The sequence below is a fragment of the Mycobacterium sp. EPa45 genome, assembly GCF_001021385.1.
Lineage (GTDB): Bacteria > Actinomycetota > Actinomycetes > Mycobacteriales > Mycobacteriaceae > Mycobacterium.
On the sequence record NZ_CP011773.1, the window covers coordinates 3,779,538 to 3,836,026 of the forward strand.

At 66.8% G+C, this 56,489-nt stretch carries 54 protein-coding genes and 1 tRNA gene (2 of these 55 cut by a window edge); 21 read left to right on the plus strand and 34 right to left on the minus strand.

Annotation, left to right across the window (positions count from 1 at the left end; genetic code table 11):
* Positions 1-894: the 5' portion of a 30S ribosomal protein S1 gene (gene rpsA, locus AB431_RS18105; RefSeq protein ID WP_047331101.1), read on the minus strand. It extends 561 nt beyond the left edge of the window; the window shows 894 of its 1,455 coding nt (coding positions 1-894); the start codon lies at positions 892-894; the stop codon falls past the left edge of the window.
* A gap of 173 nt (positions 895-1,067) precedes the next feature.
* Here rpsA and AB431_RS18110 point away from each other — a divergent pair, with 173 nt between their 5' ends.
* A complete protein-coding gene (locus AB431_RS18110) occupies positions 1,068-2,207 on the plus strand; it encodes a PrsW family intramembrane metalloprotease (RefSeq protein WP_047331102.1) in 1,140 nt (379 codons plus the stop codon).
* 2 nt (positions 2,208-2,209) lie between these two features.
* Here AB431_RS18110 and AB431_RS18115 read toward each other — a convergent pair whose 3' ends face one another.
* The 3 genes from AB431_RS18115 to AB431_RS18125 all read right to left on the minus strand — a co-directional run bounded on the left by AB431_RS18115 (position 2,210) and on the right by AB431_RS18125 (position 6,836).
* On the minus strand, positions 2,210-3,385 hold the full coding sequence (locus tag AB431_RS18115; RefSeq protein ID WP_052960319.1) for an Ig-like domain-containing protein: 1,176 nt from the start codon (positions 3,383-3,385) through the stop codon (positions 2,210-2,212).
* Positions 3,386-3,810: 425 nt separating this feature from the next.
* Positions 3,811-6,510, minus strand: a complete 2,700-nt coding sequence (gene polA / locus AB431_RS18120) for a DNA polymerase I (protein ID WP_047331103.1) — start codon at positions 6,508-6,510, stop codon at positions 3,811-3,813.
* Between the two features lie 29 nt (positions 6,511-6,539).
* Complete coding sequence (locus tag AB431_RS18125) at positions 6,540-6,836, minus strand: hypothetical protein (protein WP_047331104.1); 297 nt, start codon at positions 6,834-6,836, stop codon at positions 6,540-6,542.
* Positions 6,837-6,931: 95 nt separating this feature from the next.
* On the opposite strand from AB431_RS18125, the gene AB431_RS18130 reads away from it, so the two are divergent.
* From AB431_RS18130 to map, 4 genes are all read left to right on the plus strand, one after another.
* A complete protein-coding gene (locus tag AB431_RS18130) occupies positions 6,932-7,384 on the plus strand; it encodes a Zn-ribbon domain-containing OB-fold protein (protein ID WP_047331105.1) in 453 nt (150 codons plus the stop codon).
* Positions 7,381-8,580 carry a lipid-transfer protein gene (locus AB431_RS18135; RefSeq protein ID WP_047331106.1) on the plus strand — a complete coding sequence of 400 codons (1,200 nt, stop codon included), beginning with the start codon at positions 7,381-7,383 and terminating at the stop codon, positions 8,578-8,580. Before AB431_RS18130 ends, AB431_RS18135 begins: the two co-directional genes overlap by 4 nt.
* Positions 8,581-8,808: a DUF167 domain-containing protein gene (locus AB431_RS18140; protein WP_047331107.1), complete on the plus strand. Its 228-nt coding sequence runs from the start codon at positions 8,581-8,583 to the stop codon at positions 8,806-8,808.
* Between the two features lie 90 nt (positions 8,809-8,898).
* Positions 8,899-9,669, plus strand: a complete 771-nt coding sequence (map, locus tag AB431_RS18145) for a type I methionyl aminopeptidase (RefSeq protein WP_047331108.1) — start codon at positions 8,899-8,901, stop codon at positions 9,667-9,669.
* Here the strand turns inward: map and AB431_RS18150 are convergent.
* From AB431_RS18150 to AB431_RS18175, 6 genes are all read right to left on the minus strand, one after another.
* On the minus strand, positions 9,666-10,400 hold the full coding sequence (locus tag AB431_RS18150) for an ABC transporter ATP-binding protein (protein WP_047331109.1): 735 nt from the start codon (positions 10,398-10,400) through the stop codon (positions 9,666-9,668). The two genes, map and AB431_RS18150, sit on opposite strands and share 4 nt — an antisense overlap.
* The gene (locus tag AB431_RS18155; RefSeq protein ID WP_047331110.1) at positions 10,387-11,223 is read right to left on the minus strand and encodes an ABC transporter ATP-binding protein; all 837 of its coding nucleotides are present in this window, start codon (positions 11,221-11,223) and stop codon (positions 10,387-10,389) included. The genes AB431_RS18150 and AB431_RS18155 overlap by 14 nt, the downstream gene beginning before the upstream one ends.
* The gene (locus AB431_RS18160; protein WP_047331111.1) at positions 11,220-12,410 is read right to left on the minus strand and encodes a branched-chain amino acid ABC transporter permease; all 1,191 of its coding nucleotides are present in this window, start codon (positions 12,408-12,410) and stop codon (positions 11,220-11,222) included. The genes AB431_RS18155 and AB431_RS18160 overlap by 4 nt, the downstream gene beginning before the upstream one ends.
* Positions 12,407-13,444: a branched-chain amino acid ABC transporter permease gene (locus AB431_RS18165; protein WP_047331112.1), complete on the minus strand. Its 1,038-nt coding sequence runs from the start codon at positions 13,442-13,444 to the stop codon at positions 12,407-12,409. The genes AB431_RS18160 and AB431_RS18165 overlap by 4 nt, the downstream gene beginning before the upstream one ends.
* Positions 13,445-13,521: 77 nt before the next feature.
* Positions 13,522-14,739 carry a branched-chain amino acid ABC transporter substrate-binding protein gene (locus tag AB431_RS18170; protein WP_047331113.1) on the minus strand — a complete coding sequence of 406 codons (1,218 nt, stop codon included), beginning with the start codon at positions 14,737-14,739 and terminating at the stop codon, positions 13,522-13,524.
* 186 nt (positions 14,740-14,925) lie between these two features.
* The gene (locus tag AB431_RS18175; RefSeq protein ID WP_047331114.1) at positions 14,926-15,543 is read right to left on the minus strand and encodes an ANTAR domain-containing response regulator; all 618 of its coding nucleotides are present in this window, start codon (positions 15,541-15,543) and stop codon (positions 14,926-14,928) included.
* A 114-nt stretch (positions 15,544-15,657) separates the two neighbouring features.
* On the opposite strand from AB431_RS18175, the gene AB431_RS18180 reads away from it, so the two are divergent.
* The 3 genes from AB431_RS18180 to AB431_RS31595 all read left to right on the plus strand — a co-directional run bounded on the left by AB431_RS18180 (position 15,658) and on the right by AB431_RS31595 (position 17,304).
* Positions 15,658-15,734, plus strand: a tRNA-Leu gene (locus AB431_RS18180).
* Between the two features lie 149 nt (positions 15,735-15,883).
* Positions 15,884-17,008: an ATP-grasp domain-containing protein gene (locus tag AB431_RS18185; protein WP_144418297.1), complete on the plus strand. Its 1,125-nt coding sequence runs from the start codon at positions 15,884-15,886 to the stop codon at positions 17,006-17,008.
* A gap of 77 nt (positions 17,009-17,085) precedes the next feature.
* Complete coding sequence (locus AB431_RS31595) at positions 17,086-17,304, plus strand: hypothetical protein (RefSeq protein ID WP_047331116.1); 219 nt, start codon at positions 17,086-17,088, stop codon at positions 17,302-17,304.
* Between the two features lie 135 nt (positions 17,305-17,439).
* Here the strand turns inward: AB431_RS31595 and AB431_RS18195 are convergent, their stop codons facing one another.
* Together AB431_RS18195 and AB431_RS18200 are read right to left on the minus strand one after the other, a co-directional pair.
* On the minus strand, positions 17,440-17,694 hold the full coding sequence (locus AB431_RS18195) for a hypothetical protein (protein WP_052960320.1): 255 nt from the start codon (positions 17,692-17,694) through the stop codon (positions 17,440-17,442).
* 10 nt (positions 17,695-17,704) lie between these two features.
* The gene (locus tag AB431_RS18200; protein WP_047331117.1) at positions 17,705-18,502 is read right to left on the minus strand and encodes a nitrilase-related carbon-nitrogen hydrolase; all 798 of its coding nucleotides are present in this window, start codon (positions 18,500-18,502) and stop codon (positions 17,705-17,707) included.
* Between the two features lie 46 nt (positions 18,503-18,548).
* Between AB431_RS18200 and speB the strand changes: the two genes are divergently transcribed.
* Both speB and AB431_RS18210 read left to right on the plus strand, forming a co-directional pair.
* Positions 18,549-19,493, plus strand: coding sequence for an agmatinase (gene speB, locus AB431_RS18205; RefSeq protein ID WP_047331118.1), 945 nt, complete (start codon positions 18,549-18,551; stop codon positions 19,491-19,493).
* Between the two features lie 81 nt (positions 19,494-19,574).
* Complete coding sequence (locus tag AB431_RS18210; RefSeq protein WP_047331119.1) at positions 19,575-20,846, plus strand: adenylate/guanylate cyclase domain-containing protein; 1,272 nt, start codon at positions 19,575-19,577, stop codon at positions 20,844-20,846.
* Between the two features lie 18 nt (positions 20,847-20,864).
* On the opposite strand, the gene AB431_RS18215 is transcribed toward AB431_RS18210, so the two are convergent.
* From AB431_RS18215 to AB431_RS18225, 3 genes are read right to left on the minus strand one after another with little or no spacing between them, the layout of a single operon-like run.
* Positions 20,865-21,617, minus strand: a complete 753-nt coding sequence (locus AB431_RS18215) for an amino acid ABC transporter ATP-binding protein (RefSeq protein WP_200902777.1) — start codon at positions 21,615-21,617, stop codon at positions 20,865-20,867.
* Between the two features lie 11 nt (positions 21,618-21,628).
* Positions 21,629-22,549, minus strand: a complete 921-nt coding sequence (locus AB431_RS18220; RefSeq protein WP_047331121.1) for an amino acid ABC transporter permease — start codon at positions 22,547-22,549, stop codon at positions 21,629-21,631.
* Between the two features lie 5 nt (positions 22,550-22,554).
* On the minus strand, positions 22,555-23,403 hold the full coding sequence (locus AB431_RS18225) for an ABC transporter substrate-binding protein (protein ID WP_144418490.1): 849 nt from the start codon (positions 23,401-23,403) through the stop codon (positions 22,555-22,557).
* A 226-nt stretch (positions 23,404-23,629) separates the two neighbouring features.
* Between AB431_RS18225 and AB431_RS18230 the strand changes: the two genes are divergently transcribed.
* From AB431_RS18230 to AB431_RS18255, 6 genes are all read left to right on the plus strand, one after another.
* Positions 23,630-24,211 carry an HdeD family acid-resistance protein gene (locus tag AB431_RS18230; protein WP_200902654.1) on the plus strand — a complete coding sequence of 194 codons (582 nt, stop codon included), beginning with the start codon at positions 23,630-23,632 and terminating at the stop codon, positions 24,209-24,211.
* 109 nt (positions 24,212-24,320) lie between these two features.
* Entirely contained in the window at positions 24,321-25,769 is a 1,449-nt protein-coding gene (locus AB431_RS18235; protein WP_047331124.1) for a cytochrome ubiquinol oxidase subunit I, read from the plus strand.
* A 10-nt stretch (positions 25,770-25,779) separates the two neighbouring features.
* Complete coding sequence (gene cydB, locus AB431_RS18240) at positions 25,780-26,823, plus strand: cytochrome d ubiquinol oxidase subunit II (protein ID WP_047331125.1); 1,044 nt, start codon at positions 25,780-25,782, stop codon at positions 26,821-26,823.
* Positions 26,824-26,882: 59 nt separating this feature from the next.
* Positions 26,883-28,481 (plus strand): thiol reductant ABC exporter subunit CydD, encoded by a 1,599-nt coding sequence (gene cydD / locus AB431_RS18245; protein ID WP_047331126.1) that lies wholly within the window; start codon positions 26,883-26,885, stop codon positions 28,479-28,481.
* Positions 28,468-30,072 (plus strand): thiol reductant ABC exporter subunit CydC, encoded by a 1,605-nt coding sequence (gene cydC / locus AB431_RS18250; protein ID WP_047331127.1) that lies wholly within the window; start codon positions 28,468-28,470, stop codon positions 30,070-30,072. The genes cydD and cydC overlap by 14 nt, the downstream gene beginning before the upstream one ends.
* 10 nt (positions 30,073-30,082) lie before the next feature.
* Positions 30,083-30,631 carry a DUF4190 domain-containing protein gene (locus AB431_RS18255; RefSeq protein WP_047333549.1) on the plus strand — a complete coding sequence of 183 codons (549 nt, stop codon included), beginning with the start codon at positions 30,083-30,085 and terminating at the stop codon, positions 30,629-30,631.
* Positions 30,632-30,635: 4 nt separating this feature from the next.
* On the opposite strand, the gene AB431_RS18260 is transcribed toward AB431_RS18255, so the two are convergent.
* From AB431_RS18260 to AB431_RS18315, 12 genes are all read right to left on the minus strand, one after another.
* Positions 30,636-32,093 (minus strand): bifunctional lysylphosphatidylglycerol flippase/synthetase MprF, encoded by a 1,458-nt coding sequence (locus AB431_RS18260; protein WP_047331128.1) that lies wholly within the window; start codon positions 32,091-32,093, stop codon positions 30,636-30,638.
* A complete protein-coding gene (locus AB431_RS18265) occupies positions 32,086-32,952 on the minus strand; it encodes an acyl-CoA thioesterase II (protein ID WP_047331129.1) in 867 nt (288 codons plus the stop codon). The genes AB431_RS18260 and AB431_RS18265 overlap by 8 nt, the downstream gene beginning before the upstream one ends.
* A 13-nt stretch (positions 32,953-32,965) precedes the next feature.
* Positions 32,966-34,384: a pyruvate kinase gene (gene pyk / locus AB431_RS18270; RefSeq protein ID WP_047331130.1), complete on the minus strand. Its 1,419-nt coding sequence runs from the start codon at positions 34,382-34,384 to the stop codon at positions 32,966-32,968.
* A gap of 68 nt (positions 34,385-34,452) precedes the next feature.
* Complete coding sequence (locus AB431_RS18275) at positions 34,453-35,952, minus strand: glutamate synthase subunit beta (protein WP_047331131.1); 1,500 nt, start codon at positions 35,950-35,952, stop codon at positions 34,453-34,455.
* Complete coding sequence (gene gltB, locus AB431_RS18280) at positions 35,945-40,489, minus strand: glutamate synthase large subunit (RefSeq protein WP_047331132.1); 4,545 nt, start codon at positions 40,487-40,489, stop codon at positions 35,945-35,947. Before gltB ends, AB431_RS18275 begins: the two co-directional genes overlap by 8 nt.
* Positions 40,490-40,640: 151 nt before the next feature.
* Positions 40,641-41,048, minus strand: a complete 408-nt coding sequence (locus tag AB431_RS18285) for a DUF2752 domain-containing protein (protein ID WP_047331133.1) — start codon at positions 41,046-41,048, stop codon at positions 40,641-40,643.
* On the minus strand, positions 41,041-41,436 hold the full coding sequence (locus AB431_RS18290) for an NINE protein (RefSeq protein ID WP_047331134.1): 396 nt from the start codon (positions 41,434-41,436) through the stop codon (positions 41,041-41,043). Before AB431_RS18290 ends, AB431_RS18285 begins: the two co-directional genes overlap by 8 nt.
* 531 nt (positions 41,437-41,967) lie before the next feature.
* Positions 41,968-42,294, minus strand: coding sequence for a hypothetical protein (locus AB431_RS30480; protein ID WP_144418301.1), 327 nt, complete (start codon positions 42,292-42,294; stop codon positions 41,968-41,970).
* 45 nt (positions 42,295-42,339) lie between these two features.
* A complete protein-coding gene (locus AB431_RS18300) occupies positions 42,340-43,707 on the minus strand; it encodes an FAD-containing oxidoreductase (protein ID WP_144418302.1) in 1,368 nt (455 codons plus the stop codon).
* A gap of 35 nt (positions 43,708-43,742) precedes the next feature.
* Positions 43,743-44,243, minus strand: a complete 501-nt coding sequence (locus tag AB431_RS18305; RefSeq protein WP_047331136.1) for a DUF4126 family protein — start codon at positions 44,241-44,243, stop codon at positions 43,743-43,745.
* 66 nt (positions 44,244-44,309) lie between these two features.
* Entirely contained in the window at positions 44,310-45,164 is an 855-nt protein-coding gene (gene hisG, locus AB431_RS18310; RefSeq protein WP_047333551.1) for an ATP phosphoribosyltransferase, read from the minus strand.
* Positions 45,165-45,173: 9 nt separating this feature from the next.
* The gene (locus AB431_RS18315; RefSeq protein ID WP_047331137.1) at positions 45,174-45,455 is read right to left on the minus strand and encodes a phosphoribosyl-ATP diphosphatase; all 282 of its coding nucleotides are present in this window, start codon (positions 45,453-45,455) and stop codon (positions 45,174-45,176) included.
* A 54-nt stretch (positions 45,456-45,509) separates the two neighbouring features.
* Here AB431_RS18315 and AB431_RS18320 point away from each other — a divergent pair, with 54 nt between their 5' ends.
* Positions 45,510-46,097, plus strand: coding sequence for a hypothetical protein (locus tag AB431_RS18320; protein WP_047331138.1), 588 nt, complete (start codon positions 45,510-45,512; stop codon positions 46,095-46,097).
* Here AB431_RS18320 and AB431_RS18325 read toward each other — a convergent pair.
* Both AB431_RS18325 and AB431_RS18330 read right to left on the minus strand, forming a co-directional pair.
* The gene (locus AB431_RS18325) at positions 46,094-46,744 is read right to left on the minus strand and encodes a hypothetical protein (protein ID WP_047331139.1); all 651 of its coding nucleotides are present in this window, start codon (positions 46,742-46,744) and stop codon (positions 46,094-46,096) included. The two genes, AB431_RS18320 and AB431_RS18325, sit on opposite strands and share 4 nt — an antisense overlap.
* Before the next feature lie 10 nt (positions 46,745-46,754).
* A complete protein-coding gene (locus AB431_RS18330; protein WP_047331140.1) occupies positions 46,755-48,026 on the minus strand; it encodes a hypothetical protein in 1,272 nt (423 codons plus the stop codon).
* Between the two features lie 95 nt (positions 48,027-48,121).
* On the opposite strand from AB431_RS18330, the gene AB431_RS18335 reads away from it, so the two are divergent.
* A complete protein-coding gene (locus tag AB431_RS18335) occupies positions 48,122-49,222 on the plus strand; it encodes a BTAD domain-containing putative transcriptional regulator (RefSeq protein ID WP_047331141.1) in 1,101 nt (366 codons plus the stop codon).
* Between the two features lie 10 nt (positions 49,223-49,232).
* Here AB431_RS18335 and AB431_RS18340 read toward each other — a convergent pair whose 3' ends face one another.
* Complete coding sequence (locus AB431_RS18340; RefSeq protein WP_144418303.1) at positions 49,233-49,715, minus strand: hypothetical protein; 483 nt, start codon at positions 49,713-49,715, stop codon at positions 49,233-49,235.
* A gap of 12 nt (positions 49,716-49,727) precedes the next feature.
* Entirely contained in the window at positions 49,728-50,195 is a 468-nt protein-coding gene (locus AB431_RS18345) for a hypothetical protein (protein ID WP_047331143.1), read from the minus strand.
* A 92-nt stretch (positions 50,196-50,287) separates the two neighbouring features.
* Here AB431_RS18345 and AB431_RS18350 point away from each other — a divergent pair, with 92 nt between their 5' ends.
* Entirely contained in the window at positions 50,288-51,127 is an 840-nt protein-coding gene (locus AB431_RS18350; RefSeq protein WP_047331144.1) for a hypothetical protein, read from the plus strand.
* Here AB431_RS18350 and AB431_RS18355 read toward each other — a convergent pair.
* The 3 genes from AB431_RS18355 to AB431_RS18365 form a co-directional block, all read right to left on the minus strand.
* The gene (locus AB431_RS18355; RefSeq protein ID WP_047331145.1) at positions 51,119-52,489 is read right to left on the minus strand and encodes a serine/threonine-protein kinase; all 1,371 of its coding nucleotides are present in this window, start codon (positions 52,487-52,489) and stop codon (positions 51,119-51,121) included. The two genes, AB431_RS18350 and AB431_RS18355, sit on opposite strands and share 9 nt — an antisense overlap.
* Before the next feature lie 58 nt (positions 52,490-52,547).
* Entirely contained in the window at positions 52,548-54,017 is a 1,470-nt protein-coding gene (locus AB431_RS18360; RefSeq protein ID WP_047331146.1) for a sugar porter family MFS transporter, read from the minus strand.
* An 87-nt stretch (positions 54,018-54,104) separates the two neighbouring features.
* Positions 54,105-54,788, minus strand: a complete 684-nt coding sequence (locus tag AB431_RS18365) for an HAD family phosphatase (protein WP_047333552.1) — start codon at positions 54,786-54,788, stop codon at positions 54,105-54,107.
* 78 nt (positions 54,789-54,866) lie between these two features.
* Here AB431_RS18365 and gnd point away from each other — a divergent pair, with 78 nt between their 5' ends.
* Positions 54,867-55,880, plus strand: coding sequence for a phosphogluconate dehydrogenase (NAD(+)-dependent, decarboxylating) (gene gnd / locus AB431_RS18370; protein ID WP_047331147.1), 1,014 nt, complete (start codon positions 54,867-54,869; stop codon positions 55,878-55,880).
* A protein-coding gene (gene zwf / locus AB431_RS18375) for a glucose-6-phosphate dehydrogenase (protein ID WP_047331148.1) crosses the window boundary here: on the plus strand, positions 55,880-56,489 show its start. It continues 806 nt past the right edge of the window; only the first 610 of its 1,416 coding nucleotides appear in the window; its start codon is at positions 55,880-55,882; the stop codon falls past the right edge of the window. Before gnd ends, zwf begins: the two co-directional genes overlap by 1 nt.

Here is a 56,489-nt window from a genome sequence, read left to right on the forward strand (position 1 = left end):
CGGCACGATTTGGCCGATCGCGTGGGTGCGGGCGAAGTGGCGCCACGGGTCTTCCTGAGTTGCCTTGAGCGACAACGAAACCCGCTCGCGGTCCATATCGACGTCGAGCACCTCGACGGTGACTTCGTCGCCGACCTGAACCACCTCGGACGGGTGATCGATGTGCTTCCAGGACAGCTCGGAGACGTGCACCAGGCCGTCGACCCCGCCGAGATCGACGAATGCGCCGAAGTTGACGATCGAGGACACCACACCCTTGCGGATGGCGCCCTTCTGCAGCTGGTTGAGGAATTCGCTGCGCACCTCGGACTGGGTCTGCTCCAGCCACGCGCGACGGGACAGCACCACGTTGTTGCGGTTCTTGTCCAGCTCGATGATCTTGGCCTCGATCTCCTTGCCGATGTACGGCTGCAGATCGCGGACGCGACGCATCTCGACCAGCGATGCGGGCAGGAAGCCGCGCAGGCCGATGTCGAGGATCAGGCCACCCTTGACGACCTCGATGACGGTGCCCTTGACGGCCTCGTCCTTCTCCTTGAGGGCCTCGATGGTGCCCCAGGCGCGCTCGTACTGGGCGCGCTTCTTGGACAGGATCAGGCGGCCTTCTTTGTCCTCCTTGGTGAGGACCAGGGCTTCCACCTCGTCGCCGACGGACACAACCTCATTGGGGTCGACGTCGTGCTTGATGGAAAGTTCGCGGGAGGGGATGACACCCTCGGTCTTGTAGCCGATATCGAGCAAGACTTCGTCACGGTCAACCTTGACGATGGTCCCCTCAACGATGTCGCCATCGTTGAAGTATTTGATGGTCTTGTCGATGGCGGCGAGGAAGTCCTCGCTCGAGCCGATGTCATTGACGGCTACTTGCGGCGAGGTTGCGACGGGACTTGGCATATTGTTGGGTTGCTCCGGACAGCTTGAATCGTAGGGACAGTTGTGTGGTGCCTGTGGTGATGTACCCGCGACAGTGCACACAGGTACTTCCCGAGCCTACTCGACTAGGCACACGCTGGACAAACCCGGGTCTGTGAGCCCGCTGTGCGGCGCCGTTCGAATACCCTGCTCAGGTGTCCTACCCCTATCCGCCGCCGCTGCCCCGGCCGGTCCGCAAGGTCGGCGCCCCGCTCGCGGTCATCATCATTCTCGGCACGATCGCCGGATTGATCTTGACCCTTCTGACCGCGGTGAATCCGGCCGGAACGATCATCGGTTTCGTCCTGGCCACGGTGGCCACGATCTTGGTGGTGTTGTCCTACCTCTGGCTGGACCGCTGGGAGCCCGAGCCGCCCCGGCTGCTGGTGTTCGCCTTCGTGTGGGGTGCGTCGGTGGCGGTCGTCGTGTCGGTGGGCTTGGAGACGGTGTTCGATGCGGCGGTGAGCAACGGCGGCTCGGAGTCCAGCCCATTCACTGTCGCGGTCGGTGCCCCGCTGATCGAAGAGGCCGCCAAGGGCCTGTTCCTGCTGCTGATGATGACCGGCGTGCGCCGCGTCGAGCTGAACTCGCTGACCGACTGCCTGGTCTATGCGGGGATGACGGCAATCGGGTTCGCGTGGCTGGAGAACATCTTCTACATCGCCGACGGCACGTCGCTGGGCGACTCGCTGCTGACCGCAGGAATGCGCCTTGTGATGGGACCGTTCGCCCATCCGTTGTTCACCACCTTCACCGCGATCGGGGTGCATTTCGCTCTGCAGCAACGAAATTGGTTCGCCAAGGCGGGCTGTGTGGTGCTCGGGTATCTCGCCGCAGTGGTGATGCACGGGTTGTGGAACGGTTCTGCGCTGGCGGGTCCGGGTGCCTACTTCGGGCTGTATGTGGTGTGGATGATGCCGGTGTTCGCCCTGGCCGTGACGCTGGCCGTGCGCAGCCGGCGGCGTGAGCAACGCGTCGTGGCCGAGAAGCTCCCGGGCATGGTTGCGGCGGGTCTGATCACCCCGGCCGAAGCCGGCTGGCTGGGGACGATCCGCACCCGCAAAGAGGTTGTCGCCGCCGCGACGGGATTCGGCGGCCGCCCGGCCGGGCGCGGGGTCAAGAAATTCGCCATTCAAGTGGTCGAGCTGGCGTTCGTGCGGGATCGCATCGACCGCGGCTTCGGCGACTCTCGGGTGTTCGCCCTGCAGCAGCTCGAGGTCGACGGCGTGGTCGCGGCCCGCGCCGAAGCGGGCGCCGCGCTGCACTGGCTGAACGGCTACCGGCCGCCGATGTAGGGCTAGGCAGAGACTGTGTAGCCGAGGTCCTCGAGCATGCCGATCTCAACCGCGCTGAGCTGAATCCGGCGAACGCCAGGGGCGATGCTCGGGCTCATCAACGACCCCGGGAAGGTTGAACCGTTCAGATGCGCGCCAGTGGCGTCCAGCGGCACCAACCCGCCGTTGGCGGCCACCGCAGTGGGCCCGCCGAAATAGACCCCGCTGCCGCTGCCGCCGATCCAGGAACCGTCGCTGCCGAACAAGTGCGCACCAGCGCTGTTGACGGCGTAGGAGTCCATTGTCGTTCGGTAGGTCGACAACAATGCGCTTCCGATCGTCGATAAGAGGCCCAGCGTGTGCACCAACTCATGTAGCGCCACCGTTTCGAAATCGGTTTCAAAGAACCCTGGGGTGCTGTCGAAGGACCACGTGTGCGCGGAGTTGAACACGATGGTGCCATCGGCCTGCGTGCCGTTCTGGTCGATCCCGGTGAGGATCTTGTGTTGCACCACAGTGTCTTCGAACTTTCCACTGCCGACGATGGCAAGGGAGCTGCTGCCGGTACCGAGCATGCTGGAGCCGGGTGTGCTCTCAACGGTGATCAGATAGCTGACGGTCACCGGGAGCGAGGCTGACGGCAGGATGTGGGCCGACAGGTAATCGGCTGCCCCTTGCAACGCTGCGCGCGAAGCGGGCGACCACCACGATTCCGATCCGGAATCGAAAGTGAACGCAAACTTCAACGCCGGCGTCCCGATTGCGTACTGGCTCACCGTGACCGACGCCGTCGTGCTGGGCGAGCGGAATAGGTTCAGGAGGTTGATATGCAGTCCGAGATCCGTTGCACGAACGGCGAACTCGTCAGTTCCGGTGAAATCCGGCCCTGGGGTGTAGGTGAAAGTGCCGTCGGAGGCAATCTGAACGGTGCCGTGCAGAGGCACGCCGGTGCCGGCAGGGACAACGTCGTACTTGATCACGTCCCCTTCGGGGTCGACCGCCCCAACGGTTCCGCTGATCACCCCTTCATGCTGACCGGCGATCTGGACAGGCTGCACGGTCGGTGCGTTGTTGAAGAAGGTGCGGCGAATCTGCAACGAGACCTGGTCGAAAAAATCCTGGACGGGGTTCGCTGACGCCGAAGCCGCAGGCCGAGTCATGCTCGGGGCGCTGACGATCGGATCCGATTTGGCCGTCACCGCATCCGGCGTGGTCGATGCCGGTCGCCTCGCGTCTACCAGCGGCGAGCCGAGCAAAGGGGTCCGGCGGGCGCTCGCAGCCGACGGCTTCGCGGCGGCTCGCAGGTCGGGCGCGGCGTGTCCGGACTGCCGAGCAACGCCACCGCTAGGCTTAGCGTGCCCTGTCGACGCAGACGGCGAATTCGATCGGCTCCCGTCATCGGCGCTTGCGACACCGGCCGCCTGCAGCCCGACCCACGATAGCCCGACCATGAAGGCAAACGCACCGACGCGCGCCTCCCACCCAACCTTCGACATCGAAATCCCCCCGGTTTTCGCGCACGTGATGCGGTCCGACCGACGGTACCGCCTCCGACATCGTTGCACCGGTACTTTGCCAGACAAGTTTGCTCGCGCCCCGATTGAACTGGCGACCCGGGGTACAGCTAGTGCGCCGCCGCGTCCCAGCTTCGGCCGTACCCCACCGACACCTCCAGCGGGACATCCAGTGGATAGGCGCTGCCCATCTTGTCTCGCACCAACTCCTCGAGTGCGTCGCGTTCGCCGGCGGCCACCTCGAACAGCAGCTCGTCATGCACCTGCAGCAGCATGCGCGACGACAGCCCGTTCTCCTTGATCGCCGAGTCGACGTTGATCATCGCCACTTTGATCAGATCCGCGGCGCTGCCCTGGATCGGGGCGTTGAGCGCGGCACGCTCGGCGGCCTCGCGTACCTGCCGGTTGCTGCTGTCCAACTCCGGCAAGTAGCGCCGGCGGCCGAACACCGTCGAGGTGTAGCCGTCTTTGCGGGCCTGGTCGACGATGTCGCGCAGGTAGTCCCGGATGCCGCCGAACCGGTTGAAGTACTGCTCCATCTGGACCTTGGCTTCTTCGGTCGAGATCTTCAGCTGCGCCGATAGGCCGTAGGCACTCAGCCCGTAGGCCAGCCCGTATGACATCGCCTTGACGCGGCGGCGCAGCTCGGCGTTGACCTCGTCAATGGGGACGTCGAATGCACGGGACGCGACGAACGAGTGCAGGTCCTCCCCCGTCCGGAACGCCTCGATGAGCCCCTCGTCCTTGGACAGGTGCGCCATGATCCGCATTTCGATCTGGCTGTAGTCGGCGGTCATCAGCTCGCCGTAGCCCTCGCCGACGATGAACGCATCGCGAATCTGCCGGCCGGCGTCGGTGCGGATCGGAATGTTCTGCAGATTCGGCTCGGTCGACGACAGCCGTCCGGTCGCGGCGATGGTCTGGTTGAACGTGGTGTGGATGCGGCCGTCGGCGGCCACCGACTTGAGCAGGCCGTCGACGGTCACCTTGAGCCGGGTGGCGTCCCGGTGGGTCAGCAGGTGCTCGAGGAACGGGTGGCCGGTCTTGTCGAACAATGTCTGCAGCGCATCAGCGTCGGTGGTGTAGCCGGTCTTGGTGCGCTTGGTCTTCGGCATGCCGAGCTCGTCGAACAGCACGACCTGCAGCTGCTTGGGCGAACCCAGGTTGATCTGCTTGCCGATCACCTCGTACGCAGCGTCGGCGGCCTGGCGGATCTGCTCGGCGAACTCCCGTTCCAGGTTGTTCAGCTTTTCCAGATCGACGGCGATGCCAGCGTTTTCCAAACCGGCCAGGACGGCCTGCACCGGCAGTTCCATCTGACCCAGCAGCGACGACGAATCGATGCGGTCGAGCTCCTCGTCCAGCGCATCGGCGAGGTCGGCGACCGCACGGGCACGCAGGATGACGGTCTGCACCGCCTGGTCGTCCACTCCCTCGCTGTCATCGAGAAGCGAAAGTTGTTGCTGCTCGGGATTATCGGCGCGCAATTCGCGGCGCAGGTAGCGCAGCGACAGGTCGTCGAGGGCGAAGCTGCGTTGCCCGGGCCGCACCAGATAGGCCGCCAATGCGGTGTCCGAGGTGACCCCAGCCAGCCGCCAGCCCCGGCCGGCCAGATCGTGCATCGCAATCTTGGCTTCGTGCAACACCTTCGGTGCGCTCTCGTCGGCGAGCCACTTTCCGAGCGCGGACTCGTCCTCGGGCGTGAGAACCGCGGTGTCGACGTAGGCGCCCTCGCCGTCGGCGGTGGCGATGGCCAGTGCGGTGGCATCACCGTCGTACACCCGATGGGTGCCGACGACCGCGAGGCCGGAGCGCGCGCCGCTCGCCGCGTGTTCGGCCAGCCAGGCCGCCACCGCGCCGGGTTCGAGCTGGCCGCCGCGGACATCGAAGCCCTCGTCGACTTCCGGTTCGACGGCGGCCAGGGTGTCGAACAACCGGTCGCGCAGAACCCGGAACTCGAGATCGTCGAACAGCCGGTGAATCTGGTCGCGGTCCCACGGCTGCACCCGCAGCGTGTCGGGAGTCTGCGCCAGCGGGACGTCCTTGACCAGATCGGTGAGTTCGCGGTTGAGGATGACGCTGGACAGGTTCTCGCGCAACGCATCTCCGACCTTGCCACGCACCGAGTCGACATTGTCGACCAGACCCTGCAGCGAGCCGTATTCGACGATCCACTTGGCGGCGGTCTTCTCCCCCACCCCCGGGATGCCGGGCAGATTGTCGCTCGGGTCGCCCCGCAGCGCCGCGAAGTCGGGGTACTGCGTCGGCGTCAGGCCGTACTTCTCCACCACCGCCTCGGGGGTGAACCGGGTCAGATCGCTGACACCCTTGCGGGGATAGAGCACGGTCACGTCCGGGCTGACGAGCTGCAACGCGTCGCGGTCGCCGGTGACCACCAGCACCCGGTAGGCCTCCTGCTCGGCCTGGGTGGCCAGCGTGGCGATGATGTCGTCGGCCTCGAAGCCGGGCTCGGCCAGGACGGTGATGCCGAGTGCGTTGAGCACTTCCTTGGTGATTTCGATCTGGCCGCGGAACTCATCCGGCGTTGCCGAGCGGCCTTCCTTGTACTCCGGGTACTTCTCCTTGCGGAATGTCTGCCGGGAGACGTCGAACGCGGCGGCGACGTGGGTTGGCGTCTCGTCGCGCAGCAGGTTGATCAGCATGGCGGTAAAGCCGTACACCGCGTTGGTGGTCAGCCCGTTCTTGGTCTTGAAGTTCTCCGCGGGCAGCGCGTAGAACGCCCGGAACGCGAGCGAATTGCCATCCAGGAGCAGCAGGGTCGGTTTCTGGTCGGTAGCGCTCGCCGTCACGCCCTCACTCTATGCACCGCCTCCGACACTCAGTACCCCAGGAGCTTGCGGAACCGCTGCCCCACGGCCATGGACTGGCCCATCCGTTGCACCCACCCGTCGAGCGCGGCCTTGGTGTCGGCCGGATCCCAGCCGCGCTCCTGGCCCAGCGCGATCATGCCGGCCTCGTCGGTCACACCACGCTTCTGCGCGGCCTGGGCGAGTTCGGCGTAATTGCCCAACGAGATGCCGTTGATCGGCTCCCAGATCGGGTCGTCGTCCGACACCGGCTTGTTCGACGGGCCGCCCAGGAGGGCAGGATCACTGAGTTTCTTGAAAAGTCCCATGCCATGAGTTCAGCCCGCCTGATCCGCTACCGATCCCAACTTCTCGAACTGGAACACGTTTCAATTCAGCAGTCCCCATCGCATACGATGACCCAGTGCCAGCTTCTCCAGACGCCCCCGCTCAACTACCGGCAATTGACGGTTGGTGGGACCACGACGACGCCGGTGTGCCGCATCTGATCGGCGGCAAATGCCCACAGTGCGGGACCTATGTGTTCCCGCCGCGGGCCAACAACTGCCCCAACCCGGCGTGCGACAGCGATGTGCTCGAGGCCGTCGCCCTCTCACGGCGGGGCACGGTGTGGAGCTACACCGAGAACCGCTACGCGCCTCCCCCGCCGTATCCGTCGCCGGACCCGTTCGAACCGTTCGCGGTCGCCGCTGTCGAACTTGCCGACGAGGGGCTGATCGTGTTGGGCAAGGTGGTCGACGGCACGTTGGCCGCCGACCTGAAGGTCGGCATGGAGGTGGAACTGACCACCACTCCGCTCTACACCGACGACGACGGCGTCGAGCGCGTCACCTATGCATGGGAGATCGCCAAATGAGCGCTGAGCCGGTTTACATTCTCGGTGCGGGCATGCACCCGTGGGGCAAGTGGGGCCGCGACTTCACCGAATACGGCGTGGTCGCCGCGCGTGCGGCACTGGCCGAGGCAGGCCTGGACTGGCGCCAGATCCAGTTGGTCGCCGGCGCCGACACCATCCGCAACGGTTATCCCGGCTTCGTGGCCGGTGCGACGTTCGCGCAGAAGCTCGGCTGGAACGGCATCCCGGTCACCTCGAGCTACGCGGCCTGCGCCAGCGGCTCGCAGGCGTTGCAGAGCGCGCGGGCGCAGATCCTGGCCGGCTTCTGCGACGTCGCGCTGGTCATCGGCGCCGACACCACGCCGAAGGGCTTCTTCGCGCCGGTCGGCGGCGAACGCCGCAACGATCCTGATTGGCAGCGTTTCCATCTGATCGGCGCCACCAACACCGTGTACTTCGCGCTGTTGGCCCGCCGCCGGATGGATCTCTACGGCGCGACGCTCGAGGACTTCGCTGCGGTGAAGGTCAAGAACGCCAGGCACGGGCTGAACAATCCGTACGCCCGTTACCGCAAGGAAGCCAGCGTCGAGGATGTCCTGGCAAGCCCGGTGGTCTCCGATCCGCTTCGGCTGCTGGACATTTGCGCGACATCCGACGGTGCGGCCGCAGTGATCGTGGCCAGCAAGGCATTCGCGGAGAAGCACCTCGGCTCGGTCCAGGGTGTGCCGTCGGTGCGCGCAGTGAGCCTGCAGAGCCCGCAGTACCCGCAGCACCTGCCCGAATTGCCGGACATCGCAACGGATTCTACTGCTGTGGTGCCGGGTCCGGATCGGGTGTTCAAGGACCAGATCCTCGATGCCGCCTACGCCGAAGCCGGCATCGGCCCCGAGGATCTGTCGCTGGCCGAGGTCTATGATCTGTCCACCGCACTCGAACTCGACTGGTACGAGCATCTGGGCCTGTGCGCCAAGGGTGAGGCCGAACAACTGCTCCGCAGCGGTGCCACGACGATCGGTGGCCGGGTCCCGGTCAACGCCTCCGGCGGGCTGGCCAGCTTCGGCGAGGCCATCCCCGCGCAGGCGATCGCGCAGGTCTGCGAACTCACCTGGCAGCTCAAGGGCCAGGCCTCCGGCCGTCAGGTCGAGGGCGCCAAGGTCGGCGTGACCGCGAACCAGGGCCTGTTCGGCCACGGCTCCTCGGTGGTTGTTGCCCGCTAGGTGGCCGAGAACGTCGTCGTGACCGTTAAACCCGGCAGCCGCAAAGGGCCGCTGATCGAGACGGCGCCCGACGGTTCGTTGACGATCTTCGTGCGGGAGCGTGCGATCGATGGCAAGGCCACCGAGGCCGCGACCAAGCTGCTGGCCGAACACTTCGGGGTGTCCCGGAGCAGCGTGGAACTGGTGTCGGGAGCGACGTCACGCATCAAGCGGTTTCGCGTCGGCTAGTCTCGCGCCGAGCGTCGAGTTGTGGGCGTGAAATCGCCTCAGCAGCGACAACAAGTCGACGTTCGAGCCGCGGCGGTACGCTACGCCTCGATGATCGAACTCAAGACCGCCAAAGAAATCGACAAGATGGCCGTCACCGGCGACTTCGTGGCCCGCACACTGGCGACGTTGGCGGACGAGGCCGAACCGGGCGTGAACCTCATGCAGCTCGAGCACCACGCCAGGGCGCTGGTCGACGAGCGCGGTGCGACCTCCTGCTATTGGGATTACGCCCCGTCGTTCGGCCGCGGGCCATTCCGCAATGTGATCTGTCTGTCGGTCAATGATGCTGTGCTCCATGGGCTTCCCTGGGACTACGTGCTCAAAGACGGCGATCTGCTCAAGCTGGACTTCGCCGTCTCGATCGACGGCTGGGTGGCCGACGCGGCCCGCACGGTGATCGTCGGCGACAACGCCGACGCCGCGGACACCGCGCTGGTCGACTCCACCCGCCGGGCACTGAGGGCCGGTATCGCCGCCGCGGTCCCCGGTGGCCGGCTCGGTGACATCTCGGCCGCCATCGGCGAGGTGGCCGCCGCCGCGGGCTATGCGGTCAACACCGATTTCGGTGGACATGGACTGGGCCGCACCATGCATGAAGACCCACACGTGCCGAACCGCGGCAAGCGCGGCCGCGGGATGGTGCTCAAACCCGGTCTGACGCTGGCCCTCGAACCGTGGTGGGGGCGCGGAACCAACCGGCTGGTAGTCGATCCCGACGGTTGGACGCTGCGGGCGGCCGACGGATCCAACACCGCACACTCCGAGCACACCATCGCGATCACCGAGCAGGGTGCGCGCGTACTCACCAGTGCGGCCTAGGCGACCCCGAGGTACGCCGCGCGAATACTGTCGTCGGCCAACAACTCTCGGGCGTCGCCGCTGCGGGTGATGGTCCCGGTCTCCAGGATGTAGGCACGGTCGGATCGGGTCAGCGCCTGCTGGGCGTTCTGCTCTACCAGCAGCACCGTCGTGCCCTGCGCGTTGATCTCGGAGATGATCTTGAAGATCTGCGAGATGATCATGGGCGCCAACCCCATCGACGGCTCGTCGAGCAGCAGCACCCGCGGGCGCGCCATCAACGCCCGCCCGATCGCCAGCATCTGCTGCTCGCCACCGGACAGTGTGCCGCCGACCTGAGCTCGGCGCTCGGCCAGCCGCGGGAAGGTCTCGAACACCCAGTCCAACCGCTCTCGACGCTCGGCCTTGCTGTCGAACTTGCGTCCGTAGCAACCCATTTCGAGGTTCTCCGTGACGCTCATCCCGGGGAATACGCCGCGACCCTCCGGCGCCTGAATCAGGCCGTCGATCGCCCGCTGATGAGCCTTGACCCGGCTGATGTCGCGGCCCTCGAACCACACCGAGCCGCTCGACAGCGGCCGCAACCCGGAGATCGCCCGCATCATCGTGGTCTTCCCGGCACCGTTGGAGCCGAGCAGCGTCACCAGTTCCCCTTGGCGGACCTCGAGCGAAACCCCGTGCAGCGCTTCGATTCTGCCGTAATGGACGACTGCGTCGCGCACTTCCAGCAGTGGCGTGTCAGAGCTGGTCATCGGGCACCCCCAGGTAGGCGGCGATCACGGCAGGGTCGTCGCGGATTTCGGCGGGCAGGCCGTCGGCGATCTTGCGGCCGAACTCGAGGACCACGATCCGGTCGGTGACGCCCATGACCAGTCGCATGTCGTGCTCGATGAGCAACACGGTGTAGCCGTCGTCGCGGATGGCCTGGATCAGCTCGATCAGCGCAGACTTCTCGCTGGGGTTGAAACCCGCCGCCGGCTCGTCCAGGCACAGCAGCTTCGGCTCGGTGGCCAGCGCCCGGGCGATCTCCAGGCGACGCTGGTCCCCGTACGGCAGGTTCTTGGCCTTCTCCTCGCCGCGGTGCGCGATCCCGACGAATTGCAGCAGTGCGGCGGCCTTTTCAATGGCCGAACGCTCCTCGCGGCGATGCCGCGGCGTACGCACCAGGGCCCCGGGCACCGACGTTTTGTGTCGTGCGTCGGTGCCCACCACCACATTCTCCAGCGCGGTCATCTCGCCCCACAGCCGGATGTTCTGGAATGTCCGGGCGATCCCGCGCCGGGTGATCTGGTGGCGCTTGATCCGGCCCAGCGGTGCGCCGTCGAACGTCACCGAGCCCGAGCTGGGCCGGTACACGCCGGTGATCGCGTTGAAGCAGGTGGTCTTGCCGGCCCCGTTCGGACCGATCAACCCGAGGATCTCACCACGCTTGATCGCGAAACTCACCGAATCCAGGGCGGTCAGGCCGCCGAATCTCACGGTGAGATCCTGGGTCTCCAGGAGGATTTCGCCCTCGGCGACCTCGACATCGCGGTGCAGCGCGGCAAGTTCCTCGTCGATCTCGGGCTCGGTCATGCCGCCGCCTTACTGTCGTCGGCGCGGCTCAACAGCTTTCGTGCCCGGTTTCCGTAGCTGAGCAGTTGCTGCCGCACCGGGAACAGGCCCTGCGGGCGGAAGATCATCAGCACCACCAGAGCCAGGCCGAAGAACAGGTACTTCAGATCGCCGAGGTTGATGCCCAGGAAGTGCACCCCGAGCAGCCGGTTCGGCAGGTACACGATCACGAACGCGCCGAAGATGACGCCGAGCTTGTTGCCCTGACCGCCGAGGACCACCGCGCACAGGAACAGCATCGAGTTGATGATGTTGAACGTTGGCGGTGCGACGTACTGCACCTGCCCCGCATACAGCGCCCCGGACAACCCGCCGATCGCGGCGCCGATGACGAACGCCCACAGCTTGAACCGGAACGTGTTGACACCCATCACTTCCGCGGCGTCCTCGTCCTCCCGGATGGCGACCCAGGCCCGGCCCACCCGGCTGCGCTCGAGGTTTCCGACCAGCAGCAGAATTCCGACAATGAGGATCAGTCCGAGCCAGAACCACCACGTCCCGTAGTTCGCGTGGCCGGTCGAGTTGCCGCTGGAGAAGACACCGTCGGGCAGGGTGTCGGTCCGCCCGACCCGCGGATAGGCCACCCCGTTCAGACCACGGGAACCGTTGGTGACATCGGACAGGTTGTCGGCCAGCAGGCGGATGATCTCGCCGAATCCCAGCGTGACGATGGCGAGGTAGTCGCCACGGAGGCGCAGCGTCGGGATGCCGAGAATCAAACCGGCCAGGGCGGTGAAGGCCATGGCGAGCGGCACGCACGACAACCATGCCCAGTTCTCGCTGAAGGCGCCGCTTTCACTGAGCTGATTCCACGGGCTGTCCGGACTGGTGAGCAGGGCGACGGTGTAGGCGCCGACGGCATAGAAGCCGACGTAACCCAGGTCGAGCAGACCGGCCTGCCCGACCACCACGTTGAGGCCGATCGCGATGATCGCCACCATCGCGAACTGAGCCATGGTGCCGCCGAAGCTGATTCCCGGGGTATCGAAGAATGGCGGCGGATACAGCGGCGACAACGCCAGCAGCGCGAAGCCCAGAATTCCGAAGCCCCACTTCTGCACTCGGCTCAGGCCCGCCCACCAGCCGCGCAGACCGTCGCCGGGAGCCAGCAGCCGGCCCGACCACTTTCCTGGCGTCTGCTCGCTCATGCCCGCGCCTTTCCGAGGCTTTCTCCGAGTATCCCGGTGGGCCTGATCAGCAGCACGAGAACCAGCAGCACGAACGCGACGACGTCACGCCACTGCGTGCCGAACACCGCCTGGCCGTAGTTCTCCATGATGCCCAGCACCAGCCCGCCCAGCAGCGCCCCACGAAGGTTGCCGATGCCGCCGAGCACCGCCGCCGAGAACGCCTTGATACCCAACAGGAATCCGCCCGAATAGATGATGCCCTGTGGCACCTTCACGGTGTAGAGCAGCGCGGCGGCACCGGCCAGCAGTCCACCGATCAGGAACGTCGTCAGGATGATGCGTTCCCGGGATACCCCCATCAGCGTCGCCGTAGTCGGGTCCTGAGCCACCGCGCGGATGCCCCGGCCGAACTTCGTCCGGTTGATCGCGATGTCGGTCAGCGCGGCGAGCACCAGCGCGGCGGCCACGATCACCAGCGTGACATTGGAGACCGTGGCGCCGAACACGTGGAACTGAGTTTTCGGCTGCACCAGAATGACCGGCTGCTGCGCATTGCTGCCGCCGTATCCCTTGATGATCTTGGGCAACACGAAGTGCACGAATTCCTGGAGCACGAACGACATGCCGATTGCGGTGATCAAGAACGTCAAGGGCCGCGCGTTGCGACGGCGCAGCGGGCGGTACGCGACCATCTCCAAACCCATTGCGGCCGAACCAGATACCAGCATGGCAAACAACATGGCGATACCGAGATAGAGCACCGTCAGCAGCACGCCCTTGCTGTAGGCGTTACCGCTCGGCGTGAACCCGAGGATCAGGTCAAGGCAGAAGTAGGCGCCGAACATGCCGAACATGAAGATCTCGGAGTGCGCAAAGTTGATCAGCCGCAGCACGCCGAACACCAAGGTGTAGCCGACGGCCACCAGAGCGTAGATGGCGCCCCACGACAGTCCGTCGATCGTCAACTGCCAGAAGCCGTCTCGCAGATTGTCGATGTTGAAACCGATGTCACTGGCGAGATACGTCATCTGGCCGAAGCTCTCGTGGACCATCTAGGCGGCGGCCTCCTTGGTGTGTGAAACGAGAACGCGTCCGAGCCTTGCGGTCCCGGACGCGTCCCCCGAATCTGCTACTGAACCTTGTAGATCCAGATCAGGGTGGTGGTGAGTTCACCCTTGTCGGTCCACTGGTACTTACGGGCCACACCCTGTCCGTTGTAGTTCTTGACCCAGTCGAGCAGGTCGGGACGGGTGATCTTGCCGGCGTCTATGCCCTTCAGCAGAACGGTACCGAGGTCGTATCCCTCGGTGCTGTAGGTGCCGGGCGCCTGACCGAACTTCTTGGTGTACTCGTCGGCGAAGGAGCCGGTGGCCGGGCCGCAGGGGCAGGACAGGATGGCGTCCTTGGAGGACTGGCCGGCCTGCTTGACGAACTCCGGGTCCTTCGTGCCGTCGGCGCTGACGAACTTGCCGGTGTACCCGCCGTCGCGCAGCTGCTGCACGAAAGGAGCGGCCTCGGCGTAGTAGCCGCTGTAGAACACCGAATCCGGCGACTGCCCCTTGACCTGCGTGACCGCCGCCGAGAAGTCCTTGTCGCCCTTCTTGACCGAGATCTTGCAGGCATCCAGGGCCACCGGGCCCAGCGTCTCGCGGACCGCTGCCGCCAAGCCTGTGCCGTAGTCGGTGCTGTCGTCGACGACGCAGACCTTCTTCTGGCCCAGCGTGTTCTTCAGGTAGTTGGCCACCGACGGGCCCTGCACGCCGTCATTGGCCAGGCCGCGGAAGAACGTCTTCCAACCCTGATCGGACAGCGTGACATTGGTCGCCGAGGCGGTGGCCGCAACGAGGCCGGCCTGGTCGAACACTCCGCCGGTGGCCTTGGTCTCACCCGAGAACGCCGGCCCGACAAGACCGATGGTGAACGCGTCGTCGACGATCTGAGGTGCGATCGCGGTGGCCTTCTGCGGATCGCCCTCGGTGTCGAAGGGCTTCAGCTGCACCTGGCAACCAGGATTGGCGGCGTTGTGCTTGTCGATGGCCAGCTGCACGCCGTCCTTGATGTTGATACCCAGCGCGGCGTCGGGCCCGTTGAGCGCGCCGGCCATCGCGATGGACACCGGCGGGCAGGTGGCCTTGCCGTCTCCGGCCGGATCGGCCGGGGTGGCACCCGCATCGGGCTTGACCTCGGCACCGTTCTGATCGATCTGAACCTGCTCGACGATTTTCAGGTCGCCCTGCGAGGAGTTCCCACCATTCGACGGGGACTGCTTGTTGCAGCCGGCGATACCGACGACCACCAGCAGCGCCGAACTAGCGGCGATTGCACTGCGTGTCGCGCGTCCGCGCACGTTTCACCTCCGGGTCAGTAGTTTCACGGCGCCGACGTCGCAGACCACCATCCGGCCCACTCTCGACACTGCGGTAGAACATAACCAACCGGTGGCCGCAGCGCGTCATCTTGGCCAACGCCTGGCCGTGAGCATATTCCGGATCGCCCCAAACGGCGCGGTCAGAGGAAACGCAGACTTAACGCGTCAGTTCGACGCCGGATCCGCACCGGGCGTGTCGAGGGTCTCCAGCACCACCTCGGCGACCCGCTTCATGGTGGTTCGCCGGTCCATCGCCGCCCGCTGGATCCACTTGAACGCCTCGGGTTCGGTCATCCCCTGGTTGGCTTGCAGCAGACCCTTGGCCCGCTCCACCAGCTTGCGGGTCTCCAGCCGGTCCGAGAGGTTGGCCACTTCACGCTCGAGTTCGGCGATCTCGCCGAACCGGCTGACCGCGACCTCGATCGCCGGGATCAGGTCGCTGATCGAGAACGGCTTCACCAGGTAGGCCATCGCGCCGGCGTCGCGCGCCTTCTCCACCAGATCGCGCTGACTGAAGGCCGTCAGCACCACGATCGGGGCGATGCGCTTGCTGGCGATCTCCGCGGCCGCGTCGATCCCGTCGCGGCGCGGCATTTTGACGTCCATGATCACCAGGTCGGGACGCAACTGCTCGGCCAGCTCGACGGCCTCCTGGCCGTCGCCGGCCTCGCCGACCACCTCATAGCCCTCGTCCCGGAGCATCTCGGCCAGATCCATCCGGATCAACGCCTCGTCCTCGGCGATCAGCACACGTCGGGAAGTACGGTCTGCGGCGTCGGTCATGCAGTCATTGTCGCGTGATCGACCCCAAACAGCGACCGCGGGGCATCGCAGCCCACCGGTTGGCGACGTCACCCGCGCGATCCACTATGGTGGAACACCGCCGCAACAGGCCCGGCCCTCGTATCCCAACTGGCAGAGGAAACGGATTCAAAACCCGTGCAGTGTGAGTTCGAATCTCACCGAGGGCACCAGAAATTCAGCAAACAGCCGTATGCCGGCCCCTGGCTCCTGACCCCGGGGCAACTCCCAGGGCCGGACTACGGGCAAAAGTTCGAGTCCTCTGAAAAGATGTGCGAGCGTTCAGCAGTCATCTTCCGCTTCGCCCTGAGGAATTTCGCCAATGCCCACAGCTGACACCGGCACTTTGACGCGACCCAGAGTTCTCCTGGTCTGCTCGCAGCCCAGCCTCACCTGCTCTGCGCTGTACTGCCTCAAGGGCATGGGCGCCAAGGTCGTCGCCGCCGGTGACCCAGGCCTGAAGTTTCTGCGCTTCTCCCGGTACTGCGAGACGTTCGTGCCCTGCCAGGTCTACGGCGCCGACCCCGACGAATTCGCGGCCCGCGTCACGGAACTGGCCGGCGAACACCGGGTCGACATCATCATGCCGGGCGACAGCGACAGCCTGTTCCTGCTGGCGGAGGTCAAGGATCGCCTGACCACGCCGGTCTTCCCGATCCCGACGTTGCCGCAGCTGCACCGACTCAACGACAAGCACGCATTTCACGACACCTGCGTGCAGGCGGGCGTGCCGGTCCCGGCCTCGATCTTCGTGGCTGACAAGCACGGGCTGAACCCGGACGAACTGGGCGAACGGTTCGGCTATCCGCTGATCGTCAAGCCCACGACGTGGGGCGGTTCGGATGGCCTGCTACTGGCGAAGTCGGCCGACGACATTCGCCGGCAGATCATCGACAACGACGACTATCAGTACCGCCCGCTGGTCGCGCAGGAGTTCCTGCCGGGCCAGGATGTCGGGCTCAACGTGTTCGCGGTCGAGGGCGAAGCGATCCTCGCCGCACCGCAGATGCGCGACGGCGAGACGATCACACACCTGGACAACGAGCAGGTGGTGTCCCTCGGCAAGCAGTACGTCAAGGCGGCCGGCCTGACCGGACTCGCGCATCTCGACGCTCGGCTCGGTCCCGACGGGCACGTCAGCTTTCTCGAGTGCAACCCCAGGATCTGGGCCTCGGTCTGCCACTCGTACTGGTGCGGCGAGAACTACGTCGCGGCCGGGATACGTCATGCACTGGGTCAGCCGGTTTCCGAGCCGACGCCGATTGCGAACCGGTCCGTGACCGCGCCCGCCCACCTTCTGTTCGACCTGGCCAGGGGGCGCCGCAAACCCTGGTCGCTGGACCGCTGCAACCGGCGGGCACTGGCACAAGGCTGCGCCGACCCGGTGCTCCTGTTCCGCCGCTACTTCGACCGCCCCACGAGGCGGACGGTGCCTACGTCGAAATAGCGCCCCGCTCACATCATTTCGGCTGCGCGGTGGCCGCTTTAGCTGCGGTCGACCCTTACCGAACGCAGTTGTTCCCGATGACCTGCTTGCAGGTGTCTCCCGGCGGCGCCGGGTTGACCGTCGGCGAAAACGAGTTGGGCCCACCCGGCGACACTGCCTTCTCGGTGGGTGACGGCGCGACGGAGGACGACGGAGTGGTCGTCGTCGACGACGGGGCATCCTTCGCGTTCTGGCTGCAGGCGGTCAGCGCCCCCATCCCGACAATCGCAGCCCCGCCAGCAAAGAGTGCAATCTGACGAGTCAAGCGCCCAGAGCTCATGATTGTCCCTACTCCCCGTCGTCATAGGCCGACTCGGCACGGCCGATGGGCAGAGACTACCGTCCAGGCAAACTTTCGTAGGGCAGAATTCATCGCCTTCGTGGACGAGCGATCAGCCCCCGATGGAAATCACCAGTCCCCCACCCCAGAACGGCCAGCCCCAATTCGGGGTGGCGATCGTCCCCGGCGAGGTGGTGATCTGCGCGTTGCCCGGACTCTGGCAGACCGTGGTGGTCGGCCCGACGTTCGTGCAAGTCGGGTTGCCCGACGCCGTCGCGGCTATACCAAAGCCCGCGAGCAGCATCGCGGAGAAGAACAGCACCGTTCCCACTACCACGTGCCAGGGGCGGAGATGTCGAGTCGTCATAGCAGTGCTTTCAATACAGGTCGATGCGGCGGTCCGACAGCAGGTCGACGTACTCCGTCAGCGTCTTGTCGTGCGTTGCGGACAGGTCGACGTCGGCGATGGCCAGCCCCGGCCCTGCGCCGGCCTCGGCGACCACCCAACCGTCCGGGCCGATGATCACACTGCCTTCGGTCCACCGCTGGTTGCGCTCCACTCCCGCGCGATCGCAGACTGCAACGACGACCCGATTGAGCCTCGCGGTGGACATCGCCGTGATGACCTCGCCGGCGCGTTCACCCTCCGGGCGTGGGAACCGCGGCCAATTCACCGGGGCCACAATCAATTCCACGCCGTCGACCGCAACCCGGCGAGTCACCTCACCGAACTCGAGGTCGTAGCAGACCATCACCGCGATCGCACCGTGCCGGGTCTTCAACACCGTCGGCAGCGTTGCGCCGGGGGCGAAGATGAGCTTCTCGCGGTCCCACAGATGCGTCTTGCGGTAGGTGGCGATCGGCCCCGCACGATCCAGCGCCAGCGCGCTGTTGTACAACACACCGTCCTCGCCGAGCTCACAGAACCCACCGATCACGATCGCGTCCCCGGCGACCGAGCGCCACGCCTCGAAGGCCGGATCGGTCGGGCGCAACGCCACCGAGCGCGCTTCGCCGGCGTCGGCGAACATATACCCGGAAGTAGCCAGCTCGGGAAGGACCACGACGTCGGCCCCGTGGGCGACGGCGTCGGCCACGGCCGCTGCCGAGAGCTCGAGATTGGCCTGCAACGCACCGAGCGTCGGGTCGATCTGAGCGCACGCGATCCGGGTCACTCTTGCAGGCTAACCTCGCCCGCAAGGAACCGGCAGAGGAGGAAGCATGGCATCCGACGTCGTAGGACCCGTCGACGCAACGAAGTATCCCCGCTACACCGAGCCGTCGACATTCGCGCGGCTGCCACGGATCGACGAAGTGCCCGGCGCCGACGTGTGCATCGTCGGGGTGCCGTTCGACAGCGGGGTGTCCTACCGGCCCGGAGCGCGATTCGGACCATCACATGTGCGAGCGGCGTCGAAGCTGTTGCGGCCGTTCAACCCCGCGCTGGGGATCAGCCCGTTCGCTGCCCAGCAGGTGGCCGACGGCGGCGACATCGCCGTCAACCCGTTCGACATCGACGAGGCGATCGCAGGCATCGACACCGCGATGACCGACCTGCGAAAGGACGGGGCGACCGTGCTGACGATCGGCGGCGACCACACGATCGCCCTGCCGATCCTGCGCTCAGTGGCGCGCGACCACGGACCGGTGGCGGTACTGCATTTCGACGCCCACCTCGACACGTGGGACACCTACTTCGGGGCGCCCTACACCCACGGCACACCTTTCCGGCGAGCCAGCGAGGAAGGGCTGATCGACATGGAGCGATCGCTGCACATGGGCATCCGGGGCCCGCTCTACAGTAAGACTGACCTAGAGGACGACGCCGTTCTGGGCTTCCAGGTCATCCGCTCCGATGACTATGAATTCGACGGTGTGACAAGCATTGTGGAGCGAATGCGCAAGCGGCTCGACGGTGGACCGGTGTACGTCTCGGTCGACATCGACGTGCTCGATCCGGCGCACGCACCGGGTACCGGAACACCTGAAGCCGGTGGGTTGACGTCGCGCGAACTACTCAACACGTTGCGGGGGCTGGTGGGTCTTGATGTGGTCGGCGCCGACATCGTCGAGGTGGCCCCGGCCTACGACCACGCGGAGATGACCGGGATCGCCGCTGCCCACGTCGGCTACGAACTGCTCTCGGTGCTTGCGGCCAACCGATAGGCTGCCGGTGTGGGCACCCTGCGAAAATGCGCTGGTTCGGTGCCGTCGGACGGACCGGCCCAACGCGCGGACTGTGAGCGTATGCAGCGCCGCACGCCGGCCCGAAACCTGCACTGGGCCGAGTCGATCAGGCGCCGTCAGCGGGTGCTCAACATTGCGGCGTCGATGGCGGCCGTCGTCACCGCCGTGGTGGGAATCCTGCAGTTCGTCACCGGCGAGCATCTCGTGGTCATCGGGTTGGTCAACCTCGGCACCGCGGCGATCTTCGGGATCATCCCGCTGCTGCACCGCTTCGGCGACATCATCGCCGCGCTGGCCTTCGTCTTCTTCGCGTTCGTATCGCTGACGATCGTCGGCTGGCAGGTCGGGACCGATTCGGGCATCCAGTTCTACTACCTGGTGTCGGCGTCGCTGGCGGTGCTGGTACTCGGCGTCGAACATGTTGTGCTGGCCTCGACCGTGGTGGCGATCGGCGCCGGGCTGACCATCGCGTCGCAGTTCCTGGTCCCCGGCGACACCGGAATCCAGCCGCGCTGGCTGGTCAACGCCGGGTTCGTGATCACGACCGTGTCCGCCTGCGTGATGATCTTCGCGACGGTCTGGTACGCCATGCGGGAAGTCTCGCGCGCCGAAGCGGCAATGGAATTCGAGTACCTGCGCTCCGAGGCGCTGCTGGCCAACATCCTGCCCGCCACGATCGCGGCACGGCTCAAAGACCCGGCGCGCGGCACGATCGCCGACCGGTACGACGACGCTTCGATCCTGTTCGCCGACATCGCCGGCTTCACCGAGCGGGCCAGCCAGATCGCCCCCGCCGAGCTGGTGCGCTTCCTCGACCGGCTGTACACCACCTTCGACCGGCTGGTGGACAAGCACGGCCTGGAGAAGATCAAGACCACCGGCGATTCCTACATGGTGGTCAGCGGTGTGCCCGAACCCCGGGCCGATCACGTCGAGGCACTCGCGAATCTCGCCCTGGACATGGCCAAGGCGGTCCGAGATCTGCGCGATCCCAACGGGCAGCTCGTCCCGCTGCGGATGGGGATGGCCGCCGGCCCGGTCGTTGCGGGCGTGGTCGGCGCTCGCCGGTTCTTCTACGACGTGTGGGGCGACGCCGTCAACGTCGCCTCCCGCATGGAGACCACCGATCCCGAGGGCCGCATTCAGGTGCCTCAGGATGTCTACGAGCGGCTGCGTGACCGCTTCATCCTCGAGGAGCGCGGCGACGTCGAGGTCAAGGGCAAAGGCCTCATGCATACCTGGTATCTCGTCGACCGCCGGGCTCTGCCGGCCGCGGACAGCGCTCGACCCGCCCAGGAAGAGACTGGGCGGGTCGAGAGTCCAACCGGCTGAACCTGCGATTCTCGCGCGCTACATGACTTTCGACAGGAACGCCTTGGTGCGCTCGTGCTGCGGGTTGCTCAGCACCTCGCGCGGCGCGCCGCTCTCGACGATCACCCCGCCGTCCATGAACACCAGCTCGTCGGCGACCTCGCGGGCGAAGCCCATCTCGTGGGTCACCACGATCATCGTCATGCCTTGACTGGCGAGCTTTTTCATCACGCCCAGCACCTCGCCGACGAGCTCGGGATCGAGCGCCGAAGTCGGCTCGTCGAACAACATGAGTTTCGGATCCATTGCCAGCGCACGGGCGATCGCCACGCGCTGCTGCTGGCCGCCGGACAGCTGCGCGGGGTAGGCGTCGGCCTTGTCCGACAAGCCCACCGTGGTGAGCAGCTCGCGAGCACGCTCGACCGCGGCGGCCTTCTTGACCCGCTTGACGTGCACCGGCGATTCGATGATGTTGGCCAGCGCCGTACGGTGCGGGAACAGGTTGAAGTGCTGGAACACCATGCCGATGTCGCGGCGCTGTTTGGCGGCTTCACGCGGGGGCATCTCATAGAGCTTGTCGCCGCGCTCGCGATAGCCGATCAGCTCACCGTCGACGTAAAGCCTTCCCGCGCTGACATTTTCGAGGTGATTGATGCACCGCAGGAACGTCGACTTGCCGGAGCCCGACGGCCCGACAAGTACCAGCACCTTGCCGCGGTCGACCGACAGCGTCACACCCTTGAGCACAGACAGGGCGCCGAAGTCCTTGCACACCCGCTCGGCGCGCACCATGGGTTCACCGGTCATACGTGTCCTGCCTCCGTACCGGTCTGCGCCTTCGCCAATGCCTCGAGTTGCTTGGTGGTCAACTTCCTGGATATGCCGCGGGAGAAGTACTTCTCGAGGTAGTACTGCCCCACCATCAGCACGCTGGTGACCACCAGGTACCAGGTCGCCGCCACCAGCAGCATCGGAACCGGCTCGAAGGTGCGAGCCGCGATCTCCCGAGAGGCAATGCTGTACAGGTCATAGGAGTACGGCACGGCCGTCACCAGCGAGGTGGTCTTCAGCATGCTGATGACCTCGTTGCCGGTCGGCGGGATGATGACCCGCATCGCCTGCGGGAGCACCGTGCGGCGCATCGTCATTCCCCACGACATGCCCAGCGCGGTCGATGCCTCCGACTGCCCCTCCGGCACCGACGTGATCCCGGCGCGGATGATCTCGGCCATATAGGCGGCCTCGTTGAGGCCCAGACCGATGACCGCGAGCAGGAACGGGATGGACAGGTTCTGCAGGTCGAGATGAAAGAACGACGGCCCGAACGGCACCCCGAGCTGGATGTGCTGATAGATCGTCGGGATCAACCCCCAGAACACCAGCTGCACATACACCGGTGTGCCGCGAAAGATCCATAGGAAAACCCATGCGACCGAACCGAATACGGGGTTGGGCGACAGTCGCATCACCGACAGCACCACACCGAGCACGATGCCGAGCGCCATCGCGTACACCGTCAGCTGCAGTGTGTTGAAGACACCGAGCATGATGCGCTCGTTGAACAGGTAGTCGCCGTAGGTCGACCAGCCGTAGGCCGGGTTGGTGGCCGCGCCGTAGATGAACAGGCCGAGCAGGACGACGATGACGACCGCCCCCACCCACCGCCAGGGATGACGAAGCGGTACCGCGTTGATGGCAGGTGGAGCCGACTCGTCGACAGCCATATCGGTCAGCTGGTCCCTCCGTTGATGACCGGCTTGGTGATCATTCCGGCTTCGACACCCCAGTTGCTGGCGATCGTCTTGTAGTCACCGGTCTCGATCAGGTGCTCGAGCGCCTTCTGCAGCGAGGCCGCCAGCGGCGAACCCTTGGCGACCGGCCAGCCGTAGGGTGCCGAGTCGAAGATCTCGCCGGCCGCTTCGAGTTTGCCGTTGCTCTGCTTGATCGCGTAGGCGGTGACCGGCGAGTCGGCCGACATCGCGTCGGCCTGGCCGAGCACGACGGCGTTGGTGGCGGCGTCCTGACCGTCGAACTTCAGGATCTCGATCGCCGGCTTGCCCGCGTCGGTGCATGCCTTGCTCTTCTTGGGGAGCTCGTCGGTTTCCTCGGTGGTGGTCGCCTGCACGGCGACCTTCTTGCCGCAGGCGTTGTTCGGGTCGATCGGCGAGCCGGGCTTCTGCGCCCACATGATGCCTGCGTTGAAGTAGTCGACGAAGTCCACCGACTGCTGGCGCTCCTTGGTGTCGGTGAACGATGACATCCCGACGTTGAAGGTGCCCTGTTGGATCGACGGGATGATCTTGGCGAAGTCCGCCTCGCGGAAGTCGGCGGTCAATCCCATCGTCGAAGCGATCGCGTTCATCAGATCGACGTCGAAGCCGACGATCTTGCCGCTGGAATCCTTGAATTCGTTAGGCGCGTAAGGGATGTTCACGCCGACGACCAGCTTGCCCGACTTCTTGATGTCGTCGGGGACGGTCGCTGCGATCTCGTCGACCTTCTGCGCCTTGGCCGCCGTGGTCGAGGTCGACGGCCCCGCGCCCGAGTCGTTCTTGCTGCTGCAGCCCGAAAGGGCCATGGCACCCGCTACGGCTACCACTCCGGCAATGCGACACCATTTCTGCACGGTTGCCTCTTTCTCTCGACTGCATCCGGGCTGTCCTGCCCGAAACTAGTGGCCCGGTCCAGGTTTTGTACCGCCGGTAACGGAACAGTAGTAGCAGCGTAACCAGTTGGCAGCGGAACCAGTCGGGTGAACTGCTCAAATACCGCTCATCGGCAGCGCGCTGTGCAACACTTCGGCCATGACTACTACCTCTGCCCCGCCGCTGCTGCCGCATCTGTGGAAGTCTGTCCTGCTGTCGGGCGTGCTGTCGCTCGCCCTTGGCGTCCTGGTACTCGTCTGGCCGGGGATCTCAATCCTCGTGGCCGCGATCTTCTTCGGCGCCTACCTCCTGGTGACCGGCATCTCGCAGGTGTTCCACGCCTTCACCCTGCATGTGTCGGCCGGCGGCCGGGTCATGCTGTTCATCAGCGGCGCAGCCGCCCTCATTCTGGCCGTGCTGTGCTTCCGCAGCATCGAGAACTCCATTCTGCTGCTGGCCATCTGGATCGGGGTCGGCTTCATCTTCCGTGGCGTCGCCACCGCGGTGTCGGCGATCAGCGATCCGGACACCCCCGGCCGCGGCTGGGAGATCTTCGTCGGCGTCATCAGCCTCATCGCGGGCATCGTGGTGCTGGCATCCCCGTTCCCCTCGCTGGCCACGCTGACCCTCGTGGTTGGCATCTGGCTGGTCGTGATCGGCGTGTTCGAGGTGGTGGCCAGCTTCGGAATCCGCAAGGCCTCGAAGGATCTCGGGAATCGGCTCACCGCCCCACAGCCCTAGGATCCTCATCACAAAGGGCCAAATGCCCTAGCGCGGACGGCGCGGATCGCTACTACACTTTGTCGTAGATAGGCGACCCGCGCCTTTCGCGTTGTTTGGAGAGTTCGAGATGAGCGCTCTTGACGTGTCCCGATGGCAATTCGGAATCACGACCGTCTATCACTTCATATTCGTACCGCTGACCATCGGGTTGGCCCCGCTGATCGCCATCATGCAGACGATCTGGGTGCTCACCGACAACGCGGCCTGGTACCGGCTCACCAAATTCTTCGGCAAGGTCTTCCTCATCAACTTCGCGATCGGTGTCGCAACCGGCATCGTCCAGGAGTTCCAGTTCGGGATGAACTGGAGCGAATACTCCCGCTTCGTCGGTGACGTGTTCGGCGCACCGCTGGCACTGGAGGGCCTGGTCGCGTTCTTCCTGGAATCCACCTTCATCGGGCTGTGGATCTTCGGCTGGACCCGGCTGCCCCGGTGGCTACACCTGACCTCCATCTGGCTGGTGGCCATCGCGGTGAACCTCTCGGCGTTCTTCATCATCACCGCGAACTCGTGGATGCAGCACCCCGTGGGCACCCGGTTCAACCCTGCGACGGGCCGTGCGGAGCTACAGAGCATCGTGGAGTTGTTCACCAACAACACTGGAGTCGCGGCGTTCTGGCACGCGGTGGCCGCATCGTTCCTCACTGCGGCGACGTTCGTGGCGACGGTGTGCGCGTGGTGGATGGTTCGCGCCAAGGGCAGCCCCGACGCCACCGCCCTGTACCGTCCGGGCGCGATCCTCGGGTCGCTGGTGGCGCTGGCCGCGTGCGTCGGTTTGTTCTTCAGCGGCGACGTACAGGGCAAGTTGATGTTCCACCAGCAGCCGATGAAGATGGCCGCTGCTGAATCGTTGTGTCACACCGGAACCGATCCAGGGTTCTCCATCTTGACCGTCGGGACGCACAACAACTGCGACAGCATCACCCGCGTGATCGAGGTGCCCTACGCGCTGCCGTTCCTGGCCGAGGGCAAGTTCAGCGGCGTGACCTTGGAGGGCACCAAAGACCTTCAGCAGCAATATGAACAGAAGTTCGGCCCCGGGTGGTACGTGCCCAATCTGTTCGTCACGTACTGGTCGTTCCGCGCGATGATCGGCCTGATGGCGGTGCCACTGTTGTTCGCAATGGCCACCCTGTGGCTGACCCGGCGCGGGCGGGTGCCGGGGACTCGGTGGTATTCCCGTTTTGCTCTGGTGACGATTCCGACTCCGTTCCTGGCCGCCATTGCCGGCTGGGTGTTCACCGAGATGGGGCGCCAGCCTTGGGTGGTCGCGCCCAACCCCGACGGCGACCAACTCGTCCGGCTGACTGTGCGCCAGGGCGTATCACTGCACGGGCCGGGTCTGGTCTGGGTGTCGCTGATCTCGTTCACCTTGATCTACGCGGTGCTGGCCGTGGTGTGGTTCTACCTGATCCGTCGCTACGTCACCGCCGGCCCACTCGAGCACGACGCCGAACCGGCGCCGCCCAGCCCACCCGGGGCCGACGAAGTCGCACCCCTGTCCTTCGCGTACTGAGGAGCCAGCCATGGGGCTGCAACAGATTTGGTTTGTGATCGTCGCCGTGCTGTTCCTGGGATTCTTCGTCCTGGAGGGATTCGACTTCGGGGTCGGCATGGCGATGGCGTGGTTGGGCCGGATCGGCAACGGCGACAAAGAAACTCGCCGCAGGGCGGTGCTCAACACGATTGGCCCGGTCTGGGACGGCAACGAGGTGTGGCTGATCACCGCGGGCGGAGCCATGTTCGCGGCTTTCCCGCACTGGTATGCGACGGTGTTCTCGACGCTGTACCTGCCGCTGCTGGTGATCCTGCTGTCGATGATCGCGCGGATCGTAGCGATCGAATGGCGCGGCAAGATCGACGACCCGAAGTGGCGCCGCTGGTGCGACATCGGCATCGCGACCGGCTCGTGGCTGCCGGCAATCCTGTGGGGTGTCGCGTTCGCGATCCTGGTCAACGGACTGCCGGTGGGCCCGGACAAGAACGTCACCGGACTGTCGGTCACCGACGTGCTGAACCCCTACACGCTGCTCGGCGGACTGGCCACCTGCTCGCTGTTCGGATTCCATGGCGTGGTGTTCCTGGCGCTCAAGACCGGCGGCCAGGTGCGCACCGATGCGGTCCGGCTGGCCCGCACGCTGGCCCTGCCCGCGACGGTTCTGGTCGCCGCGTTCGGGGTGTGGACCCAACTGGCGCACGGCAAGCCGTGGACGTGGGCGGTCCTGGCCCTGGCGGTGATCGCCCAGCTCGCCGCGGTCGCTGCCGCGTGGGGCGCGCGGGAAGGTTGGGCGTTCTTGGCGACGACCATCGTCATCGCCGCGGTGGTGACGCTGCTGTTCGGGTCGTTGTACCCCAACCTGGTGCCGTCGACCATCTCCCCGGCCTACGACCTGACCATTTTCAACGGTTCGTCCAGCCCGTACACCTTGAAGGTGATGACTTGGGCCGCAGCGATATTCACCCCGATCGTGCTGGTCTATCAGGGCTGGACATACTGGGTGTTCCGTAAGCGGATCTTCGCCGAGTCGATTCCGGAGCCGGTCGGCCTGCCGCGCAGGCGCGTGCCCTGAGCACCGACCGGCGGCGGTCGGGCCCGCTGGACCCACGACTGTGGCGGGCCTCGTCCGCCGTGCGCCGGTATCTGGTCGCGACGGTCGGCTGCGGCACGCTGATCGCCGGATGCGCCATCGCCGGCGCCGTGGTCCTCGGCCATCTGGTGGCCGGTGTCATCACCGATCCGGCCACCCGCAGCGTGGCCCACTGGCGCACCGAGCTGGTGATCCTGGCGGGCCTGTGGCTGCTTCGAGCGCTGATCCTCCTGCTGCAGGGCCGACTCGGCCAGCGCGGCGCCAGTGCGGTGATCGCCGACCTCGCCGGCCGAGTGCTGCGCGCGGTCACCGCTCTGCCGCCCGGGTCGCGCGAACGTGACGACGCCACGACGGTGATCACCGGCGGACTCGACGGTCTGCGACCGTACTTCACCGCATACCTGCCCGCACTGTTCCTGGCGGCCATCCTCACCCCTGCGACGGTGATCGTGATCGCGTTCAACGACATTCAGTCGGCGGTGATCGTGCTCGTCGCGCTGCCGCTGATTCCGATCTTCATGGTGCTGATCGGACTGGCCACCGCGGATCGTTCGGCGGCGGCGCTGGAGGCGATGACCACGCTGCAGGCACGGCTGATGGACCTGATCGCCGGCATTCCCACCCTGCGCGCGCTCGGCCGCGCCGATGGTCCGGCCGAGCGCATTGCCACACTCGCTGCGGCGCATCGCCGTTCGGCGATGGCCACCCTGCGCATCGCTTTCCTGTCAGCGCTGGTCCTGGAACTGATCGCCACCCTCGGCGTGGCACTGATCGCGGTCAGCATCGGACTGCGACTGGTGTTCGGTGAGATGAGCCTGGCGGCCGGGCTGACCGTACTGCTGCTCGCGCCCGACGTGTTCTGGCCGCTGCGCCGCGTCGGCGTCGAATTCCACGCCGCGCAAAACGGAAAAGCCGCCTCCGACAAAGCGTTCGCCCTGATCGAGCAGAACCCCGAGCCACCGACGGGAACCCGGACCGTGACGGCCGCCGGCGCGGATATCGTCCTCGACGGGCTGAGCGTCGCCGGTCGCGACGGGACCTCGCCGCACCAGTTGTCCGGCCGGTTACTGCCCGGCGAAGTCACCGTGCTCATCGGCGCCAACGGCGCAGGCAAGACCACCACCCTGCTCGCGATCGCCGGGCTGCTCACCCCCACCCACGGCCGGGTCACCGTCGGCGGTGTCGTCGTCGAGGAGCTGGACCGCCCTGCCTGGTGGCGCCAGTTGGCCTGGCTGGCGCAACGTCCGGTGATCATCCCGGGCACCGTCGCGGACAACCTGGCATTGTTCGGCCCGCTCGTCGACCCGCAAAGTGCCTGCGATGCAGCCGGATTCACCGAAGTGCTGCGCACACTGCCCGGCGGTATGGACGCAGTGCTGGGCCGGGGTGGCGTGGGACTTTCACTGGGCCAGCGCCAGCGGCTGGGCTTGGCCCGGACGCTCGGCTCCCGTGCGCCCGTGCTGCTGCTGGACGAACCCACATCACACCTGGACGAAGCCACGGAACACACTGTGCTGCAGGCTATCCGCCAGCGCGCCGAGGACGGGGCAACCGTCATCATGGTCGCCCATCGTGACAGTGTGGTGCGGATCGCCGATCACGTCATCACGGTAGAGTCCGATCAGCATGCCCGCGTTTGACAGGCGCCGGCTGCTGCTGGCCATCACGCTCGGCACGCTGGCGCTGGGCAGCGCACTGGCTCTGGCCGGGGTGTCCGCCTGGTTGATCACCCGCGCGTGGCAGATGCCGCTGGTGCTCGACCTGTCGATCGCCGTGGTCGCTGTCCGCGCGCTGGGTATCTCGCGCGGCGTGTTCGGTTACTGCGAGCGGCTGGCGTCACACGACACCGCGCTGCGCGCGGCTGCCGGCGAACGCAGCGAGGTCTACCGCCGGCTGGCCCACGGGCCAGCGGACGTCACCGCGCGGCTGCACAGCGGTGACCTGCTGGCCCGGGTCGGCACCGATGTCGACACCGTCGCCGACGTCGCAGTGCGGGCATACGTCCCGATCGGTGTCGCCGCCGTGCTCGGCGTCGCCGCCACCGCCGTCATCGCGGTGATCTCCCCCGCCGCGGCCGTCGTCCTCGCGCTGTGCCTGCTGGTCGCCGGTGTGCTCGCACCCGGGCTGGCCGCGCGCGCGGCGCGAGCGCAGGAAGCGGCCGCCCGCCGGCAACAGTCCGGGCGCGATATCGCCGCCGTCACCGCACTCGAGCATGCCGCCGAGCTCCAGGTCGCCGGCCGGCTGCCGGCGGTGATCGCCGAAGCCGAAGAGCGACAGCGCGAGTGGGGCTCGGCGATGGACCACGCGGCGGCACCCGCCGCGGCGGCGGCCGCGGTCCCGACCCTCGCCATCGGAGCCAGCGTCATCGGCGCGGTCGTCGCCGGAATCGGCATCGCCGCGCACACCGCACCGACCACGCTGGCGGTGCTGATGTTGTTGCCCCTCTCGGCGTTCGAGGCCACCGTCGCACTGCCCGGCGCGGCGGTCGCGTTGACCCGGGCACGGATCGCCGCAGCACGACTGCGCGAGCTGCTTCCCGCGCCCGCCACGCAATCGACAGTCGCTGTCACCGCACCCCTGCAGACGCCCGTCCTGCGAGCCGACGTGCGTGCCGGCTATCCCGGCGGCCCTGCGGGTGAACGCGTCACGCTGACGTTGCAACCCGGTGCCCGCCTGGCGATTACCGGCCGCAGCGGCTCCGGCAAGACGGCTCTGTTGATGACCCTGGCCGGGCTGCTCCCACCGGTTGATGGCACCGTCAGCATTGACGACAAACCGACCGGCGAGCTCAACGAATCTCAATTACGCAGCGCCATCTGCTATTTCGCCGAAGACGCTCACCTATTCAGCACCACCGTGCGGGACAACCTCCTGGTGGCGCGTGGCGACTGCACCGATGCCGAACTCACCGATGCGCTCACCGCGGTCGGACTTGACGACTGGCTGGCCGGTCTGCCCGACGGATTGAGCACCGTTCTCGGTGGCGGTGCGGCCGCGGTGTCGGCGGGCCAGCGCCGCCGGCTGCTGCTGACGCGGGTATTGCTGTCCCCGGCACCGATCGTCCTGCTCGATGAGCCGACCGAACATCTCGATGCCGCCGACGGCCAACGCATCCTGACCGCCCTGTTCGACGGCCGGCTGCTGGGCCCGCGGCGCACCGTGGTGGTCGCCAGCCATCAAGTTGGTATCGACCTCGCCTGTCCGCGACTATCGATCGGCAACGGCAGGTAACGTGCAGTCCATGACTGAGCCCCCAGAGCAGGCACCTCAGCAGTCCACCCCGCCACCCCAGCAGGCCGCACCACCGCCGCCGCCCCCCGGCTATCCTGCCCCGCCCTACGGCCAGTACCCCGGCGGCTACCCGCCGGCCCCGCCGCAGCCGTATGCCGGCTACACGCCACCGCCCACCGGCCCGCGCAATGGCCTGGGCGTCGCCGCACTGGTCATCGCGATCGTCGCGCTGCTGTCGTCGTTCTCGGTGGTCGGCGGCATCATTCTGGGCATCGTCGCGGTGATCATCGGCTTCGCCGGCCGCGGCCGGGTCAAGCGCGGTGAGGCCAATAACGGCGGCGTGGCGCTCGCCGGCATCATCCTCGGATTCCTGGCGATCATCGTCGGCTTGGCGTTCATCGCCGTCTGGGTCGGCGTGTTCAAGGAAGTGGGCGCCACGGACTACATCGACTGCCTGCAGAAGGCCGGCCAGGACCAGCAGCAGGTTCAGCAGTGCGCCGACGAATTCAAGCAGTCCGTGGAGAACAAGTTCAGCGTCACTTTGACGCCGACGCCGTAGGGACCTATCGGTCGTCCTCCGGGGACTCCGTGGGCAGTCGCCGCCGCCGCGGCAGGAACTCCAGCGAGAGCAACACCACCAGAAGCGGCAGCACCTGACTCAGCGGCAGCAGCACGTACCGGCGATCGCCGAGGGCATGGAACTTGCGTAGGTACCGGTACAGCGACTCCAGCGCGATCAGCGAGTCACCGAGATGGATCGCCGTGTAGAAGAACGTGCTGAGAGCTCCCCGCTCCTTGTCGTTGAAGATCTCCGGAAACGCCGCGAACGCCAGTGAGAGTCGTTGTGTACCCGTCGATTTCATCGCGTCGATCATGTCCACCGACAACCGCTCGTCGATGCCGTTCGGGGCGCCGCGGCGCCGCCAGGGGATGTCGAGGGTGACATCGCTGCCGCCACCGGCGACCGCGTAGCGGTGAAATCCCTGCACCCGGCCGGCCTTGTCCCGCGCGATGATCAGCAGGACGCCGGGATAACGACCGGTTAGCGCTCCGTCGAGAATCATGGAGAAGCCACGCTCGGTGCGCGACCCCTTGGCCGACGACAGAAGCACGTCGGTGAGCTCGGCCAGTCGCCGGTCGTCGAGTTCGGATTCGGCGACGATCTCGGTGCTGATACCGAAGTTGTGGGTGCGCTGCACCGCCTGGCGCAGATTGCGGAACTTGCGGCCCACCATGTCGAATGCCGGCACATCGATCACCACGTCGCGGCCGATCGGTACCTGCCGCAGCGTCTGCCCGATCACCGCCCGGTCCTGCCACAGCCCGAGCCGGCGCTGGCCACAGCCCAACACCACCACCCGCCAGCCGTGGGTGCGACACATGCCGACGAAGTCACCGACCAACTCGTCGAATCGACATTCGTCGCCGATCGGGTCGCCGCTGACCACGGCGTAGCCCAGCCGGGTGCGGTAGGCGATCGCGGCGGTGCCGTCGGCGCAGAAGAAATAGCTCTTGAGGCTCTGCATCGTGAACGGGGCAACCGGATCACCGCTGGTCGCATCGACCAGCGCCCACACCCGGGCCAGCTGCGACGGGTCCGGTCGCGCGGTCATCGGCCACATCAGCAGCAGGCCCGACATCGCGACCAACACGTTGCCGGTCACGTCGAAGGCCAGCAGATGGGCAGCGAAACCGGCCAGCACCGACATCGCGGCCGTGATCGCATGTGCTGCGGTCACCGGCCGGCCCAGGAAGATGCCGCGGGCGATCAGCGCGACGGCGGCCAGAATCGTCAACGACCAGGCGACGCGGCTATCCGAGTTCCAATGGGTGTGGTGGTGATGTGCGCGGATCATCAGCACGGTGAGCCAACTCGCGGCGATCAACAACGCCAGCGCGCCCACCCAGCGGGCAGCCAGGGTGTCGACATGCACGACAACCCGCTCCCTGGCGCGCAGACGTTGCGCAACCTGAACCGGCGGTTCGGTCACACGAGGAACAATACGCCCTCTATCAGGCATTTCCTGGGAAGTGCTTCACGATGCCTTCCTGAGTCACGGTGGCCACCACGTCTCCGGAGGGACTGAAGAAGTGGCCGGTGCCCAGGCCGCGCGATTCGGCGGCGACCGGTGAATTCGTGGAATAGAGCACCCAGTCGGAGAAGTCGACCTGCCGGTGGAACCACAGCGAGTGGTTGACCGTCACCGCGAAGATGCGGTCCCAGCCCCAGGACAGTCCGTGGGTGGTGATGATCGAATCGAGGACCGTGGTGTCCGATGAATAGATCATCGCGGCGGTGTGCAGTGTCGGGTCGTCCGGCATCGCGCCATCTGCCTTGAGCCACACCTGATTTGCGGTGAGCGTGCCGCCCTTTTCGCGCATGATCCAGGACGGCTCGTTGGTGTAGCGCCACTCGATCGGGCGCAGCGCCGCGACGAATCCGGGCACCACTTTTTCGTATCCGACGAGCAGCTCGTCGATCGTGGGCAGCGTGTCCGGCGCGGGCAGACTGGGCATCGGTACGCCGTGTTCGAGTCCGCTGCCCGCAGACGTGTACGACACCAGCGCGGTGGCCAGCAGCGTGCCATCCTGGATCGCGTCGACGCGCCGGTTGGCGAAACGCCGCTCGTCACGCAGTCGTACGACGTGGAATTCGATGTCGGCGGCCGGATCACCGCCGGCGATGAAGTGCACCGACAACGCGCTCGGCGCGATCTCGTGACGAAGTGTGCGGGTGGCCGCGACGAACGCCTGCGCCATGAGCTGCCCACCGAAGGTGCGCGGGGGGTTCTTGTGCGGGTGGGCGCCGGCGAACACGTCATCGCCGATCGGGGAGAGATCGAGAATGGCCAGCAGCTCATCGAGGTCCGCGTTGGCCAAGAGTCTCTCTTCCTTAGTGGTCGTCCTCACCGATCCGGTGGACGTGAATCAGATTCGTCGAGCCTACTGTGCCCGGCGGTGCACCTGCGACGATGACCACCAGGTCACCACGCTTGTAGCGGCCCAGTTCGAGCATCGAGCGGTCGACCTCGCGGATCATGTCGTCGGTCGTGTCCATGTGACCGACGATGAACGTCTCGGTTCCCCAGGTCAGCGCCAGCTGGCTGCGCACCTCGGGCAGGGCGGTGAACGCGAGCAGCGGCAGCGGGGTGTGCAGCCTGGCCAGGCGCCGCACGGTGTCGCCGGACTGCGTGAATGCAACGAGCGCCTTGGCGTCCAGCCGCTCGCCGATGTCGCGGGCGGCATACGAAATGACGCCGCGCTTGGTGCGCGGGACGTGGGTCAGCGGCGGTGCGGCTGTCGAATTCTCCTCGACCGCACCGATGATCCGAGCCATCGTCCGCACCGCCTCCAGCGGGTACTTGCCCACCGAGGTCTCCCCCGACAGCATGACCGCGTCCGCACCGTCGAGCACGGCGTTGGCGACGTCAGAGGCCTCCGCGCGGGTGGGCCGGGAATTCTCGATCATCGACTCGAGCATCTGGGTCGCGACGATCACCGGCTTGGCGTTCTCGCGGGCCATCTGGATGGCCCGCTTCTGCACCAGCGGCACCTCCTCCAGCGGCAGCTCGACGCCGAGGTCGCCGCGGGCCACCATCACGGCGTCGAAGGCCAGCACGATCGCCTCGAGATTGTCGATCGCCTCGGGCTTTTCCAGCTTCGCGATCACCGGAACACGACGACCGACCCGGTCCATCACCTCGTGCACCAGCTCGACGTCGGCCGGTGAGCGGACGAACGACAACGCCACCAGATCCACGCCGAGGCGCAGCGCGAATTCGAGGTCCTCGATGTCCTTCTCCGACAGCGCCGGCACCGACACGTTCATGCCGGGCAGCGACAGGCCCTTGTTGTTGCTGACCGGACCACCCTCGGTGACGGTGCACACCACGTCGTCGCCGTCGATGTGCTCGACGACCAGCGCCACCTTGCCATCGTCAACCAGCAGGCGGTCACCCGGCTGGGCATCCCGGGCCAGGTTCTTGTACGTGGTCGACACCCGGTCGTGAGTGCCCGCCCATTCCTCGACGGTGATCCGCACCGTCTCGCCGTTGGCCCAATACGTCGGACCGTCCGCGAAGCGGCCCAGCCGGATCTTGGGTCCCTGCAGGTCGGCGAGAATGCCGACAGCACGCCCAGTCACATCGGAGGCCTGGCGAACCCGCTTGTAGGCCGCCTCGTGATCGACATAGTCGCCGTGGCTGAAGTTCAGGCGGGCTACATCCATGCCGGCATCGACCAGAGCTCTCACCGACTCATCGGTGCTGGTGGCCGGGCCGAGGGTACAGACAATCTTCCCGCGTCTACTCACGACGACCCAGCATAGTCCCGGTTCACGGGCATCTCGACCGATCCAGATGAGGGCAGCACGCTATTCACTCAGCCGACCGCCAACGGCAATTGGTGGGGCCGTACCGGCTCCGGGAGATCGGACTCGCCCATGAGATACGCATCGACCGCGTGTGCGGTCGCGCGACCCTCCGCGATCGCCCACACCACCAGCGACGCGCCCCGGTGGGCGTCACCGCAAACAAACACACCGGGTGCCTCGGTCTGCCAATCCGATCCGCAGCTGATGACCCCCCGCGGGCTCAACGCGATACCGAGGTCGTCGAGGAGTGGCATGTGCTCGACACCTTCGAAACCGATGGCCAGCAGCGCCAGATCGCACGGGATCTCCATCACCTCACCGACCGGTGTGATGACCCGCCGGCCGTCGACCCGTTCGACCTTCACTTCGGCGATCTCCATGGCGCGCACGTTGCCGTCCTCGTCACCGACGAAGCGCTGTACGGCGACCTGATAGTGGACGGTGCCGCCCTCGGCGTGCGCGGGCGAGGTGCGCAGCACCAGAGGCCACGTCGGCCATGGGGACAGCTCGTCATCGCGGACATCCGGCGGTTGGGGGTTGTAGTCCAGCTGGGTCACCGATGCTGCGCCCTGGCGGTGTGCGGTGCCCAGGCAGTCGGCACCGGTGTCGCCGCCGCCGATGATCACCACGTGCTTGCCCGCCGCGGACAGCGGCGACGGCCCGTCGCCCTCGCACTCCCGATTGGCCGGGACCAGATGCTCCATCGCCAGGTGGACCCCGCCGAGGTGGCGGCCCTCCACGTCGTTGTCACGCCCGCGCAACGCCCCGACCGCCAGGACGACGGCGTCGAACCGGTCACGCAATTCGTCGACCGAGACATCCACGCCCACTTCGCATTCGGTGACGAAGCGGGTCCCCTCGGCGCGCATCTGAGCCAGCCGCTGGTTCAGCGTGGCCTTCTCCAGCTTGTACTCCGGGATGCCGTAGCGCAGCAAGCCGCCCAGTCGGTCGTCGCGCTCGTAGACGGTGACGTGGTGCCCGGCCCGGGTCAGCTGCTGGGCGGCGGCCAGCCCCGCCGGCCCGGAGCCGACCACGGCGACGTTGCGGCCGGTGCCGATCGCGGCCGGCTGCGCCTCGACGATGCCGAGCCGCCAGGCCTGGTCGGCGATGGTGTTCTCGATGCGTTTGATCGTCACACTGCCGCCGGTCTGGTCGTCGGCGATGGACAGCACGCAGGCCGCCTCGCAGGGCGCCGGGCACAGCCGGCCGGTGAACTCCGGGAAGTTGTTGGTCGCGTGCAAGCGTTCACTGGCGGCATCCCAGCGGCCGCGGCGGACCAGGTCGTTCCATTCGGGGATCAGGTTGCCCAGCGGGCAGCCTGCAGTTCCGGAGTGGCAGAACGGGATTCCGCAGTCCATGCAACGACGTGCCTGTTGGGCAACTTCCCCGGCACGTTCCCCCGGGTCCTGTTGCTCGTACACCTCGCGCCAGTCGCCGACCCGTTCATCGACGGTCCGCTTGGCGGCCTCGATCCTGGGGACCTTCAGAAATCCGGTGGGATCAGCCACGGGTTGCCTCCATGATCGCGGTGTCGACGTCACGCCCTTCGGCCTTGGCCATCCGGGTGGCCTCGAGCACCTTGCGGTAGTCGGTGGGCATGATCTTGGTGAATTGCGCACTGCGCCTTGGCCAATCGGAGAGCACCGAACGGGCGAGCGTGCTGCCGGTGTGACGGGCGTGGCGGACCACCGCATCGTGCAGCCAGGCCAAATCGTCGGGATCCGGGTTCTGCAGCTCGACCATCGCGGTGTTGACCATGGCCGGGTCGAGGCCCAGCACATAGGCGATGCCCCCGGACATTCCGGCCGCCAGGTTGCGTCCGGTGCGGCCGAGGACGACGACGCGCCCGCCGGTCATGTACTCACAGGCGTGATCGCCGACGCCTTCGGTCACCGCGAGCGCACCGGAGTTGCGGGCGGCGAACCGCTCCCCGACCCGGCCGTTCAGATACACCTCCCCCGCCGTCGCCCCGTACAGCAGCGTGTTGCCGGCGATCACGTTGTCCTCGGGCAGGAACAGCACGTCGTCGGGCGGACGGACGATCACGCGGCCGCCGGAAAGACCTTTGGCCACATAATCATTCGCGTCGCCGATCAGGTCGAGGGTGATACCGGGCGGTAGGAACGCCCCGATCGACTGGCCGGCCGAGCCGGTGAGCGTGATGTGGATGGTGTCATCCGGCAGGCCCTGAGCGCCGTAGCGGCGGGTGACCTCCGAGCCCAGCAGGGTGCCGACGGTGCGGTTGACGTTGCGCACCGGCAGTTCCAGGCGCACCGGGTGGGCGTCTTCCAGCGCCCCCTCGGCAAGAGCGATCAGGGTCTGGTCGAGGGCATGCTCGAGGCCGTGCTCCTGGTCGCGCATGCGGCGGCGGTGGTCGTACGCCGTCTCCGGCACCGCGAAGATCGGGCTCAGGTCCAGACCCTTGGCCTTCCAGTGCGCCACCCCGTCGGCGGTGTCGAGCACCTCGGCATGGCCGACGGCCTCGTCGATGCTGCGGAAGCCCAGTTCGGCCAGCATTGCCCGAACGTCCTCGGCGATGAACCGGAAGAAGTTCTCGACGAACTCCGGCTTGCCGTTGAAACGTGCTCGCAGTTCCGGGTTTTGGGTGGCCACTCCGACCGGGCAGGTGTCGAGGTGGCAGACCCGCATCATGATGCAGCCGGCCACCACCAGCGGTGCGGTGGAGAAGCCGAACTCCTCGGCGCCCAGCAGCGCGGCGACCATGACGTCGCGAGCGGTGCGCAGGCCACCGTCACATTGCACGGTGATGCGGTCGCGAAGCCCGTTGAGCATCAGGGTCTGCTGGGTGTCGGCCAGGCCGATCTCCCACGGCGCCCCGGCATGTTTGAGGCTGGTCAGCGGCGCCGCACCCGTGCCGCCGTCGTATCCGGAGATCAACACCACGTCGGCGTGCGCCTTCGACACCCCGGCCGCCACGGTGCCGACCCCGACGGAGCTCACCAGCTTGACGTGAATCCGGGCCTGCGAGTTGGCGTTCTTGAGGTCGTGGATCAGCTGCGCCAGGTCTTCGATGGAGTAGATGTCGTGGTGCGGCGGCGGCGAGATCAGGCCGACGCCCGGCGTGGAGTGCCGCGTCTTGGCGATGTTGGGATACACCTTGAAACCGGGCAGCTGCCCACCCTCGCCGGGCTTGGCACCCTGGGCCATCTTGATCTGGATGTCTGTGGCGTTGACCAAATAGTCACTGGTGACCCCGAATCGGCCGGAGGCCACCTGTTTGACGGCACTGCGACGGCGCGGGTCGTACAGCCGGTCGGTGTCTTCACCGCCCTCCCCACTGTTCGACCGCCCACCGAGGTTGTTCATGGCGATCGCCATGGTTTCGTGGGCTTCCTGGGAGATCGAGCCGTAACTCATCGCGCCGGTGTTGAATCGGGCGCAGATCGCGTCGACGGACTCCACCTCGTGTAGCGGGACCGGCGGCCGCAGCCCCTTCTTGAAATCGAACAGACCACGCAGCGTTCCGCCCTCGCGGGAGAGCCGGTTGACTTCCTCGGAGTACTTGGCGAATATGTCGTTCCGCCCGGTGCGGGTCGAATGCTGCAGCAGGAAAACGGTTTCCGGCGTGAACAGGTGCAGTTCGCCCTCCCGGCGGAACTGGTACTCGCCGCCGACCTCGAGCCTGCGGTGCACCCGCTCGGTCGGGTTCTCGGGGTAGGCGCGGCGGTGCCGCTGTTTGACCTCGTCCGCCAGCACGTCGAGCCCGACACCGCCGAGCTGGCTGACGGTTCCGGTCAGATACTCGTCGACCACGTCTTTCGACAGCCCGATGGCCTCGAAAGCCTGTGCCGCCGTGTAGGACCCGACGGTGGAGATGCCCATCTTGCTCATCACCTTCATCACGCCCTTGCTGAGCGCCTTGAGGTAGTTGCGGACCGCGGTGCCGGCATCGATCCCGGTGAGCTCGCCTTCGCGGATGAGGTCCTCGATCGACTCGAAGGCCAGATACGGGTTGACGGCGGCCGCCCCGTAACCGATCAGCAGCGCGATGTGGTGGACCTCGCGGGCGTCACCGCTTTCCACGACCAGCGCGACCATGGTCCGCTGCTTGGTGCGCACGAGATGATGGTGCACCGCGGCGACGGCCAGCAGTGAGGGGATCGGCGCCCGCGTGTGGTCGGAGTCGCGGTCGGAGAGCACCAGGGTGCGCGCGCCTCTGGCGATCGCCTCACACGCCTTGTGCCGCAGCTCCTCGATGGCCTCGGCCAGGCCTTCACCCCCGCGCTCCACATCGTAGAGCGCCCGCAGGACAGCGGCTTTGAGGCCGGGCTGTTCGCCGTCGTCGTTGATGTGTACGATCCGGTTCAGCTCGTCGTTGTCCAGAACCGGTGAGTGCAAGAGGATTTGGCGGCAGGAGGCCGCGGTCGGCTCGAGCAGGTTCTGCTCGGGACCCATGACGCGGGCCATCGAGGTGACGATCTCCTCGCGGATGGCGTCCAGCGGTGGGTTGGTCACCTGAGCGAACAGTTCGACGAAGTAGTCGTAGATCAGCTTGGGCCGCTGCGAGAGAACCGCCACCGGGGTGTCGGTGCCCATGGAGCCGAGCGGCTCCTGGCCGGCGGCCGCCATCGGGGTGAGCATGATCCGCAGATCTTCTTCGGTGTAGCCGAAGGCGATCTGGCGGCGCACCACCGATTCGTGGTTGGGTGCAACCCGCGTCCGGGCGGGCAGGGTCGCCAGGTCGAGCAGGCCGGCATGCAGCCATTCGGCGTACGGCTGGTCGACAGCCAGCTGAGCCTTGATCTCGTCGTCGCTCACGATGCGCCCGGCGGCGGTATCGATCAAGAACATCTTGCCCGGCTCCAAGCGGCCCTTGGCCACCACTTCGCCCGGTGGGATGTCCAGCACGCCGCTCTCGCTGGCGAGGATCACCCGGTCATCGATCGTTCGCCACCACCGCCCTGGACGTAACCCATTGCGGTCCAACACCGCTCCCACCACGGTGCCGTCGGTGAACGTCACGCAGGCCGGGCCGTCCCACGGCTCCATCAGCGATGCGTGGTACTGGCAGAACGCCCGGCGGGCCGGGTCCATGTTCGTGTTGTTCTCCCACGCCTCGGGGATCATCATCATCACCGCGTGCGGAAGGCTTCGGCTGCCGAGGTGCAGCAGTTCGAGCACCTGGTCGAAGGATGCCGAGTCCGAGGCGTCGGGTGTGCAGATCGGCGAAAGCCGGCTCAGGTCACCGGGAATCGTGTCGCTGGCGAGCATGGCTTCGCGGGCGTGCATGCGGTTACGGTTGCCGCGCACGGTGTTGATCTCACCGTTGTGGGCCACGAAGCGGAACGGGTGCGCCAGCGGCCAGGACGGAAACGTGTTGGTGGAGAAGCGACTGTGCACGATCGCGATCGCGCTGCGGCAGCGTTCGTCGCGCAGATCGGGAAAATACAGGGGCAGCTGCATCGTGGTGAGCATGCCCTTGTATGCGATGGTGCGACTGGACAGCGACGGGAAGTAGACACTGCCCTGCTCAGCCCGCTTGCGCAGCGGGTAAACCAGGCGGTCGAGGTCGATTCCGCCCGGGCGGGCGCCGTTTCGCTCCGGCGCGGCGACGAACAGCATCGACATGTGCGGCATACAGCCCAGTGCGGTCGCGCCGACTTCGGCGCCCGCGGGATCGACGGGTACGCTGCGCCAGCCGAGGACTTCCAGGCCTTCCTCCGAGGCGATGGCCTCGATCCGCTCGACAGCGACCCGCCGATCGCCCGGATCCTGCGGCAGGAAGCAGATACCGGCGGCAAAGGTGTTGCAGCCGTCGATCGTTGGTGCGGGCAGGTCGAACTCCACGACGTCGGTGAGCAACTCGACCGGCAACTGCAACAGGATCCCGGCGCCGTCCCCGCTGTTCGGCTCGGCTCCGGCGGCGCCGCGGTGTTCGAGGTGCTCCAGAGCGGTCAGTCCGTCGGCGACGATCCGGTGCGACCGTCGGCCCTTGATGTCGGCCACCATCGCCACACCGCACGAGTCGGACTCGTGTTGTGGGTCGTAGAGACCCTGCGCTTCGGGAAGTGCTGAGAACAGCATTCCACGCTCCTCCGCGGTCGGTCATGCGGCGGGAAGGTGGTGTGCGCGTTGCGCGGAATGAATGGCCTTGCCGCAGTCTGACGTGTGATGTCTCAGGACTGCACCGGCCCGATGGTTCGAGCGCCAGTGTATCAGCGCGGTTAAGGTGCTACTACGCAATAAAAGTGGGCACCAGCGGAAACCCGGGGAGGTTGCGGATCACCGTCCAGGTGAGCGCCGCGGCCGCGATCACAAGGATCACCGGCAGCGGAAACGCCCGCTTCCCCCGCCGGATCCGCCAGATGGTCCAGATGGCCAGCAGGGGCAGGCCGATCAGCAGGAACACGTTGTCGACGACGGCGGCTCCGAGGTCACCGTGTAGCAGGTCGTGGGTCATCCGCAGACCGCCGCAGGCAGGGCAGTTCCAGCCGGTGAGCAGCCGGAACGGACACGGCGGGAACAGTGAGCCGGGCCGGTGCGGGTCGGCGATGCCGACGTAGGTGAGCGCACCGACCGCCAACGCGCCGGTACCTATCCCGGTGTAGAGCCGGGTTGTGCGACGGTGCTGGATGCTATCCATCGCGCAGGGGGCGTCCCTGCGGGTCGCGCACCTTGTCGGTGAGAATCAGGATTCCGTCCACGATGCCCCAGATGACCGCGCCGATCCCGCAGGTGACGAGCCCGACGAGCAGTTGGGCGATGCCCAGTCCGGTGTAGCCCAGGTAGATCCGGCCGATGCCGACCAGACCGAACAGCCCCAGCAATTGCAGTAGTCCGGCAACCACCTTGGACTTGTCCGACAGCGGTTCGCCGGTGACCGGGTGACGGCCGAACGGCGCCGAGGGGTCGACGTAGCCACCCGGGCCCGGATACTGCGGCGGCATCGGGTAACTCGGCGGGGGCTGGTAGTTGGGCGGCGGGGCGCCCTCGGTGCCTCCGAACTGCGGCTCAGTCATGCCCAACAGCATGCCAGAGCGGGGGCCAACCCAGAAGGGCCCGAATTTTTCGGATCCGTCAGTTAATCGCGTGACTTGCCAATATTCTCTCCGGTCATGAACCGATACCTCTCGATCGCACTCGGTGCGGTGACGGCCGGCGCCATGACCGTCGGACTGGGCGCCGGCACGGCCAACGCCACGTGCGCCTCGGCGTTCGGCTTCGGCAACACCTCGCAGTGCACCAGTAGCCCCACCACGATCGCGATCGCGATCGGCGCAGGCGCCGAGGCCCACGCCGAGGGCGGTCTCGGGACTGCTGTGGCGCTGGGCGATGGCAGCTTTGCGGGTGCCTATGGCTGGTTCAACTCGGCGACCTCGGTCGGCGCAGGCAGCAGTGCGAACGCAACCAGTCTGGGGGTGGCCCTGTCGGCCGGAACCAACGCCAGCACTCACGCCGGTGCGGCCCCGACAGAGGTGTTGAACCTCGCCGTTTCGATCGGAAGCTCCAACGCCGAAGCCCTGGGCGACGGTTCCGCCGCGGTGAATCTCTTCGGCACTGGCTCACAGGTGCTCAGTTTCGGCACCGGCAATGTCGCCTTCAACACCGGCGACCAGAGCTTTGTCCAAGCATTCGGCAGGTTCAGCAGCGCGACCAATCTGGGAACGTACCAGGCCTTCGTCACGACAACGGCACAGGGCACAGCGAATTCGGTCTTCAGCGTTCTGGGGTCCAACAACATGATTCAGGCCGGCGACGGTCCCCTGGCGGTCGCCGGTGCGTTGTTCACGAGCAACCAGTTCCTCATCAAATCCGGCCCCGGCATCAACATCAACGGAGTCATCAAGGCAGGCGGCGCCGCAGCCACTGCGCCGGCCGCTCGGTGCCAAACACACTGCGGCACATGGTCGCGGCGGCAGCAAGAGAACTCACGCCTAGGTCAGCGGTGTCATCTCCTGCAGCATGGTGGGCACCAGCTCGCTGACCGTCGGGTGGATGTGCATGGTGCGCGAGATCGCGGTGTAGGGCTTTTTGGCGGTCATGATGTCCAGGATCGAGTGAATGACCTCGTCGCCGCCGACACCGAGAATGGCGGCACCGAGGATCTCCTCGGTGTCGGCGTCGACCACGATCTGCATGAAGCCCTGGGTCTCACCCTTTTCCACCGCCCGGCCGACCCTCGTCATCGGCCGCTTGCCGACCAGCGCACGCCGGCCCGACTTACGCACCTGGTCGACGGTCATGCCGGCCCGGCCCAGCGGCGGGTCGATGTAGAGGGCGTAGGTCGGCACCCGGTCACTGACCCGGCGCGGATCGTCGTCGAGCAGGTTGGCCGCCACGATCTCGAAGTCGTTGTAAGAGGTGTGGGTGAAGGCGCCCTTGCCGTTACAGTCCCCCATCGCCCAGATGTGCTCGGCAGTGGTGCGCAATTGGTCGTCGACGACGATGTAGCCGCGGCTGTCCAGCTCGACGCCGGCCCGGTCCAGGCCGAGGTCGTCGGTGTTGGGTTGACGCCCCACCGCCACCAGCAGGTGTGTGCCGACGATGGGCTGCGCCCCGTCATTCGGGATCACTTTAAAACCGTTGTCGCGCTTGCTGAATCGTAGATCCGATGCTCCGGTGACGACGGTGATGCCCTCGGCTGTGAGGATCTGCTCGATCGCTGCGGAGACGTCGTCGTCCTCGCGCGGGGTGAGCCGCGGTCCGCGTTCGAGCACGGTGACATCGGCGCCGAACCGGCGATACATCTGGGCGAACTCCAGACCGATGTAGCTGCCACCGACGATCACCAGATGTTCAGGCACGATGTCGAGTTCGAGGATGCCGACATTGGTCAGATAGTCGATGTCGGACAGCCCCGGCAGGTCGGGCGCCACCGCCCGGCCACCGACGTTGAGGAAGATCCGGTCCGCCGTCAGGACGTCGTCGCCGACGCGGATGGAGTGGGGATCTTCGAACCGGGCGTGCCCGCGGATCAGGGTGCACCCCGGCATGCCCTCGATCCACGACTCGACGCCGCTGCGGTCGCCCTGCACGATTCCGTCCTTGCGCGCCTTGACCTTCGCCATGTCGACCGAGATGTCACCGGTGAGTACCCCGTAGTCGGCGCCGCGGCGTGCGGCATGGGCGGTGTGCGCGCTGGCCACCAGGGTCTTGGTCGGAATGCACCCGGAGTTGACGCACGTTCCGCCGACGAGTTTGCGTTCGATGACCGCGACGGTCTGGCCCGCGTCGGTCAGCCGCCCTGCCAACGGCGGACCGGCCTGCCCCGCACCGACGATGATGGCATCGAAGTGTGTCACTTCCCGGGTCGCTTCGCTCCTGTCCACCGGACGTGTCACGCCAGGCTGACCCCGGCGAGATACACGACGAGGAACCCGCCGATGATCGCGACCGCATCCTCGAGAAGAGCCGCGGGGCGGTCCTTGCCGAACTTCGCACCGAGCGCGCCCCGGACCTGCGCACCACCCATGGTTCCGAGAACCGCGCCGATCATGCCCCCACCGATGGCGCTGAAGATGTGACCGAACGGGGTGCCGATCACCGCACCGGCAAGCGCGCCAATCACAATGCGCGCACCGAACTGCGCGGGCACCTTACGGCTCGGAGTCTTCGGCAACTGGTCGGTGACGAGTTCGACGAGCGCGAGAAGGCTCAACACGACCACAGCGATGATGTTGCCGAGCCAGGACGACCAGTGCCCGTGCGGGGCGTCCGCGAGGTTGATCCAGCCGAGCATCGCTCCCCAGGCCAGGACCGCCAGCGGCGTCATCGCGCGCAGGCCTGCCACGATGCCGATGAGTAGTGCGAACAGCAGAGCGAGAAGCACGTAGTTCATGGCAGCCCTTCGACCGGAGGTGTCGTAGAGGACGCTAACACCGCTGACTGGCCACCGCGGAACGAATCAGAAGCGGCAGAACCTGATGTCGGAGGCCAGAATCGCCTTGGCCCCGATGGCCGCGAGCTCGTCCATGATCGCGTTGACGTCGCGACGCGGCACCAGGGCGCGTACCGCCACCCAGTCCGGGTCGGCAAGCGGCGCGATCGTGGGTGACTCAAGCCCCGGGGTGATCTCGGTGGCACGCTCGAGGACCGTACGCGGACAGTCGTAATCGAGCATCAGGTACTGCTGGCCGAACACCACACCTTGTACGCGAGCCGCCAGCTGCTCGCGCGCGGCCCGATTCTCGTCGTCACCGTTACCGGCCCGCTCGATCAGTACCGCTTCCGAATCACAGAGCGACTCACCGAAAGCCACCAGGTCGTGCAGCCGCAGCGTCCGGCCGGACCCCACGACATCGGCGATCGCATCAGCCACGCCCAGCTGGATCGAGATCTCGACGGCACCGTCCAACCGGATGACTGTCGCTTGAATTCCCTTGCCTGCCAAATCTTTTCGGACAAGATTCGGGTAAGCGGTGGCGATGCGCTTGCCCGCCAGGTCCGCGACCGTCCATTGCCGCCCGGCCGGCGCCGCGTAGCGGAAGCTGGACGAACCGAAGCCCAGGGCCAGCCGCTCGGTCACCGGCGCGTCGGATTCGGCGGCAAGATCGCGGCCGGTGATCCCGAAGTCGAGCTGCCCGGATCCCACGTAGATCGCGATGTCCTTGGGCCGCAGGAAAAAGAACTCGACACCGTTGACCGGATCGATGACGGTGAGGTCCTTCGGATCGGTGCGCCGGCGGTAGCCGGCCTCCGACAGGATCTCGGCGGCCGATTCGGACAGTGCTCCCTTGTTGGGGACGGCAACGCGCAACATGGCAGCCACCTAGAGCTTGGAGTAGATGTCATCGAGGGTCAGTCCGCGGGCGACCATCAGCACCTGTGCCCAGTACAGCAGCTGGCTGATCTCCTCGGCCAGCGCCTCGTCGGACTCGTGCTCGGCGGCCAACCACACTTCGCCGGCCTCCTCGAGGATCTTCTTGCCGAGGGCGTGCACACCGCCGTCGAGCGCAGCGACGGTGGCGCTGCCCGCGGGCCGGGTGCGGGCTCGCTCCCCCAGTTCGGCGAACAGTTCCTCGAAGGTCTTCACGGCCTGCGATTGTTCCATGCGGGCCGATGCGCCGTCACGGCGGTTTCCGGTCGGCGACTACGCTGGCATCCCGTGCGAGGATCCCGGCCACTGTTCGTCCTGGGTGCCGCCGTGCTGGCCCTGGCCGGCTGTTCCAACCCGATCGTCACCACCAAAGAGACCGGCGAGCAAACGGCGCCACCAGAAGCTGCCACGACCTCGGCTCGCCCCAGCAATGACAAACTGGTCAACGCGTTCGATTTCTACACCAGGACCGACGACACTCACTCGGGCTATTACTTCGCCAGCCCGAGCGGCAGCTGGCGCTGCGTGATCGTCCCCCGCACCTGGGTTGGCTGCCAGTCGAGCTCGGGGACCGGACGCATCGGCGTCGCGGGTGCGCCGGAGACGGTGACCGACGACAGCGGGCAAAGCGTCGCGCCCAACTCGATCGCGGTCAGCACGCAAGGCGATCCGCAGTTCACCTCGGTGCCTAGCGAGCAGTTCAAACCGTCGTCGGGGACGCCGAAGACGTTGCCGTTCAACAAGATTCTTGCCGCCGCGGGATTCCGCTGCAATATTGCACAGCAGACCGGCATCTCGTGCGTGAGCGAACAGACCGGCAAGGGCTTCACGTTCTCCAACACCGGAGCGAGCTGGCAGTACACCGACGTCCCTTAGGCCAGCAGTGCCGCGAGCGCGGTGCGGGGTATCGAGATCGAACGCCGTCCCGCGTGCAGGAAGTCTTGATCGATGAACACCACGACTGCCTCGTCGGTCAGCGCGAAGTTGCGGTAGCCGTGCACGCCGAAGTCATCCGGAGCCGGCAGGTCAGGCGCCGCGGCCTGCACGTCGGCCGGCGTCGTACCCGGCTTGAACAGCGTTGCGAACGTGATCGGAGCGCCGCGGCCCAGGTCGTAGTTGAACGCGGTGTACGACGTGGACGGCCTGCCCTCGTTTGCGGCGCCTGAATCGTTCTGGGCGGCGAAGACGACGCTCTGCGTGCCTGCCACGGGCGCGCCGGAGTGGTACGGCTTGCCGGTGATCGACAGTGCGTAGCCGGTCCCCCGCCCGGTGGGCGGGATCTTCGCCGCGTAGTCGGCCATCCGGTCGCGTTGCCCGGTCAGGTAGTCGGTGAGCGCCTGCTGATCGGGATAACCGGCCGGGAAGCTGGCTTCGAACCGAAAACCTGCGTCGGCGCGGTCGACATGGCAGACCGCAGCGGTGTCGACGGTGCCGCCGAGAGCGTCGCACGCAGACTGCGCGGCGGCGGCAGGCACCATTCCGAATCCGGCGACCAGCACTACCGCTGCTAGCGACTTGTTCATCACGGTCTCCTCACTCCGGGTAGATGATGGCGCGCTGGACGGAGCCGCCGTTGACCTTTGGCCCGAGCAGCGCCTTGGCGGTGTTGGCGGCCGGGTCGAATGCGACCAGGGACGTTCCTGGACCGCACCCGGCGTGGCCTTCGACGATCAGCTTGTCGCCCGCCGTGCCGACGATCGCCACGCTCGAGCTGTTCAAGCCCGGGATGGTCACCGGCGTGGTGTGCATATCGGACGTCAATCGGGAGACGAAGACGGTGCCGCAGGCGCCCAGCGACTGGATGTAGGTGCCTCCGGGCAACTGCCAGGCATCGGCGTCGTGCAGGTCGCGGTCGAACCCGGAATCCCTCTGACCGGTGTTGGGTGCGGTCAGTGCGGCCGGTTGGCCGCCGTCGGTGGGCACCGTCCAGAGCTGGTCGCCCTTCGACGCGATGTCGGTGCAATCGGCCAGCACCACCGAGGGGGTCCACCACCGAACCGGCCGGCATTTGGTGATCGTGTCCGGCACCGGCAGCGTCCGGCCCACTACCCCGTCCTCGCCAACCATCGCCATGCCCTTGTCGCCACCGGCCACCAGTTGGGTGCCGTCCGACGAGGACAGGAAGCTGCCGGTGAACCTGCCGGCGGCACCGAGATCGGTGGGATAGCGCACCTGCTCGGCACCGGTCAGGTCGACCCGCCGCAGCGCGGAATTCTCGGTGTAGCCGGGCGAGAGCAGAACCGATCGATCGGTCGGCCCGGCGTACTCCCCGGCGACGGCGGCGGGAACCTCAAAGGTGACGTGTACGCCCGTGGTCAGGTCGATATCGGTGATGGTGGTTCGCACCTCGGGCGCGCTGGGATCGGTGCAGTGCCAACCCTTCGCGTCATGCGTTTGCGGGCACCGGTCGACCTCCTGGAGCAGTGCGTGCCGGCCGTCGCGTGACCAGTCCGCCAGGCCGACGGGATACCCGGGGTTGTCGTTGGCGGGATCGGCCCCGACGACGGGGAGGCTGCCGACGTGGTAGCGCCGCCCATTCGGGTCGAGCAGGAACAGCGTGGACGGCGCGACGCGGGGCTCGCCGTCGGGCACCTGCTCGCCGGGCCGCCGGCCAGGGACCGGATTCCAGCTCGCGAGCATCCAGCCCGCGCCGACCCGATCCCACGGGACCTGGGCGGCGGACATTTCGACGCCCGGCTCGGCCGAGCCGGGTGCGGCCGTGCAGCCCAGCAGGCCGGTCGCGGCGGCGATCACCGCGGCGCCGGCCAGTACCCGGTGCCGGCGGGGTGTGATAGTTGCGGTCATGGCGGTTTCCGTTCTCCGGGCCGCTGGTGCGGCCAACCGGGACGAGTTTCGGGCGGAGCGCTTGGAGGATTCTCAAATCGCGCCACAATGTGCCCATGACGACGGCTCTGGGCTTCGATCTGCTGGGCCCGCTGCAGGTGACCGTCGGCGGCACACCGGTCGCGCCGGGCACTCCGAAGCAACGCGCGGTGCTGGCCGTGCTGCTGATCAACCGCAACCGCACGGTCAGCGCCGACGGACTCATCGACGCCGTCTGGGAGGAATCGCCGGCGGCCGCGGCCCGCGCGAGCCTGCACTCCTACGTGTCGAATCTGCGCCGGCTGTTGGGCGGCGGCCAGGGTGTGTTGGCGAATTCACCACCGGGATATCGGCTCAACGTCACCGAGGGTGCGTGCGATCTGGACCGGTTCCTCGCCGAGAAGTCCGCGGGACTGCAGGCCGCCGCGGCCGGGAACTTCGAGGAGGCCGGCTCACGGCTGTTCTCGGCACTGTCCCAGTGGCGCGGACCGGTACTCGACGATCTGCGGGACTTCACCTTCACCGAGGCGTTCGCCGCGGCGCTCACCGAAGACAAGGTACTGGCGCAGACAGCGCGTGCTGAGGCTGAGATCGCCTGTGGCCGAGCCGCTTCCGTGATCAGCGAGTTGGAGAAGCTGGTCGCTGAACACCCGTATCGAGAACCGCTGTGGGTACAGCTGATCACGGCGTACTACGTCGACGAACGTCAGTCGGACGCGCTCGCCGCCCATCGCCGGTTGAAGCGGCTACTGGCCGATGATCTGGGCATCGACCCGGGGCCGACGGTGAACGAGCTCAACGAGCGGATCCTGCGTCAGGACCGCCTCGATGTGGGCCAGGCCGCCAAAGCGACCGCGATCCACACGCTCACCACGTCGCGAGGAGACGAATCCGCCGTCGCCGCCCTTCGCGACGGTGCCGGGCACCGGCATGTGCTGCGCCGGGCCGCTACTCGGATCGGGCGTTTGCCCGACAACGACATCGTGCTCAACGACCCCGACGTCAGCCGGCACCACGCGGTGATCGTGGACACCGGCAGCAGCTTGGTGATCACCGATGTGCGTTCGGCGAACGGTGTGCACGTGCAGGGCCAGCGGCTGCGGCCCAGCGCGACGCTGGCCGACGGCGACCGGATCGTCATCTGCGGCCACGAGTTCACCGTCGAGATCGATCGATGAGAGCGGTCCGTCACTGCCCGATCCGACCGATCGCCAACCGGGCAAACCGCGCCAGCGTGTCGCAGGATTTGGCGTACCACCCGGTGGCCCGGTACAGCCGATCACCGCTCAGTTGAACGACCACGGTGCTCGACGGCGGCGTAGTGGTCGGCTCATAGATGCAGACCGCCTTGAGGCCCAGTCCACCGACTTCGGTCGCGCCGTCCGTGGTCGCCGCCTTGGCGAATTGCGTCATGGCGTCGACCTTGAAGGCGCCCGGTGACCGCAGATCGGATTCGACGCCGTCGCCCCCACCGTCGGTTCCCCGGTAGCCACAGGACAATTCGGGTGATGCAGGGTCATCGAGGATCGGTGTCGCGACCACGGGTTGGCGGAGAATGTCGGCCGCCTCGGCGGTGGTCACCCACTCGCACGGGCCGGCGGGCGACGCGGTCGCCGTCGGTGCCAGGATGAAACCCGCCGTCATGGCGAGCAGCACGAGGAATCGGACCATGGCGAGCACCGTTCAGTTCTTGCCCGGGTAGCACTGGCCAGCGGGCCACTGCCATACGTCGCGCACGGATTGCGGCACCGGGCACGGCTGCATCCCCGCCCGGATCGGGCCGTAGCCGACCGCGATCGGCAGCCACGTCGTGCCGGGTTGGGCGCCCTTGCGAAAGACCATGTAGCTGTTCTGGTCCTGCAGCTGGATCGCGGCCTCCTGGGTGGTCGGATTCCACAATTGCGCGGCCGCCCAGTAGTACGTGTTCACCGGGTTGGGGTCGTAGGCGTAGTAGGTGAAACCCGGCCGCAGCTCTCGGAACTCCGAGGCGGGCCGTCCGGTCAGCGCGGCACCGGCCTGGATCAGCTCGGTGCGAACAGCGTCGGTCATCGGCAGGTTCAGCACGGAATCGTCGGTGCACGCGTGCCCCGCAGGGCTGAAGGTCATGGCCGCCATGATCGAGCACATCGCGGCTGTGGTCTTGATGTTCATGCCGGTGAGCCTCCGGCGGATGCCTTGGAGGATTCTCAAAGGATCTCCGGCAGCCGTTGACAGCCGGACAACCGGTGCCCGATGGTCGACCGATGACAGCTGGTCGCGGCCCGCATACCGGGTGGCTGGCCGCCGGTATCGCGCTGTTCGGCGCGCTCGCGCTGGCGGCGGGCATCGTCATCGGCACTCACGTACCGCGCCGCGCACCGGAGGATTCCCTGGCCGCCGATTTCGCCCGCTTGCAGTCGTCGCTGCACGCGATGGCCGGCATCGCGATCAGTGCGGTAGGCAGCGGGCGGCAACCGCTGGTGCTGGGCGACCTTCGCGGTGGCGCCGCCTGGTCCACCATCAAGGTGCCACTGGTGATCGCGGCGTTGCGCGCCGAGAAGCCGCCGGTCGTGACGCCCGCAATGACCGTTGCGATCACCGAGTCCGACAACGCCGCAGCGGAATCCCTTTGGGCGGGGCTCGGCGACCCCGGGACCGCCGCGCGGGCCGTCGACGCCATCCTGCGGCAGGCCGGCGATCCGACATCGGTTCAGTCGCGACGAACACGGCCGGAGTTCAGCGCATTCGGTCAGACGGATTGGGCGCTGGCCGACCAGGTCCGGTTCATCTCGGTGGCGTGGTGCGATCCGGTGAACGCCCCGGTCTTCGCGTTGATGGGGCACGTCGATGCCGCCCAGCGGTGGGGTATCGGCGTCATCGACGGCGCCCGGTTCAAGGGCGGCTGGGGGCCGTCCCCAACCGGTGGCTATCTGGTGCGCCAGCTGGGTGTACTCGCCACACCCGCCGGGGCTACTGCGATTTCTCTTGCCGCACAACCCGATTCAGGACGCTTTGAGGACGGCGTCGCCGACCTGTCGAAGATCGCGGACTGGCTGGTGGAGCATCGCGCGGCGCTGCCTGCCGGCAGCTGCGGGTCACCATAGGTAAACGCGGGCGTTGTTTCCGCCGGTACACGTGATCCAGTTGTCACCCGGGTACTGCTGGCACTGAACCACGAAATTCGAACCATTGCACTGCGCGCCGGGCACACTGCGGCAGTCGACCGCCCCCGGCGCGGACACCGCTCGCGGGATGCCGCTGGCGTTGCCGTATTGGGCCCAGTACGACGTCAGCACGCTCTTGGTGAAAAGGCATGTGGTTTCGGCAGTTCCACGTCCGGCGTGGGTGCCGAAACCGCCGGCATTCGGCAAACTGAAGCCGTCGTCGCAGGACTGGTGCAGCGCGCTCTGGTCGGGCCCCGGCACCACCTCGGCGGTCTTGGCGACCGGACCCATCGCCTGGCCCGAGTTGTCCCGGGCCAGCAGTCCGATGATCACCCCGATGCCACCGAGAATCAGCGCTGCCGCAACGGCGATCGCGGTCGGCAGCAGCCAGGAACGACGGCGGTCGTCGGACCGGGTGATGTCGGTCGGCCCGGTGGCTGACGGCGAGGTGGCGGTCGGGACCGCGTGCTGTGCGGTTGCTGCGAACTGCAGCGCGCGCTGGGCGCCACGACCGAGTCCGCCTGCGGTTCCGTACCGGTCATCGGGATCCTTGGCCATGCCCCGGGCGACGACGTCGTCGAATGCCGCCGGAACCCGGGGGTTGACCGTCGCAGGCCGCGGCGGCGGTGCCGTGAGATGCGCTGCGACCTGACTCTCGAGGCTGTCACCGGCGAACGGGGTCTCGCCCGTCAGCATCTCGTACATCACGCAGGTCAGCGCATACACATCCACCGCGGGAGTGGCCGGTTCGCCGTTGAACCGTTCGGGCGCCATGTATTTCAGGGTGCCGATCTGACTACCGGCTTCGGTGAGCCGGGTGGCGCCCTTGGTCTCGGCGATACCGAAGTCCACGAGATAGGCGAAGTCAGCCGGGGTGACGATGATGTTCTCCGGCTTGACATCCCGGTGGATCAATCCCGCGGCGTGTGCAGCATCCAGGGCCGCGGCCATCTGCGTGACGATGCCGACCGCACGCTCGGGGGCCAGCGGGCCCTGCGTGATCACCTCCGCCAGCGTCTGCCCCTGCACGAGGCGCATGTCGATGTAGAGCCTGCCGTCGATCTCACCCCAGTCGTGGATCGGAATGACATGCGGTTCTTGCAGAATGGCCGCGGCCTGGGACTCGCGTTGAAACCGGGCGCGGAAGGCCGGATCGTGGGAAACCCCGTCGGACAGGATCTTCAGCGCGACGGCGCGGCCCCTGGCGGTGTCATAGGCCTCGTACACCTCGCCCATTCCGCCCCGGCCGAGCAGGCGCGTGATCGAGTACTTGCCGAACGATGTGCCATCGCGCGGTTCCACAGACGCAGTATGTCCTCACGGACCGATCTTTGCCGCGGTAATCGGGCCAGACGTGCGGCTAGCCGGAGTGCGCCGGCGGCTTGTCCACGTGTAGCACCTCGGCGTGCATGTCCTCCAACGAGACGCCCTTGGTCTCCTGGACCCACTTCCACACGAACAGTCCCGACAGGACCGCGCACAGGCCGTAGAACCCGTAGGCGAGGCCCAGGTGCTCGCGCAGGCCGGGGAACGTCACGGTGATCAACCAGTTCGCCGCCCACTGCCCCGCCGCGGCCAGCCCCAGCGCGGCCGCACGGATGCGGTTCGGGAACATCTCGCCCAGCAACACCCATACGACCGGTCCCCAGGACATGCCGAACGCCACCACGAAGAGGTTCGCGGCGATCAAGGCGATCACCCCGGACGCGCCCGGCAGGCTCGGCTTGCCGTCGACCAGCGTCGCATTGGCGAAGATGACCGCCATCGTGATCAGGGTGACGGCCATGCCGGACGAGCCGATCAGCAGCAGCGGCTTGCGCCCGATCTTGTCGATCAGCGCGATGGCGATCAGCGTGGTCGCCACGTTCACCACCGAGGTGATCACGGTGTAGATGGCCGACTGGTCGGCGTCGAATCCGACGGCCTGCCACAGCACATTCGAGTAGTAGAAGATCACGTTGATACCGACGAACTGCTGGAAGATCGACAGTCCCAAGCCAACCCAGACGATGCCGTACAACCCGCCGGTGGGCTTGCGCAGATCCCGCCACGACGGCTTGTCCTCGCGCTCCAGCGTCTCGCGGATGCGGCTGATGGTGATCTCGAGGTTCTTCTCGCCCAGCAGCATCGTCAGAACGCGCCGAGCCTCGGGAATCTTGTGGCTGGCGACCAGATAGCGCGGCGATTCCGGAATGGTGAACGCCAGCGCGCCGTAGAGGACCGCGGGCAGGGCCATCGCCAAGAACATCCACCGCCAGGCGTCCAGCCCGAGCGCCAGTTCCTTGTTCGGGCCACCTGCAGCGTGCTGCAAGAGCCAGTTGACGACGAAGGACAGGAAAATGCCCGACACGATGGCGAGCTGCTGTAGTGAGCCGAGCCGGCCGCGGATACGCGGCGGAGACGTCTCGGCGATATACGCCGGCGCGATCACCGAGGCGATGCCGACGCCGATGCCGCCGACGATCCGGAAGATGACGACCGTCACGACGTTGGGCGCCAATCCCGTGCCGATCGCGCTGATGAGGAAGAACACCGCGGCGATCTTCATCACGGAGATGCGGCCGATGCGGTCGGCGATCCGGCCTGCGGACATCGCACCGGCGGCGGCGCCGAGCAAGGCCGACGCGACCGCGAAGCCGAGTTCGGTGTTGCCGATGCCGAAGTCTTCCTGGATCGAGTCGACCGCGCCGTTGATGACGGCGCTGTCGTAGCCGAAGAGCAGACCGCCCAGGGCGGCCACCGAGGCTATCCGGACCGCCGTGCCGCCCGAGGAGAATTCCGCATCCTCAAGTCCCGTGGGTGAGTCGCTGGTGGGTCCTTGGCCGGCCATGAGGCGTCCTTTCCGCAGCACTGCGAAACTCTGGTGCCGACTACGATTGCACAGTCGCAGCCACACCACGCCGATATCGGTCAGCCGTTACGCCGAGCGTTCGCGTAGCCCCAACTGCAGGTCTGTGTAGATCTGTCGCAGCTGCGGAATGCCCAGGCCTGCGAGTGATGAAACGTGGCGCCGACGGACACTGACCGGCACCTCGACCTCGTTGGGCACCACCAGCACTGGGCAGCCCGCCGCTTCGGCGGCCGCCGTTCCGGTGGTCGAATCCTCGATGGCCAGACAATCCTCCGCCATGAGCCCGAGCAGTTCAGCGGCACGCAGGTAGACGTCCGGTGCGGGCTTGCCGTCGGGTACCTCGTCACCGCAGACCGTCACCGAAAAATAATGCCTGCCAATGCTGTTGAGGGCGTTCTCGGTCAGTCCCCGGCGGGTGTTGGTCACCAGCGCCATGGGCACGCCCTCGGCCAGCAACGCATCGAGCAGCTCTCGGGCGCCGGGGCACCAGGGCAGCCCGCTCGTGAACAGCTCGCCGACGTAGTCGTGCATCCAGTCGGCGATCTGCGCCATGTGCTCCGGGTCAGGGTCCAAACCCAGGTCCGCGAAGACGATGCGGATCACGCCGTCGGCCGAACCACCCACGGTGGCGTCGCGGATCTCGGGTGTCAATACCCGTCCGTGACGGGTGTAGAGCTCGTTGATCGCGACGTCCCAAAGCTTTTCGGAGTCGACCAGAGTGCCGTCCATATCCCACAAGACCGCTCGCACGCCCACGATTGTGCCACGCGCGCGGCGAGGACTTCGAATCCGGCGAGTTTGCTGCCGTGGGATCACTAGGGTGACGCTATGCAACTCGGGATGGTCGGTTTGGGTCGAATGGGAGCGAACCTGGTTCGCCGGTTGATGCGGGACGGCCACGATTGCGTGGTGTACGACGTGAACCCGACCGCCGTCAGCGAACTGGAAGCGCAGGGCGCAACCGGCGCAGCCAGCCTCGAGGAGTTCGTCGGCAGGCTGGACGGCCCGCGGGCGATCTGGCTGATGCTGCCCGCCGCGATCGTCGACGAGACCCTCGACGCCCTCGTCCCGCTGCTCTCGGCCGGCGACACCGTGATCGACGGCGGCAACTCGTACTACCGCGACGACATCACCCGGGCGCAACGGCTTGCCGAAAGTGACCTGCATTACGTCGATTGCGGCACCAGCGGCGGCGTGTGGGGGCTTGACCGCGGCTACTGCCTGATGATCGGCGGCGAGACGGATGTGGTCGCCCGCCTCGATCCGATCTTCAAAACCATCGCCCCGGGCGTCGGTACCGCCGAGCCCACCCCGAACCGGCCTGCGAACGCAGGCGGAACCGCACCCGAGGGCTACCTGCACTGCGGCCCCAATGGTGCCGGGCACTTCGTGAAGATGGTTCACAACGGTGTCGAGTACGGGATGATGGCGGCCATCGCCGAGGGCCTGAGCATCATCAAGCATGCCAATGCGGGCACAGTCGATCGCGTGGTCGACGCCGAGACCACTCCGCTGCGCGACCCGTGGGCCTACCAGTACGACATCAACGTCGGTGAGGTTGCCGAGGTGTGGCGTCGTGGATCGGTGGTCGGGTCCTGGCTGGTCGACCTCATCGCCGACGCGTTCGCCGCATCACCGGATCTCGACCAGTTCTCCGGGCGGGTGTCCGATTCCGGCGAAGGACGCTGGACGGTGCTCGCCGCCGTGGATGAAGGCATTCCCGCCCCGGTCATCACCACCGCACTCTACGAGCGCTTCCAGTCCCGTCAGCTCGGTCAGTTCACCGACCAGATATGCTCGGCCATGCGCAGCGAGTTCGGCGGCCACGCGGAGAAGAAGTGATGCCCGAGAATGCTTCTGCTGCTGATGTTTTGGTGATCTTCGGTATCACCGGGGACCTGGCAAGGAAGATGACGTTCCGGTCGCTGTACCGCCTGGAGCGCCGTAACCTTCTCCACTGCCCGATCGTCGGCGTCGCGCTCGACGACTGGTCCGCCGACACCCTGCGGGAGCACGCCCGGGCCGCGATCGAGGCCACCGGCGAACCGGTGGACGACGACGTCTTCGCCCGCTTCGCAGGTCGGCTGTCAATGGTCTCCGGTGATTTCGCCGACCCGGCGACCTACGACAAGGTCGCTGCGGCGATCAAGGGGCGGGCCAATCCGGTGTTCTACCTGGAGATCCCGCCCTCGCTGTTCGGGCGGGTGGTGGACGGCCTCGCCGGTGCCGACCTCACCGCGAGCGCCCGGATCGTGGTGGAAAAGCCGTTCGGACACGACCTTTCGTCGGCCAAGGCGCTCAACGACCAGCTCAGCACCCACCTGCAGGAATGGCAGATCTACCGCATCGACCACTTCCTGGGCAAGGAACCGGCGATGGACATCCGTTACATCCGGTTCTCCAACTCGATCATCGAGCCGCTGTGGAACCGCGACCGGATCGAGGCCGTAC

What these genes read in the sequence shown, in the direction of transcription:
- AB431_RS18340 (WP_144418303.1), bottom strand. Translation starts at nt 49,715, where the DNA reads ATGGTCCGATTCCTCGTGCTGCTCGCCATGACGGCGGGTTTCATCCTG.
- AB431_RS18315 (WP_047331137.1), bottom strand. Translation starts at nt 45,455, where the DNA reads ATGGAACAATCGCAGGCCGTGAAGACCTTCGAGGAACTGTTCGCCGAA.
- AB431_RS18220 (WP_047331121.1), bottom strand. Translation starts at nt 22,549, where the DNA reads ATGGCTGTCGACGAGTCGGCTCCACCTGCCATCAACGCGGTACCGCTT.
- AB431_RS18160 (WP_047331111.1), bottom strand. Translation starts at nt 12,410, where the DNA reads ATGAGCGAGCAGACGCCAGGAAAGTGGTCGGGCCGGCTGCTGGCTCCC.
- AB431_RS18150 (WP_047331109.1), bottom strand. Translation starts at nt 10,400, where the DNA reads ATGACCAGCTCTGACACGCCACTGCTGGAAGTGCGCGACGCAGTCGTC.
- AB431_RS18125 (WP_047331104.1), bottom strand. Translation starts at nt 6,836, where the DNA reads ATGGGACTTTTCAAGAAACTCAGTGATCCTGCCCTCCTGGGCGGCCCG.
- cydC (WP_047331127.1), top strand. Translation starts at nt 28,468, where the DNA reads ATGCCCGCGTTTGACAGGCGCCGGCTGCTGCTGGCCATCACGCTCGGC.
- AB431_RS18235 (WP_047331124.1), top strand. Translation starts at nt 24,321, where the DNA reads ATGAGCGCTCTTGACGTGTCCCGATGGCAATTCGGAATCACGACCGTC.
- AB431_RS18260 (WP_047331128.1), bottom strand. Translation starts at nt 32,093, where the DNA reads ATGCCTGATAGAGGGCGTATTGTTCCTCGTGTGACCGAACCGCCGGTT.
- AB431_RS18175 (WP_047331114.1), bottom strand. Translation starts at nt 15,543, where the DNA reads ATGACCGACGCCGCAGACCGTACTTCCCGACGTGTGCTGATCGCCGAG.
- AB431_RS31595 (WP_047331116.1), top strand. Translation starts at nt 17,086, where the DNA reads ATGACCTGCTTGCAGGTGTCTCCCGGCGGCGCCGGGTTGACCGTCGGC.
- AB431_RS18230 (WP_200902654.1), top strand. Translation starts at nt 23,630, where the DNA reads ATGACTACTACCTCTGCCCCGCCGCTGCTGCCGCATCTGTGGAAGTCT.
- AB431_RS18210 (WP_047331119.1), top strand. Translation starts at nt 19,575, where the DNA reads ATGCAGCGCCGCACGCCGGCCCGAAACCTGCACTGGGCCGAGTCGATC.
- AB431_RS18155 (WP_047331110.1), bottom strand. Translation starts at nt 11,223, where the DNA reads ATGACCGAGCCCGAGATCGACGAGGAACTTGCCGCGCTGCACCGCGAT.
- AB431_RS18225 (WP_144418490.1), bottom strand. Translation starts at nt 23,403, where the DNA reads ATGGCCCTTTCGGGCTGCAGCAGCAAGAACGACTCGGGCGCGGGGCCG.
- gltB (WP_047331132.1), bottom strand. Translation starts at nt 40,489, where the DNA reads ATGCTGTTCTCAGCACTTCCCGAAGCGCAGGGTCTCTACGACCCACAA.
- AB431_RS18285 (WP_047331133.1), bottom strand. Translation starts at nt 41,048, where the DNA reads ATGGATAGCATCCAGCACCGTCGCACAACCCGGCTCTACACCGGGATA.
- AB431_RS18360 (WP_047331146.1), bottom strand. Translation starts at nt 54,017, where the DNA reads ATGGCCGGCCAAGGACCCACCAGCGACTCACCCACGGGACTTGAGGAT.
- gnd (WP_047331147.1), top strand. Translation starts at nt 54,867, where the DNA reads ATGCAACTCGGGATGGTCGGTTTGGGTCGAATGGGAGCGAACCTGGTT.
- AB431_RS18165 (WP_047331112.1), bottom strand. Translation starts at nt 13,444, where the DNA reads ATGGTCCACGAGAGCTTCGGCCAGATGACGTATCTCGCCAGTGACATC.
- AB431_RS18135 (WP_047331106.1), top strand. Translation starts at nt 7,381, where the DNA reads ATGAGCGCTGAGCCGGTTTACATTCTCGGTGCGGGCATGCACCCGTGG.
- hisG (WP_047333551.1), bottom strand. Translation starts at nt 45,164, where the DNA reads ATGTTGCGCGTTGCCGTCCCCAACAAGGGAGCACTGTCCGAATCGGCC.
- AB431_RS18350 (WP_047331144.1), top strand. Translation starts at nt 50,288, where the DNA reads ATGACAGCTGGTCGCGGCCCGCATACCGGGTGGCTGGCCGCCGGTATC.
- AB431_RS18330 (WP_047331140.1), bottom strand. Translation starts at nt 48,026, where the DNA reads ATGACCGCAACTATCACACCCCGCCGGCACCGGGTACTGGCCGGCGCC.
- AB431_RS18325 (WP_047331139.1), bottom strand. Translation starts at nt 46,744, where the DNA reads ATGAACAAGTCGCTAGCAGCGGTAGTGCTGGTCGCCGGATTCGGAATG.
- map (WP_047331108.1), top strand. Translation starts at nt 8,899, where the DNA reads ATGATCGAACTCAAGACCGCCAAAGAAATCGACAAGATGGCCGTCACC.
- AB431_RS18215 (WP_200902777.1), bottom strand. Translation starts at nt 21,617, where the DNA reads ATGGTGCGCGCCGAGCGGGTGTGCAAGGACTTCGGCGCCCTGTCTGTG.
- AB431_RS18305 (WP_047331136.1), bottom strand. Translation starts at nt 44,243, where the DNA reads ATGAACTACGTGCTTCTCGCTCTGCTGTTCGCACTACTCATCGGCATC.
- speB (WP_047331118.1), top strand. Translation starts at nt 18,549, where the DNA reads ATGGCATCCGACGTCGTAGGACCCGTCGACGCAACGAAGTATCCCCGC.
- AB431_RS18185 (WP_144418297.1), top strand. Translation starts at nt 15,884, where the DNA reads ATGCCCACAGCTGACACCGGCACTTTGACGCGACCCAGAGTTCTCCTG.
- AB431_RS18195 (WP_052960320.1), bottom strand. Translation starts at nt 17,694, where the DNA reads ATGACGACTCGACATCTCCGCCCCTGGCACGTGGTAGTGGGAACGGTG.
- AB431_RS18345 (WP_047331143.1), bottom strand. Translation starts at nt 50,195, where the DNA reads ATGAACATCAAGACCACAGCCGCGATGTGCTCGATCATGGCGGCCATG.
- cydB (WP_047331125.1), top strand. Translation starts at nt 25,780, where the DNA reads ATGGGGCTGCAACAGATTTGGTTTGTGATCGTCGCCGTGCTGTTCCTG.
- AB431_RS18255 (WP_047333549.1), top strand. Translation starts at nt 30,083, where the DNA reads ATGACTGAGCCCCCAGAGCAGGCACCTCAGCAGTCCACCCCGCCACCC.
- AB431_RS18290 (WP_047331134.1), bottom strand. Translation starts at nt 41,436, where the DNA reads ATGCTGTTGGGCATGACTGAGCCGCAGTTCGGAGGCACCGAGGGCGCC.
- AB431_RS18335 (WP_047331141.1), top strand. Translation starts at nt 48,122, where the DNA reads ATGACGACGGCTCTGGGCTTCGATCTGCTGGGCCCGCTGCAGGTGACC.